Source organism: Stenotrophomonas sp. GW821-FHT02D01 (genome assembly GCF_059421765.1).
In genome coordinates this window covers 56,546-102,277 of record NZ_JBWKVP010000012.1, presented here as the reverse complement: position 1 = coordinate 102,277, position 45,732 = coordinate 56,546, and the positions used below count along the sequence as shown (strand labels likewise).

General features: G+C 65.1%; 45 protein-coding genes and 5 tRNA genes (1 of these 50 running past the window's edge). 34 read left to right on the top strand and 16 right to left on the bottom strand.

Features of this window, described 5'->3' with window-relative positions:
* Positions 1 to 318: 318 nt before the first annotated feature.
* From AC07UW_RS18480 to AC07UW_RS18460, 5 genes are all read left to right on the top strand, one after another.
* Positions 319 to 861, top strand: a complete 543-nt coding sequence (locus AC07UW_RS18480) for a DUF4189 domain-containing protein (RefSeq protein WP_100436494.1) — start codon at positions 319 to 321, stop codon at positions 859 to 861.
* A gap of 506 nt (positions 862 to 1,367) precedes the next feature.
* Positions 1,368 to 1,691: a DUF4189 domain-containing protein gene (locus tag AC07UW_RS18475; RefSeq protein WP_495212616.1), complete on the top strand. Its 324-nt coding sequence runs from the start codon at positions 1,368 to 1,370 to the stop codon at positions 1,689 to 1,691.
* A 360-nt stretch (positions 1,692 to 2,051) separates the two neighbouring features.
* Positions 2,052 to 2,588 (top strand): hypothetical protein, encoded by a 537-nt coding sequence (locus AC07UW_RS18470; RefSeq protein WP_223495479.1) that lies wholly within the window; start codon positions 2,052 to 2,054, stop codon positions 2,586 to 2,588.
* Positions 2,589 to 2,645: 57 nt separating this feature from the next.
* Positions 2,646 to 3,662, top strand: a complete 1,017-nt coding sequence (locus tag AC07UW_RS18465; RefSeq protein ID WP_336029303.1) for an XVIPCD domain-containing protein — start codon at positions 2,646 to 2,648, stop codon at positions 3,660 to 3,662.
* Positions 3,663 to 4,249: 587 nt separating this feature from the next.
* Positions 4,250 to 5,191: a hypothetical protein gene (locus AC07UW_RS18460; RefSeq protein WP_336029299.1), complete on the top strand. Its 942-nt coding sequence runs from the start codon at positions 4,250 to 4,252 to the stop codon at positions 5,189 to 5,191.
* Positions 5,192 to 5,253: 62 nt separating this feature from the next.
* Here the strand turns inward: AC07UW_RS18460 and AC07UW_RS18455 are convergent, their stop codons facing one another.
* Both AC07UW_RS18455 and AC07UW_RS18450 read right to left on the bottom strand, forming a co-directional pair.
* Positions 5,254 to 6,576: an XVIPCD domain-containing protein gene (locus tag AC07UW_RS18455; RefSeq protein WP_336029297.1), complete on the bottom strand. Its 1,323-nt coding sequence runs from the start codon at positions 6,574 to 6,576 to the stop codon at positions 5,254 to 5,256.
* Positions 6,573 to 7,226, bottom strand: coding sequence for a hypothetical protein (locus AC07UW_RS18450; protein WP_495212615.1), 654 nt, complete (start codon positions 7,224 to 7,226; stop codon positions 6,573 to 6,575). Before AC07UW_RS18450 ends, AC07UW_RS18455 begins: the two co-directional genes overlap by 4 nt.
* Positions 7,227 to 7,709: 483 nt before the next feature.
* On the opposite strand from AC07UW_RS18450, the gene AC07UW_RS18445 reads away from it, so the two are divergent.
* A complete protein-coding gene (locus tag AC07UW_RS18445; RefSeq protein ID WP_495212614.1) occupies positions 7,710 to 8,216 on the top strand; it encodes a GNAT family N-acetyltransferase in 507 nt (168 codons plus the stop codon).
* 30 nt (positions 8,217 to 8,246) lie between these two features.
* On the opposite strand, the gene AC07UW_RS18440 is transcribed toward AC07UW_RS18445, so the two are convergent.
* Positions 8,247 to 8,684 (bottom strand): acetyltransferase, encoded by a 438-nt coding sequence (locus AC07UW_RS18440; protein ID WP_495212613.1) that lies wholly within the window; start codon positions 8,682 to 8,684, stop codon positions 8,247 to 8,249.
* Between the two features lie 105 nt (positions 8,685 to 8,789).
* Positions 8,790 to 9,512, bottom strand: a complete 723-nt coding sequence (locus AC07UW_RS18435) for an OB-fold protein (protein WP_495212612.1) — start codon at positions 9,510 to 9,512, stop codon at positions 8,790 to 8,792.
* 224 nt (positions 9,513 to 9,736) lie between these two features.
* Here AC07UW_RS18435 and tadA point away from each other — a divergent pair, with 224 nt between their 5' ends.
* The 4 genes from tadA to AC07UW_RS18415 all read left to right on the top strand — a co-directional run bounded on the left by tadA (position 9,737) and on the right by AC07UW_RS18415 (position 13,138).
* Positions 9,737 to 10,261 carry a tRNA adenosine(34) deaminase TadA gene (tadA, locus tag AC07UW_RS18430; RefSeq protein ID WP_223495469.1) on the top strand — a complete coding sequence of 175 codons (525 nt, stop codon included), beginning with the start codon at positions 9,737 to 9,739 and terminating at the stop codon, positions 10,259 to 10,261.
* A gap of 75 nt (positions 10,262 to 10,336) precedes the next feature.
* Positions 10,337 to 10,909 (top strand): oligoribonuclease, encoded by a 573-nt coding sequence (gene orn / locus AC07UW_RS18425; RefSeq protein ID WP_223495467.1) that lies wholly within the window; start codon positions 10,337 to 10,339, stop codon positions 10,907 to 10,909.
* Between the two features lie 113 nt (positions 10,910 to 11,022).
* Entirely contained in the window at positions 11,023 to 11,895 is an 873-nt protein-coding gene (locus AC07UW_RS18420) for an EcsC family protein (RefSeq protein WP_100436490.1), read from the top strand.
* Positions 11,896 to 12,022: 127 nt separating this feature from the next.
* The gene (locus AC07UW_RS18415; RefSeq protein WP_495212611.1) at positions 12,023 to 13,138 is read left to right on the top strand and encodes an alkene reductase; all 1,116 of its coding nucleotides are present in this window, start codon (positions 12,023 to 12,025) and stop codon (positions 13,136 to 13,138) included.
* A gap of 81 nt (positions 13,139 to 13,219) precedes the next feature.
* On the opposite strand, the gene AC07UW_RS18410 is transcribed toward AC07UW_RS18415, so the two are convergent.
* Both AC07UW_RS18410 and ppsA read right to left on the bottom strand, forming a co-directional pair.
* Positions 13,220 to 14,113 (bottom strand): mechanosensitive ion channel family protein, encoded by an 894-nt coding sequence (locus AC07UW_RS18410; RefSeq protein WP_223495463.1) that lies wholly within the window; start codon positions 14,111 to 14,113, stop codon positions 13,220 to 13,222.
* A gap of 150 nt (positions 14,114 to 14,263) precedes the next feature.
* Positions 14,264 to 16,642 (bottom strand): phosphoenolpyruvate synthase, encoded by a 2,379-nt coding sequence (gene ppsA / locus AC07UW_RS18405; RefSeq protein ID WP_495212610.1) that lies wholly within the window; start codon positions 16,640 to 16,642, stop codon positions 14,264 to 14,266.
* Positions 16,643 to 16,787: 145 nt separating this feature from the next.
* On the opposite strand from ppsA, the gene ppsR reads away from it, so the two are divergent.
* The 3 genes from ppsR (at position 16,788) to AC07UW_RS18390 (ending at position 18,821) form a co-directional block, all read left to right on the top strand.
* A complete protein-coding gene (gene ppsR / locus AC07UW_RS18400; protein ID WP_025879262.1) occupies positions 16,788 to 17,609 on the top strand; it encodes a posphoenolpyruvate synthetase regulatory kinase/phosphorylase PpsR in 822 nt (273 codons plus the stop codon).
* 170 nt (positions 17,610 to 17,779) lie between these two features.
* Positions 17,780 to 18,292, top strand: coding sequence for a DUF1249 domain-containing protein (locus AC07UW_RS18395; RefSeq protein WP_230113319.1), 513 nt, complete (start codon positions 17,780 to 17,782; stop codon positions 18,290 to 18,292).
* 40 nt (positions 18,293 to 18,332) lie between these two features.
* Positions 18,333 to 18,821: an NUDIX hydrolase gene (locus AC07UW_RS18390; RefSeq protein WP_093819148.1), complete on the top strand. Its 489-nt coding sequence runs from the start codon at positions 18,333 to 18,335 to the stop codon at positions 18,819 to 18,821.
* Positions 18,822 to 18,869: 48 nt separating this feature from the next.
* Here the strand turns inward: AC07UW_RS18390 and AC07UW_RS18385 are convergent, their stop codons facing one another.
* On the bottom strand, positions 18,870 to 19,520 hold the full coding sequence (locus AC07UW_RS18385; RefSeq protein ID WP_312785655.1) for a class I SAM-dependent methyltransferase: 651 nt from the start codon (positions 19,518 to 19,520) through the stop codon (positions 18,870 to 18,872).
* 345 nt (positions 19,521 to 19,865) lie between these two features.
* Here AC07UW_RS18385 and AC07UW_RS18380 point away from each other — a divergent pair, with 345 nt between their 5' ends.
* From AC07UW_RS18380 to AC07UW_RS18335, 10 genes are all read left to right on the top strand, one after another.
* The gene (locus AC07UW_RS18380) at positions 19,866 to 20,480 is read left to right on the top strand and encodes a CDP-alcohol phosphatidyltransferase family protein (protein WP_025879258.1); all 615 of its coding nucleotides are present in this window, start codon (positions 19,866 to 19,868) and stop codon (positions 20,478 to 20,480) included.
* Between the two features lie 22 nt (positions 20,481 to 20,502).
* Positions 20,503 to 21,591 (top strand): class III poly(R)-hydroxyalkanoic acid synthase subunit PhaE, encoded by a 1,089-nt coding sequence (gene phaE, locus AC07UW_RS18375; protein ID WP_495212609.1) that lies wholly within the window; start codon positions 20,503 to 20,505, stop codon positions 21,589 to 21,591.
* Between the two features lie 3 nt (positions 21,592 to 21,594).
* Complete coding sequence (locus AC07UW_RS18370; protein WP_180830987.1) at positions 21,595 to 22,662, top strand: class III poly(R)-hydroxyalkanoic acid synthase subunit PhaC; 1,068 nt, start codon at positions 21,595 to 21,597, stop codon at positions 22,660 to 22,662.
* The gene (locus AC07UW_RS18365; RefSeq protein WP_495212608.1) at positions 22,659 to 23,027 is read left to right on the top strand and encodes a YfeK family protein; all 369 of its coding nucleotides are present in this window, start codon (positions 22,659 to 22,661) and stop codon (positions 23,025 to 23,027) included. The genes AC07UW_RS18370 and AC07UW_RS18365 overlap by 4 nt, the downstream gene beginning before the upstream one ends.
* Before the next feature lie 50 nt (positions 23,028 to 23,077).
* A complete protein-coding gene (locus AC07UW_RS18360; protein ID WP_025879254.1) occupies positions 23,078 to 23,281 on the top strand; it encodes a PspC domain-containing protein in 204 nt (67 codons plus the stop codon).
* Entirely contained in the window at positions 23,278 to 23,730 is a 453-nt protein-coding gene (locus AC07UW_RS18355; RefSeq protein ID WP_025879253.1) for a hypothetical protein, read from the top strand. Before AC07UW_RS18360 ends, AC07UW_RS18355 begins: the two co-directional genes overlap by 4 nt.
* Before the next feature lie 718 nt (positions 23,731 to 24,448).
* A complete protein-coding gene (locus tag AC07UW_RS18350; RefSeq protein ID WP_025879252.1) occupies positions 24,449 to 24,664 on the top strand; it encodes a hypothetical protein in 216 nt (71 codons plus the stop codon).
* A 207-nt stretch (positions 24,665 to 24,871) separates the two neighbouring features.
* The gene (locus tag AC07UW_RS18345) at positions 24,872 to 27,265 is read left to right on the top strand and encodes a Tex family protein (RefSeq protein WP_100436485.1); all 2,394 of its coding nucleotides are present in this window, start codon (positions 24,872 to 24,874) and stop codon (positions 27,263 to 27,265) included.
* 202 nt (positions 27,266 to 27,467) lie between these two features.
* A complete protein-coding gene (locus AC07UW_RS18340) occupies positions 27,468 to 29,669 on the top strand; it encodes a PAS domain S-box protein (RefSeq protein ID WP_495212607.1) in 2,202 nt (733 codons plus the stop codon).
* Positions 29,670 to 29,733: 64 nt separating this feature from the next.
* Complete coding sequence (locus AC07UW_RS18335; protein WP_025879248.1) at positions 29,734 to 29,973, top strand: hypothetical protein; 240 nt, start codon at positions 29,734 to 29,736, stop codon at positions 29,971 to 29,973.
* A 30-nt stretch (positions 29,974 to 30,003) separates the two neighbouring features.
* Here the strand turns inward: AC07UW_RS18335 and AC07UW_RS18330 are convergent, their stop codons facing one another.
* Entirely contained in the window at positions 30,004 to 31,092 is a 1,089-nt protein-coding gene (locus tag AC07UW_RS18330) for a DUF5694 domain-containing protein (RefSeq protein WP_495212606.1), read from the bottom strand.
* A 160-nt stretch (positions 31,093 to 31,252) separates the two neighbouring features.
* Here AC07UW_RS18330 and AC07UW_RS18325 point away from each other — a divergent pair, with 160 nt between their 5' ends.
* A complete protein-coding gene (locus tag AC07UW_RS18325; protein WP_336029234.1) occupies positions 31,253 to 31,546 on the top strand; it encodes a hypothetical protein in 294 nt (97 codons plus the stop codon).
* 256 nt (positions 31,547 to 31,802) lie between these two features.
* Positions 31,803 to 33,638, top strand: coding sequence for a methyl-accepting chemotaxis protein (locus AC07UW_RS18320; RefSeq protein WP_495212605.1), 1,836 nt, complete (start codon positions 31,803 to 31,805; stop codon positions 33,636 to 33,638).
* 657 nt (positions 33,639 to 34,295) lie between these two features.
* Here the strand turns inward: AC07UW_RS18320 and AC07UW_RS18315 are convergent.
* Positions 34,296 to 34,538 carry a hypothetical protein gene (locus AC07UW_RS18315; protein ID WP_495212604.1) on the bottom strand — a complete coding sequence of 81 codons (243 nt, stop codon included), beginning with the start codon at positions 34,536 to 34,538 and terminating at the stop codon, positions 34,296 to 34,298.
* A gap of 181 nt (positions 34,539 to 34,719) precedes the next feature.
* Between AC07UW_RS18315 and AC07UW_RS18310 the strand changes: the two genes are divergently transcribed.
* Positions 34,720 to 35,622, top strand: a complete 903-nt coding sequence (locus AC07UW_RS18310; RefSeq protein ID WP_495212603.1) for a retropepsin-like aspartic protease — start codon at positions 34,720 to 34,722, stop codon at positions 35,620 to 35,622.
* A 103-nt stretch (positions 35,623 to 35,725) separates the two neighbouring features.
* Here the strand turns inward: AC07UW_RS18310 and AC07UW_RS18305 are convergent.
* Positions 35,726 to 35,811 (bottom strand) — tRNA-Leu (locus AC07UW_RS18305).
* A 138-nt stretch (positions 35,812 to 35,949) separates the two neighbouring features.
* On the opposite strand from AC07UW_RS18305, the gene AC07UW_RS18300 reads away from it, so the two are divergent.
* Positions 35,950 to 36,330: a response regulator gene (locus tag AC07UW_RS18300; protein WP_093819161.1), complete on the top strand. Its 381-nt coding sequence runs from the start codon at positions 35,950 to 35,952 to the stop codon at positions 36,328 to 36,330.
* 9 nt (positions 36,331 to 36,339) lie between these two features.
* Here AC07UW_RS18300 and AC07UW_RS18295 read toward each other — a convergent pair whose 3' ends face one another.
* On the bottom strand, positions 36,340 to 37,296 hold the full coding sequence (locus tag AC07UW_RS18295) for an SOS response-associated peptidase family protein (RefSeq protein ID WP_495212602.1): 957 nt from the start codon (positions 37,294 to 37,296) through the stop codon (positions 36,340 to 36,342).
* 78 nt (positions 37,297 to 37,374) lie between these two features.
* Between AC07UW_RS18295 and AC07UW_RS18290 the strand changes: the two genes are divergently transcribed.
* A complete protein-coding gene (locus tag AC07UW_RS18290; RefSeq protein ID WP_495212601.1) occupies positions 37,375 to 37,791 on the top strand; it encodes a GNAT family N-acetyltransferase in 417 nt (138 codons plus the stop codon).
* 63 nt (positions 37,792 to 37,854) lie between these two features.
* Here the strand turns inward: AC07UW_RS18290 and AC07UW_RS18285 are convergent.
* The 5 genes from AC07UW_RS18285 to AC07UW_RS18265 form a co-directional block, all read right to left on the bottom strand.
* Positions 37,855 to 37,930: transfer RNA gene (locus tag AC07UW_RS18285), tRNA-Glu, on the bottom strand.
* 49 nt (positions 37,931 to 37,979) lie between these two features.
* A tRNA-Ala gene (locus AC07UW_RS18280) sits at positions 37,980 to 38,055 on the bottom strand.
* A 182-nt stretch (positions 38,056 to 38,237) separates the two neighbouring features.
* Positions 38,238 to 38,313 (bottom strand) — tRNA-Glu (locus AC07UW_RS18275).
* 53 nt (positions 38,314 to 38,366) lie between these two features.
* Positions 38,367 to 38,442: transfer RNA gene (locus AC07UW_RS18270), tRNA-Ala, on the bottom strand.
* Between the two features lie 142 nt (positions 38,443 to 38,584).
* Complete coding sequence (locus AC07UW_RS18265; RefSeq protein ID WP_025879240.1) at positions 38,585 to 38,983, bottom strand: heavy metal-responsive transcriptional regulator; 399 nt, start codon at positions 38,981 to 38,983, stop codon at positions 38,585 to 38,587.
* Between the two features lie 183 nt (positions 38,984 to 39,166).
* On the opposite strand from AC07UW_RS18265, the gene AC07UW_RS18260 reads away from it, so the two are divergent.
* The 6 genes from AC07UW_RS18260 to AC07UW_RS18235 form a co-directional block, all read left to right on the top strand.
* Positions 39,167 to 40,234, top strand: a complete 1,068-nt coding sequence (locus tag AC07UW_RS18260; protein ID WP_495212600.1) for a GlxA family transcriptional regulator — start codon at positions 39,167 to 39,169, stop codon at positions 40,232 to 40,234.
* Positions 40,235 to 40,319: 85 nt separating this feature from the next.
* A complete protein-coding gene (locus AC07UW_RS18255; RefSeq protein ID WP_495212599.1) occupies positions 40,320 to 41,123 on the top strand; it encodes a redoxin family protein in 804 nt (267 codons plus the stop codon).
* A 30-nt stretch (positions 41,124 to 41,153) separates the two neighbouring features.
* Positions 41,154 to 41,996, top strand: a complete 843-nt coding sequence (dsbG, locus tag AC07UW_RS18250; protein ID WP_394197238.1) for a thiol:disulfide interchange protein DsbG — start codon at positions 41,154 to 41,156, stop codon at positions 41,994 to 41,996.
* 520 nt (positions 41,997 to 42,516) lie between these two features.
* On the top strand, positions 42,517 to 43,959 hold the full coding sequence (locus AC07UW_RS18245) for a DcaP family trimeric outer membrane transporter (protein ID WP_495212598.1): 1,443 nt from the start codon (positions 42,517 to 42,519) through the stop codon (positions 43,957 to 43,959).
* A gap of 78 nt (positions 43,960 to 44,037) precedes the next feature.
* A complete protein-coding gene (gene adiC, locus AC07UW_RS18240) occupies positions 44,038 to 45,390 on the top strand; it encodes an arginine/agmatine antiporter (RefSeq protein ID WP_223495435.1) in 1,353 nt (450 codons plus the stop codon).
* Positions 45,391 to 45,410: 20 nt separating this feature from the next.
* Positions 45,411 to 45,732 carry the 5' portion of an Orn/Lys/Arg family decarboxylase gene (locus tag AC07UW_RS18235; protein ID WP_025879234.1) on the top strand. Its footprint extends 1,967 nt past the window's final position, so only the first 322 of its 2,289 coding nucleotides appear in the window; the start codon lies at positions 45,411 to 45,413; the stop codon falls past the right edge of the window.

Here is a 45,732-nt window from a genome sequence, read left to right as displayed (position 1 = left end):
GCGCCCCCAATGGCGGCAATGTTCTTCCAGGGAACATTGGGCAGCTTCATGGCATATTCGCAGATAGGCGGTAGTGCAGTACCGGCATCGCCGGGCCCGAATGGTCAGCCGCCGGGCTCGACGGGCGGAGGTCAGAGTTACAGACCGGAAGCGCCATCGTCGGCTGCGGGATCGCAGTTGGGCGGAGGGCAGGGGGTAATGCCAAGATTGCAAGGCGGGTATGAGCCTCAGCAGCCGTCTTCCGGCGTCAGGGGGAACGCCAATTCAGGAACTGCCTAGTCCGATTACTTGGGTGGAGATGTTGGAGGTACGTTAGCTATGAAGTTGATTGCATATTGGGTGCTGCTTGTCTCGTGTCTTCTCCTGCTGGGCGGTATTGATCGTGCGTGGGCGGAAGGAAACTGCCCGCCTGGGTATTACCCTATTGGCGGGCAAGGTGCACGGGGATGTGCGCCGATTCCCGGAGGTGGCGCTGGAAGCACTGGCTCCTCGGAGATCCGTCTCGCAACTCCGACCGGTAAGTGGACCAAAACCTGGGGCGCAGTTGCGGAGTCGAAGAGCACTCAGGATGCTGGGGTTTCAACGGGGTTGCGATCCAAGAATGAGGCCGAGCGCGAAGCAGTTTCAAAGTGTGGAGCGTCAGGTGCCCGAGACTGCACAGTCAGCATGAGCTATTTCAATCAGTGTATTTCCTGGGTCATTCCAAGCGGGCGATCCGGTGCAGGGCGTGCGGGACTTGGGACAGGGGCTACCCCTGAGTTGGCGCAGGTCGCTTCGCAATCCATGTGCCGCAATGATCGTGCAGGACAATGTGAGGTGTTCTACTCGAACTGTACCAAGCCATTATTTGATGAGTTCTGACAGAGGGCGTACGGCAAGGCAGGTCAGCGCAATGGCGCACACGAGGCAGAGGCCAGGCAGGCTACGCGTCTGACTCGCCGGGTGTGCTGAACCGGACGCCGAGTACATCACTCCTGGCGCGAGCAGGTCTCAGGGAACAAGGACAGTCGTGAATCCCAAGCCCCGCAATGGGAGTGCTTGAGTCCCATTGGCCTTTCGCCAGAGGGGTATGCCAACGTCGTAACCAACTGGTTTTGGTAAGGCATTGTGGCCTTGAGGGTGGCGCGTGAAACTGCACGTTGGCCCGGATCGCGTGCAACGGGCCTCGGGCCTCTAGCGCTGAAGTTGACGCTGGTACGTGCGCACCCTGTATCGGATGATGGCGGTCGAGAGATTGGAGGACGTTGGAGAATGAAGCTTCAACATCACGTAGTTTCCTTATCGTTCCTTTTCCGGGGGCCACGGAGTTCATCGCAAAGCCGCTCGACAAGCGAGGCGCGTCCACGGGAACCGCAAAGGATGGCCGCATGGTGGCCAACATGGCCCAGTCTTGGAGCAAGATCGCTGCAGGCAGTGCGCCCAAGGCCTACGCGATCCATATGGGCTTGAACGAGCGTGATGCACGGGACACCGCGGTCAGCCAGTGGGGGGCAGGTGACTGCAAAGTGGTGGCTGCGTTCATGCTTGGCCAGTGCGCCGCAGTGGTCCGTGCCCGCAGCAGGGGCAGTGACGTTGTGCAGACCTATTCTGCCGTGGCCGGGACGCTGCCCGAAGCGGAGGAAAAGGCAGTGGGAGAATGTATCGATGCCGATGCGAAAGCCTGTCCGCTGGTATTCAACAACTGCATGTGACGCTACGGGCGATTTGGGGGCGCTGCGCCGCCCGCGTCCCTCTTACTTCGTGGATGTAGACCCTGATTTTGTGACTGGTGGCTCCATTTCAAGCTTGCGCTCTTCGACGCAATAGACCTCCTCGCGCTAAGCTCTCCTCGCGTCAGAAAAATGACGCTTCGGCGCTACCGATTGCAGGAGCTTTTCCGTCCATGAGGACCCTGTCTGCCCGTCCGACGGGTGACGCTTGCCACCATCGCTGCCACGGTGCTCCCGGAGCTATCATCCGCATCTGCAGGGTGACCGGCGCGGCCGGGCAACGCCACCGTGCCCGCCACCAACGCGGGCATCGGCAAGACGACATTGAAGGAGTGGGAGGGGATGGACGACAGGTTTGGCGCACACATGGACGATGCCCTGGCATTCGTTCCGTCCGGTGCGAACCTGCTGGAAGCCGTCAGGGGCGAGCTCAACGGCGATGGCATCGAGTACCAGCTGCTGGTCATCGACCAGCCGACGCCGGAAGGGCTGGTGCCCGGCCAGCACGGACCAAACCGGGTGCTGCTGTTGCTGCGCGGTGACGGGCGCGGGCGCTGGCAGCTGGCCGCGCGCAACGACAAGCTGGTGCCGTGTTCCACCCGCGGTGGCCTGGCTGGCGACCCTTTTGCGTATGCAATGGTTGAGGAAGACACCTTCAGCGTGATCACCAACGGCGGCAGCCGTGAGCGCTGGAGCAGCACGTACCGGTTCCGCTACGCATCGGCGGACAAGTCCTGCTGGGTGGATGGGGTGAGACGCAAGGTCGTGGATATCGAGACTGAAGCGACCAACATCCGGGACTTCTCGGTGGCGGAGCTGGGCAGGGTGCGGTTCGAGGACTTCGACCCGTCCAGTGTCGCCGAGGTGTCGCTTCCATGAGCCAAGCTCCAACCGGCGGAAAGGAATCCGCGCTGATGAACATCCAGGAGTTGCACTGTGTCGACCGATAGAGAGTCGCAACTGCTGCGGCAGGCGACCAACGCCGGCATCGACTCCCCCCTTGAACTGGCCAATTTCATGGCCCAGGCAGGGCACGAGTCGCGCGGCTTGAGCCGGCTCAACGAGAGCTTCAACTACACCCGGGGCATCTCGCAGATCCCGGTCGAGGCGGCGTGGCGCAATGGCACCGAGGCGCTGGAGTCCGCGCGCCAGGAAGCCCTGCGAGGGCGTCCGGATGACCTAGCCGAGCTGATGTATGGCGGCCGGATGGGCAATGACGCGCCCGGAGATGCGCTCAAGTACCACGGGCGCGGTTATCTGCCGCTGACCGGTAAAGAAAGCTACGAGCGCGCCGGCACTGCGCTGGATCTGGATCTGGTCAACCAGCCCGAGCTTGCATCGCAGCCGGAACATGCAGGTCGCATCGCGGTGTGGCAGTGGCAGAACCGTGTGCCGGAACACGCGCGCGAGGACGTGCGCGAGGCGACCTACGCCATCAACGGAGCCGTCAACGGGGTGGAGGACCGGCTCAAGCGTTTCGAGGCGTGGCAGCAGAAGCTGACCCCTGACGTGATGGACCGGCTTGCCCGCGGCGAAGTGGGGGAGCGCGCACAGCTGCCCGAGCCCGCGCGCGATATGTCCGATCCGTCCCATGCCGGCAACCGGCTGTTCACCGACGCTCGCGGCCATCTACAGCAGATGGGGCCGCAGAGCGGTCTGCGCAGCCAGCAGGAGCTGGACAATGCGGCCGGCGCCCTGGCGCTGAGCGCGCAGAAGGCCGGCATGAGCCGCATCGATCACGTGGTCGCGGGCACCGACGGCAGGGCACTGTTCGCGGTGCAGGGCGCCATGGGGGACCCGGCGATGCAGCGCTCGATGGTCGAGCGTGAGGCCGCCACGCAGCTGCCGCTGGAGCAGAGCAGCCAGCAGTTGGCGGCCGAAGCCTCTTCCCGCCAGGAACAGGCTGCTTCGGTCACCCGCGAGCAGGAGCAGAATCGCCCGCGATCGCTGTAATCTGGGCACCGCTTGCAGGTCGGAGACCGGCGGGCCCATCGCACGACACCGAGCACCCTCGGGTGCCTACATGGATCTCTTTGTAAGGACACAACATGCGAAACACTTTCCCGCGTTCCAAAGTCGCCCGGCGTGGTCGCGCTTCGGCATTGTGGTTGCTGCCGCTGGGACTGGCTGCCGCCATGACCCACGCACAGCAGGCACCGGACGCCCCGACGATTCCCGCCGTCGAGGAGGCTGTGCCAGCACCGGTAGTGGCCGCGGCTGACGCGCAGACGGCCGCTGACACCGCAACTGATGCCGTAGCTGCACCGGCTCCCGTCGCCGCGCCTGAGCCGGTGCCTGCCGTCGTGGCTGCACCTGTGCCTACGGCGGAGTCGTCCATGCCGCCCGCACCCGCACCCGCAGCGCAGCCGACGGCGACGACGGACGTCGCCCAAGACGCTGTTGCCGCCGAACCCGCGCTTGCGCCAGCGCCTGCAGCAGCACCGGCAACACCAGCGGCCGATGTTGCCTCCTCCAATGTTGCGCCAGCTACGCCTGTCGCAACAGCCGCTGTCGCAGCCCCATCGCCGGCTCCCGCGCAGGTGGCTGCGCCCGTTGCCGCTGCTGCACAGGTGCCCGACACCGCACTGGCCCCGGCACCCGTCCCGCCGCCGGCCCCAGCCCCCGTCGCACCACCGATCGTCCCGCTCGCACCAGACCAGGCCGCCGAGCGCCAGCTCGGTGCGCGCTGCCCGGTCGATCTGGCCGGGCGCCTGGCGCCGCAGGGTGATCTGATGATCGGCGCCTGCCAGGGCACGCTGCCACCACACCTGGCGGCGCTGCTGGTGGCCTTGCCTGAGCCGGACATCCACCTGCCGCGCAGCTGGCGCGAGCGCGAAGTGCGCCAGAAGGCGTGGTTCAAGGCCGTGGCCGGCATGGGCCAGCGCCCGGACTTCATCGCCCGCCTGGGAGACATCTGGGTCCGCTCGTTTGAAGGCGCGGATGCGTCGACGACCACCTACCTGGTCTCGGCGCCGTTCGACTGTGCCGATGGCGCATTGCCAAACGAGAACACCGCAGAGCCCGTCCGACTCGCAGCCGGCAGTTGCGGGCAGGCCTACGTACGCCAGCGCGTGTACCAGGTTGGCAGCGATGGCGTGCCGCAGGACATCACCGCAACGGCAATGCCGGCGGCACCGTCGATCACCGAGGCCGATCGTGCCCGTCACCGCGCCCGCGAAGGCAAGGTCAGCCTGGATCACAGCAAATTGCAGTATGGGCCGGCGATGCGCTGGTTCGTGCAGTACCCGGAATCACCTCAGAAGGCCGGTCCGCACAGCTTCAGTGACTGGAACCGCGAACATCTGGCCTTCGTGGTGTGGAACGGCACTCGCTTCGAGCTGCGCGATACCGTGACGCGCGCGCAGTGGCCGTGTGATCCGGTGGCGCCGGGCGACAAGGCCTGTGGCGGCTTCCCGGACTCGGGCCCGGATGCGTACGTGCTGGCAGGGCCGGCGGCGAACTCGGCGGTCTCCAGCCCCTGATCGACCTCGGAAATGACGGGAGCCGGCAGTGCCGGCTCCCGTTTTTCATTCCAGCAAGCGTCTCAGGCGTGCAGGCTGCGTTGGGTCGCCTGGGTCTGTTCCAGCTGCTGCTCGCGTGCCTGGGCTTGGCCGGCAGCCTGCTGCTCGATGCGCTGGCTGCTCTGCTCAAGCGGCGTATTCATCGCAACGGCCGTGTCCACCGATACACGCAGATGGGCAGGGTCCCCCCCTGGGCCCTGCACCGCGAAGCTGCGCGAGGCATCGGCGTTCATCACCACTTCGTCGATGCGCTTGCCGCCCGCGGCGTGCATTTCGGCGGCCAGGCTGCCAGCCAGCTGCGTACTCATCACATCCGGCACGCGGCCGACGCGCACGTCCTGCGCATGCACGCCACGGATCGCGTCGTTGAATAACGGATTGCCCAGATGATTGGCATCGTCCATGCGCAGCATGCTGGTGTGATGGCCGTTCTTCTCCGCTTCGCGGCGTGCCGGCTCACCGGGCTGCAGCGGGCCACGGATGTGGTCGTACAGATCGATGGCGCCGCCGGGAATGCCGCGCGCTGCGCGGGTAACGCCACTGCGCAGGGATTCCACGTCGTCGCGGTACTCATCGATCATCTTGGCGTTGTCTTTCGCCAGCTGCTGCGTATCCGGATGTTTCAGGACCGAGCCGTCGCCGAGGAAGTTGCCCAGCTTGTGCGCGCCGAACGAGCTGCCTGCTGCAAGGATTGGACGATCCGGGATCAGGTCGCGCAGCGGGTGGTTGCTGAAGCCAGCCGCTGACAACCTCTTGATCTCATCCGGGTTGGCGTAGATGCGTACCTGGCCGAAGTGGGGCGAAGCAGCACTGACCGGATCGGACGCCATGACGTGGTTGATCATGGTGTTGCCGCCTTCGGGGATGCGGTAGCTGAGGCTGACCGCACCATAGGCGTTGAAGGTCTCACCCTTGACGTTGAAGTGGTGCGAGGTGATCTGGGCAAGGGCGCCGCCGAGGGAGTGGCCGGTGACGGTGACCTGGGGAGTATGTCCACCATTCAAGCGGGACTGAAGTGCGGCAGATTCAAGCGTTCTCTGGGTCAATGCGATCGCGTCAGGTGCCTGTACATTGGTGCGCGCTACCACCATGCCGCCATCGGTCAGGATCGCATCGCGGGCAATATCCTCCGTGCCACGATGGGCAATGACGATCTCTTTGCTGTCTACGCGCTGATAGACGGTGCCCTGATAGCCGTTGAGCCGGTTGTCGACATGCTCGAGTATTTTGTACTCATGGCCGTTGAGCGTGACCTTTTCTTCCTGGCCGGGTGCACGTCGGCCGACGGCGCGGTCCTTGTAGGCGTCATCGGATAACGCAGCGTAGTCCTGGGAGGTGATGGTCACGGTGCCACCTCACTCGCAGAAAGGCTGATCGTGAACAGCTTGTCCTGCAGGTCGGCGGCATAGCCGCTGCGATCAGGCTCACCACTGGCCGGGAAATTGGGAACGCGATCTGCCCGCGGATAGACCAGTTCCGGATAGTAGAGCGTATGCGCGCTGCCGTCGGTCAGCGGCTTGGCATCGACGAAGGTCAGGAAGCGAGTTTCGTCTTCGGCGCCGGTTGCTTTCAGCATGGCACCGGCTCCGCTGAATTCCCATCTGCAGACGCCGCGGCCGTAGTAGTCCTCATCCAGCATACGGTCCACATACAACGTGCCGCGATACTCGCCATCGGCCACCTTGCGCAGCTCCACCGGCTCCTGGCTGGTGATGCGCGCGGCGGTGCCGGTGGCGGGCTCGATGTGGCCGCACTGGTCTTCGTTGATGACGTCGTACTGCGCAACGCCCTCGACCACCGCGAAATCTCCGGGGGCATCCTTCAGGCGCAGCACCAGTTCATAGGCCTTGCGCGGGCTGGGGTTGAGCTTTGCGAGGCCACGCCCGCCCTGGGCGACATCGGCTTCGGCAGCGGCACGTTCCTGGTTCATGGCGGACTCCGGGTTGCAGGCGGTCAATAGAAGCAGAGCAAGGCACGGAAGCATCTTGGGGCGCAATGTCGGCCTCCCTGGGGCATAGAGGGATATATGGAGCAGGCCACTCTCCGCGCGAGATTCTGCGCAGTGATCATGGTTGAGAGTAACGCGTCACGCAGATCGACCCGGTAGAGCGTCGGGTTTTCCTCGCCGCTTGCGCCATATCCGGCAATCTCTTCGATGCGCGGGGGACATGCATCAGGCGCGATTCGACGTTCATGCGCTCCCTTTGGCGTGATACGGCGTGGTACATCCATGTCCATGCATCCTTCCCTGGTGACAGGTCCGGCGATTATGGAGTGCCCGGGAAAGCTGGCGCCAGCCGTCTCTGGACAAGGGGGGCGATTTATTGACGCATTCGGCGAAGGGTGATGCCAGTGAATCGACTGCGGCACAGGCGATTCGATAGCGCCAGGGCGTTTCAATGTCGCGATCGGCTCTCACTATCAATTTGTGACTTGAATCATGAATTCACACCTTCCTTGCCCTGACAAAGTGCCTGCCATGAACCTTGCAATCCGCCCAGAATCCATCGACGACCATGTTGCCATTCACAAGCTCACCGAAATGGCGTTCCGCGATGCTGTCCACAGCAGCCATACCGAACACCACATCGTTGACGCATTGCGTGAGCGCGGCGAGCTGAGCATGTCGCTGGTGGCAGAGGATGCGGGCCTTCTGGTGGGTCATGTCGCGCTGTCCCCGGTCAGCGTGCAGGACGGCAGCCAGGGCTGGTTCGGGCTAGGGCCGATTTCGGTGCTGCCGCAGCAGCAGGGGCGCGGCGTGGGCACAGCATTGATGCGGGCCGCGATCGAGGCTCTGCGCAAGAGGGGCGCGCGGGGCTGCGTGCTGTTGGGCGAGCCGGCCTACTACGGGCGCTTCGGCTTCCGTGCCGTGCCGGATCTGGTACTGCCCGGCTTACCGGCGGAGTATTTCCAGGCTCTGTGCCTGCAGCCACCGATGGCACAGGGGGAGGTGCGTTACTCGCCGGCGTTCGACGTGGTTGCCTGACCGGGGAACGGCCGGCGTTCCAACCGCCGGTCAGCCTGGATGGCGCAGGTGGATGAGGGGATACGGACGACCCTGCGAATCCACCGGCGAGCGTCCGGTTTCGATGAAACCCATGCGCCGATAGAAGCCCACGGCCTGCGCATTCTGCGCGTTGACGTCGGTGGTCAGTTGCGGCTGCAGTGCCAACGCATGCTGCAGCAGCTGGCGGCCGATACCAGTTCCGCGCAGGTCGGGATCGATGAACAACGCTTCCATGTGCGAGCCGTCGATCAGCATGAAACCCTGCGGCTGGTCCTGGTCGCCGACGGCCACGACCAGCGGGGTCTGTGGCAGGAAGCCGGCAACTTCAGCATCGATCGCCTGGCGGTCATCGGTACTGAGGAAATCATGGGTAGCATCGACGGCGCGACGCCAGAGATCGACGAGAGCGTCACCATCGGTGGCGCGGGAAGGGCGCAGGGTGGTCATGGGATCGGCCAAGGTGCTTTGCAGTACCCGGATTGTACCGGTGCGATGTCCGCAAACAGAAAGCCCCGCCGAAGCGGGGCTTTGGATGTCACCGTTCGCTGCGCCTTACTGCACGGTGCAGCCGGACAGTGCCGGGAAGCCGATGACTTCGCCATTGCCGGTGCAGGCCAGCGTGACCTTCTGGCCCTTCTTCAGGGTGGCAGCCACGTCCTTGGGCAGGTCGCTGGCCTGTACGAAGCCGAACGGCTTGGCGCTCAGCTGCACGACCGGCTTGTCCATGAAGTCCGAGCTGATCGAGTCGACCGTGCCGGAAACCAACAGCGCCTTGCCCTTGTACTTGCCATCGGCAGCGATCTCGTTGTCCTGGTAGTCGCTGAACATCGTGGTGGCGGTCACTTCCACAGCCGAGGCGGAGGCCGCAGCGGCATCGTTGGTGACGGCGGTGGCTGCAGGCTCTGCAGCCTTGGCGGCAGCATCTGCCTCCGCAGCGGCGGACGAGACGCTGGCTTCAGCAACGGCCGCATCGTACTGGCCCTTGCTCTGCGCGCTGATGCCGCTCACGGTGCCGGCAAAGATCGCCAGGCCGACGAAGTACACGATCGGCGAAACGATGATCGAGCCCAGCAGCTGGAACAGGCCCTTCATGGCGCCGCCCTTGGCCATCGCGACGATGGCGAGGATGAAGGCCACCAGGTTCAGAGGCCAGCCCAGGAACAGGCCCAGGCCGGGGAACGGGACGAGGAAGCACAGCCAAGCGATCGCCAGCGTGATCCATGCGGCTTTTCCGGCAGGGCTGGCCTGCACGGTGGTATCTGCAATTGCGTTCAAAATTACCCCCTGTAGAGATCGAAAGGTGAATTCGCTGCCGACAATGGCAGCGCGCCATCGTCAATGATTTGAAAGCGCGGGCGCAGCGTGAAGGAGTCTTCACACAAGATCAAGCGGCGCTGCATCGTCATCCGAGCGCGGCGCTTCGCATTCTGGTATCGGAAGCGCCAAGGGGGCCTGCGTTACACTAGCCAGGCGCTCAATACTTGAACCCGAGAAACGCCATGACTGATGCCTTGGGCGTGCCGGTGCACGACGTCGACGAGAGCTGGATGCGTCACGCACTGGCATTGGCCGAACGCGCACAGCGCGAGTTCGACGAGATCCCGGTCGGTGCGGTGCTGGTGGGTGCCGACGGTCAGCTGCTGGGCGAGGGCTGGAACCTCAACATTGCCTCGCACGACCCCAGCGCGCATGCCGAGATCGTTGCCATGCGCGAGGGCGGACGGACGCTGGCCAATCACCGCCTGATCGGCAGCACGCTGTATGTCACCCTGGAGCCGTGCGCGATGTGCGCGATGGCGATCGTGCACGCACGCGTGGCGCGCCTGGTCTACGGTGCCAGCGACCCCAAGACCGGCGCCTGCGGCAGCGTGTTCGATCTGGTCGCTGATGCCCGCCACAATCACCGGGTGGAGGTCCATGCCGGTGTGCTGGCCAAGGAAGCGGGCAACCGGCTGACCAACTACTTCAGGGCCAAGCGTGGCAAGCCGCCGCTGCTGCTGGAGGACCACGCTGGCGAGGGCTGAGTGGCGAAAGGGTATGATGGCCGCCACTTTCCTTTACCGGCCGGCCTCGTGCCTGCCCAGCAACGAGGCGACACGATGGCAGAGAACGGCGCGGCCAACGAGCGGCTGATCTGGATCGACCTGGAAATGACCGGGTTGGATACCGACAACGATTCGATCATCGAGATCGCCACCGTGGTCACCGATGCCCAGCTCAACGTGCTGGCGGAGGGCCCGGAGTTCGCCATCCATCATCCGCTGGAAACGCTGGAAGCGATGGACGAGTGGAACCGCAACCAGCATCGTCGTTCGGGCCTGTGGCAGCGCGTCATCGACAGCACCACCACGCTTGGCCAGGCCGAAGCGCAGACCGTGGCCTTCCTGGCGCAGTGGATTCCGGCCGGCGTGTCACCGATGTCGGGTAACTCCATCTGCCAGGACCGCCGCTTCCTGCACCGGCAGATGCCGAGGCTGGAAAAGTACTTCCACTACCGCAACCTGGACGTGTCCACGGTGAAGGAACTGGCCAAGCGCTGGGCGCCGACCGTGGCCGCGGGCGTAGGCAAGAACAGCAACCACACCGCGCTGAGCGATGTGCACGATTCGATCAACGAGCTGCGCCACTACCGCCAGTTCATGGGAGCGCTGTCGGGCCTGCCGAGCCCTTGATGGGTAGTGCCGGCCGCTGGCCGGCAATCCCGCGGCGTTGGTGAGGATCAGGTGTTGCCGGCCAGCGGCCGGCACTACGCTCCGTTCAACTCCACGGCGCTAAGATCGGCCGCATGAACGAGCCCATCCTGCTGCCCCGCGATATCGCCCACGACGCTGGCGACTGGTCTGACCTGCAGCGGGCGGTAGCGCTGCTGGAAGCCCCCACGATCACCGCGCGCATGGCCAACCTGGTCGGGACGCCGCTGGAGTTCGCGGTGAAGGCGCTTCCCACCTCGGTGTCCAACCGCATCCACGGTGCGGTGCAGGCGGCGTTGTCCAAATCCGTGCAGGCCGCGCTGTGGAGCATGGACAACACACCGGGTAAGGGTGCTTCGACGCGCTGGCACAAGCTCGCGGCGGCGACGTCCGGCGCGGTGGGTGGGGCGTTCGGTTTCGCTGCGCTGTTCATCGAGCTGCCGGTGTCGACCACGATCATGATGCGCGCGGTAGCCGACGTTGCCCGCAGTGAAGGCTTCGATCTATCGCAGTTCAGCACCCGCCAGGCCTGCCTGGAGGTGTTCGCACTGGGCGGCAATTCGCCGCGCGACGACGCCAGCGAGACCGGTTACTACCTCGCCCGTGGTTTCACCACCGATGTCATGCGCCACCTCTCGGCCGAACTGGCCGGGCGCGTGGTAACCGGGCGTGACCTGACCCTGGGCGTGGCGCCGAAGGAGGCCGGCAAGCTGTTGGCCAAGCTGGTGGAAAAGGTCGCCGCCCGTTTCGGCGTGGTGGTCACCGAGAAGTTTGCCGCGCAGGCGGTACCGATCGTCGGTGCGGCAGCCGGCGCGACGCTCAACACCATGTTCACCGACTACTACCAGGACATGGCCCGTGGCCATTTCATCGTGCGCCGGCTGGAGCTGAAGTACGGCGAAGAGGTAGTGCGCACTTGCTACGACCGCATCGCACACGGCGGGGCGTTGATCGAGCCGACGTTGTAACGATGGGGTCGGAGGGAAGGGCTCTGATCCTTGCCTGCCAGGCACAACTGTTTTGCGCGGACGCGCCTGTTGCGCGCGCAGCGCCATCCCCATCCTTGCCGGCAATCCCCCGCAAGAGAGTGCCGCCATGTTGTTCACCCCCCACCGCCTGGGCGCGCTGACGCTGCCCAACCGTATCGTGATGCCGCCAATGACCCGCTCGCGTGCGGCTGCCGGCAATATCGCCACCGCGCAGATGGCCGAGTACTACGCCCAGCGCGCTGGTGCCGGGCTGATCGTCAGCGAGGGCACCCAGATCAGCCCGCAGGGCCAGGGCTATGCCTGGACCCCGGGCATCCACAGCGACGAACAGGTGCAGGGCTGGCGCAGGGTCACCGATGCCGTGCACGCGGCGGGTGGGCGCATCTACGCCCAGCTCTGGCATGTCGGCCGTGTCTCCCATGTGGCCCTGCAGCCGGACGGCGCGGCGCCGGTCTCTTCTTCGGCCCTGCTGGCCGAAGGGGTGAAGGTCTTCGTCGACCCGACCGGCGCCGGTCCGGAATCCGGCGTGGGCGAAATGATCCAGCACTCGATGCCGCGCGCGCTGGGCGAGGACGAGATTCCGAGCATCGTGGCCGACTATGCGCAGGCCACCCGCAATGCACTGGCTGCCGGATTCGATGGCGTCGAGCTGCACGGCGCGAACGGCTACCTGATCAACCAGTTCATCGACTCGCAGGCCAACCAGCGTACCGATGGCTATGGCGGCGCGCTGCAGAATCGCCTGCGCTTCCTGCGTGAGGTGGTGCAGGCGGTGGTCGATGTCGCTGGCGGCGAGCGAGTCGGCGTGCGTCTGGCGCCGCTGACCACGCTGCAGGGGGCGGTGGATGACACGCCGCAGGCGACCTATCTGGCTGCCGCGCACCTGCTGGGCGAGCTGGGTGTGGGTTACCTGCACATCGCCGAGGCCGACTGGGAGGATGCCCCGTTGATGCCGGTGGCGTTCAAGCAGGCGCTGCGGATGATCTATCCGGGCACGTTGATCTACGCCGGCAAGTACACCGCCGAGCGTGCCGCGCAGGCGCTGGCGGAAGGCTGGGCTGATCTGATCGGCTTCGGTCGGCCGTTCATTGCCAATCCCGATCTGCCCGAGCGCCTGCGTACCGGCGCGCTGTTGAATTCGCCCGATCGCGCGACGTACTTCGGCGGTGGCGCGGCGGGATTCACCGACTATCCGGTGCTGGAAGAAAGCGTCGCGGCTTGATCCGGGAGGTTGCCGGCCAGCGGCCGGCACTACCGGGGTACGGGGATGGGGTGGGTGCCGACCGTTGGTCGGCACTCCCGGTCAGGGCTTGTCGCGCACCAGTGCGTCAGCCTCGATCACGCCACCATCCTTGCCATGCAGGTACAGGTGCATGTCCTGCTGCGGATACGGGATGTTGATGCCGGCCTTGTCGTAGCCCAGCTTGATCTGCTCCAGCAGGGTGACCTTGGTGCCGAAGTGGTCGGCCGACTTCACGTAGCAGCGGATGCCCAGATTGATCGCGTGCGCACCCAGCTCGTACACCACCACGTCCGGTGCCGGCGTCTGCAGCACGCGCGGGTCGGCCTTCATCAGGGCCAGTGCGGTATCACGCGCCAGCTGGATGTTGTCTTCGTAACCGATGCCCACCACCAGTTCGACGCGACGGGTGGGCTCTGCCGTGAGGTTGATGATCGGTGCGGCGGTGATCAGCGTGTTCGGAATGGTGGTGTGCTGGTTGTCGGCACCGGTGATCACGGTCTGGAAAATGCGTACTTCGCGCACCGTGCCGGTCTGCCCGGCGATGGTCACCACATCACCCACGCGGAACGGACGCAGGGTCACCAGCATCACGCCGGAGGCGATGTTGGACAGCGAATCCTTCAGCGCCAGGCCAACGGCCAAGCCGGCGGTACCGAGCACGGCCAGCAGCGGAGTGATCTGCACGCCGAGCGTGCCGATGGCCAGGATTACCACGATAACCAACGAGGCCGCGTAGACCACGTTGCGAAGGAAGCTGCCCAGCATCGGGTCCACGCCCATGCGCGAGGTGGCGCGCGGCATGGCATTGGACAGCCGTCGTGCCACCCACATGCCGACCAGCAACACGACGATGGCAGCGAGCAACGGCACGCCGTAGGTCTCCAGCAGGCGTTCCCAGTCGAGTGAGCGGAACCAGGAGGTCGTGGCGGGGGAGGGTGGGGCAGCGGCGATCATGCGGACTCCTTTGCAACGGGAACAGGTGCGACGGAAACATGGCGTACGCGGACGCCAGAAACAGCAAGCCCCGCAGAGGCGGGGCTTGCGTGCAGCTTCAGTATGGGCAGACGTCGATGAAAGCGACGTCAGCCATCACACGTCAACAGGTCAACCTTTGGCCTTCAACTTGGCCAAGCGCAACCAGGTATCGACCACGGTATCCGGATTCAACGACACCGACTCGATGCCTTCCTGCATCAGCCATTCGGCCAGATCCGGATGATCGGACGGGCCCTGGCCGCAGATGCCGACGTACTTGCCCTTGGCCCGTGCCGACTTGATCGCCATCGACAGCAGCTTCTTCACCGCCGGGTTCCGCTCATCGAACAGGTGCGCCACGATCGACGAATCGCGGTCCAGGCCGAGGGTCAGCTGGGTCAGGTCGTTGGAACCGATCGAGAAGCCGTCGAAGATCTCCAGGAACTCATCGGCGAGCAGTGCGTTGGACGGCACTTCGCACATCATGATGATCTTCAGGCCGTTCTCGCCCTGCTTGAGGCCATTCTGTTCGAGCACCTGGACGACCTTGCGGCCTTCTTCCAGGGTGCGCACGAACGGGATCATGACCCACAGGTTGTCCAGGCCCATCTCGTTGCGCACGCGCAGCACGGCCTTGCACTCCAGCGCGAACGCGGCCGAGAAGCTCGGATCGACGTAACGGCTGGCGCCGCGGAAGCCGATCATCGGATTCTCTTCGTGCGGCTCGTAGTTGCTGCCGCCGATCAGGTTGGCGTACTCGTTGGACTTGAAGTCCGACAGTCGCACGATCACCGGGTTTGGCGCGACCGAGGCGGCCAGGGTGGCGATGCCTTCGGCCAGACGGTCCACGTAGAAGCCGACCGGGTCGGAATAACCGGCGATCTTCTCGTCGATCTTCTTCTTCGTCGCCGCATCCTGGCGGTCGTATTCCAGCAGCGCGTTGGGGTGGATGCCGATGTGGCTGGCGATGATCATTTCCAGACGCGCCAGGCCGATGCCCGCGTTCGGCAGCTGGCCGAAGTCGAAGGCACGTTCCGGGTTGGCCACGTTCATCATGATCTTCAACGGTGCCGGCGGCATGTTGCCCAGATCGGTGGTGGTGCGCTCGAAGCCGAGCTTGCCTTCGTAGATGAAGCCGGTATCGCCTTCAGCGCAGCTGACGGTGACCAGCTGGCCATCCTCGATGACCTTGGTGGCGTTGCCCGAACCGACCACGGCCGGCACGCCCAGCTCGCGCGCGATGATCGCCGCGTGGCAGGTACGGCCGCCGCGGTTGGTGACGATCGCCGAGGCACGCTTCATCACCGGCTCCCAATCGGGATCGGTCATGTCGGCAATCAGCACGTCGCCCGGCTGCACGCGGTTCATGTCTTCCAAGGTCTTCACCACGCGCGCCACGCCGGCACCGATCTTGGCGCCGACGGCACGGCCTTCGGCGAGAACGTTGCCGCCCTTTTCGGTCAGCGCGAAACGCTCGATCTGGGTGGCGTGGCTGCGCGACTTCACGGTCTCCGGGCGCGCCTGCACGATGAACAGCTTGCCGCTGACACCGTCCTTGGCCCACTCGATGTCCATCGGGCGGCCGTAGTGCTTTTCAATGGTCAGCGCCTGGCGCGACAGTTCGGCCACGTCTTCATCGTTGATCGAGAAGGTGCTGCGCAGTTCGGCCGGGGTGTCCTCGATCCTGACGCGCTCGCCGGGGACATCCGAGTACACCATGCGGATCGCCTTGCTGCCGAGCGAGCGGCGCAGGATCGCCGGCTTGCCGGCCTGCAGGGTGGGCTTGTAGACGTAGAACTCGTCGGGGTTGACCGCGCCCTGCACGACCATTTCGCCCAGGCCGAACGAGGAGGTGACGAACACCACGTCGCGGAAGCCGGATTCGGTGTCCAGGGTGAACAGCACGCCGGACGAGCCCACGCCCGAACGCACCATCAGCTGCACGCCTGCGGACAGGAACACGTCCTCGTGCTTGAAGCCGTGGTGCACGCGGTAGGCGATGGCACGGTCGTTGTACAGCGAGGCGAACACTTCCTTGACCTTGTGCACGACGTCGTCGGCACCGGTGACGTTGAGGAAGGTTTCCTGCTGGCCGGCGAAGGACGCGTCGGGCAGGTCTTCGGCGGTGGCCGACGAACGCACGGCCACGGCCACGTCGCCGCCGCCGTTCTCGGCGCTCAGCTTGGCGTAGGCGGTGCGGATGTCCTGGTCCAGCTGCGGCTGCAGCGGCGCGTCGATCACCCAGCTGCGGATCTCCTTGCCGGCTGCGGTCAACGCGTTGACGTCCTCGACGTCCAGCGTGGCCAGCTTGTCGAAGATGCGCTTGGACAGGTCGTTGTGCGCGATGAAGTCCTTGAAGGCTTCAGACGTGGTCGCGTAGCCTCCCGGAACGGAGACGCCCAGACCGGCAAGGTTGCCGATCATCTCGCCCAGCGAGGAATTCTTGCCGCCTACGCGGGCCAGGTCGGCCAGACGCAGTTCGTGCAACCACAGGATGTTCTCGTTCAAGCGCGATGCTCCGTTTGGCCATCGCCCGAGGCGGGCTTTGATGGCCGCGTCCGTAGGAAGAAGCCGATATGATGCCGGGCAGACCGCTGTCGGCACAAGCTTGTGTTGACGGCCCTTTTAGGCTTCGTAGGGGGTAAAAGCGCGCATGTCGACCATCCGTCCGGTGTTCTACGTTTCCGATGGAACCGGTATCACCGCTGAAACCATTGGGCATAGCCTGCTGACCCAGTTCTCCGGGTTCAGCTTCATTACCGACCGGATGTCATTTGTCGATGACCCGGAAAAAGCCCGTGAAGCCTGTGCCCGGATCCAGGCAGCGGGGGAGCGCTACCAGGTCCGGCCGATCGTGGTGAACTCCTGCGTGGACCAGAGCCTCAGCCTGATCCTGGCCGAAAGCGGGGCGCTGATGCTGGATGTGTTCGCCCCGTTCATCGAGCCGTTGGAGCGCGAACTGTCCAGCTCGCGGCTGAACCGGGTGGGCCAGGCCCATGGCATGGTCGACTTCGACACCTACCACCGGCGCATCAACGCGATGAACTTCGCACTGACCCATGACGATGGCATCGCGGTGAATTACGACGACGCCGACGTGATCCTGGTAGCGGTGTCGCGGGCGGGCAAGACGCCTACCTGCATCTACCTGGCCCTGCATTACGGGGTGCGCGCGGCCAACTACCCGTTGACCGACGAGGATCTGGAGAGCGACCGCCTGCCGCCACGGCTGCGCAACTATCGACGCAAGCTGTTCGGCCTGACGATCGACCCCGACCGCCTGCAGCAGATCCGCCAGGAGCGCCGGCCCAATTCGCGCTACGCCAACCTGGACACCTGCAAGCGCGAGGTGGCCGCAGCGGAGGTCATGTTCCAGATGGAACGCATCCCGACCCTCAGCACCACCCATACCTCGATCGAGGAGATCTCCAGCAAGGTGCTCGGCACGCTGGGGCTGCAGCGCGAACTGTATTGACGGGGGCGCCACGACCACCGTTGTGGCCTACCTGCGCGGTTGACGGGTGCGCTACGACCCACGGTCGTGGCCTACCTGCGCGGTGGGTATCGACCGTTGGTCGATACAGGGCCCCTTTGGCCGGGGCCGAGCAGTCCCCACGTTGAAGGGCCAACGTGTAGGATCAACCCATGGCCCGAGCATTGCCCCGTACCGAGCGCATCCCCCGCCTGAGCCGGCTGAGCTGGCTCATGGGGCTGTACGCAGAGAACTACCGTCACCTGGTGCGCCTGTTCGCGCCGGCCGAGCTGGTGGCGGGAAGCTACGTCTCTTCGGTGGGTGATGGCCTGGACGTGCGCCTGGACGTGATCGAGTGCCACCGCTACACCGTGGAGCTGCGCCTGACCTATGACCTGGCCGACCCGGTGACCGGTGAACCGGACCCATCGGCCTTCGTCCGCCTGTACCGGGACGCGCGCCAAGCCGAGACTACCCATTGCTACGTCGGCCGCCGCTGGCAGGACACCATGGGCCTGTACCCACCGCCGGCGGAGCTGATCAGCCACCGCATGCGGATGAACACCTTCCTTGGCAAATGGCTGGAATACCTGGCCGAACGCGGCCATGGCGTGGCCACCCTGCGTCGTGACCCTGACGGCAACGCCGTGGGTGAGGGCGACCGTCGCCTGTCGCTGGTGCGTTGATCGGCCATAATCCACGGCTGACCCGCCGCCGGATCCATACATGCCGTATACCCCGATCGTCGCCACCCTGGGCTATGTGCTCTCGCCCGATCGTCGCCAGGTGCTGATGATCCATCGCAATACCCGGCCGGGCGACCACCACCTGGGCAAGTACAACGGCCTTGGCGGCAAGGTCGAGCCGACGGAGGACGTGGCCGCCGGCATGCGCCGGGAAATCGCCGAGGAAGCCGGCATCGACTGCACTGCCATGCGCCTGCGCGGCACCATCAGTTGGCCGGGTTTCGGCAAGCACGGCGAAGACTGGTTCGGTTTCGTGTTCGTCATCGACAGCTTCGAGGGTGCCCCGCACGGCGGCAATCACGAGGGCACCCTGGAGTGGGTGGACGTGGACAAGCTGGACCAGCTGCCGATGTGGGAGGGCGACCGCAACTTCCTGCCGCTGGTGTTCGATGCCGATCCGCGCCCGTTCCACGGGGTGATGCCTTATCGGGATGGACGCATGCAGAGCTGGTCCTTCAGCCGGCTTTGACACAACCGGCACTACCGTGCTTCCCGGTAGCGCCGTGCCCGGCCGGCACTACCGCCGGCGCGCCAGCAGCAGGTGGAAGTGCTTTTCCCGCTGCTGGCCGTCATTGCCGGCCGTGCATTCGCGATGCGAGCGCCATGCCGTGACGGTGAAGCCGGACACCCGCAGCGCCAGCTCCACTGCGTCCAGCTCATGCAGCTCAAAGTCCTCGGCAAAGGGCAGGCTGCGCATGAATCCGGCATCGCCGAAGGCCAGGCATAGCCGGCCGCCGCGATGCAGCACCCGTGCCAGTTCATCCAGCACGGGGGCCAGGTTCGGCCAGAAGTACAGGGTGTTGACCGCCAGCGCAGCATCGATGCAGGCATCAGCCAAGGGCAGGGCATGGGCATCACCTTCGCGCAGCGCGGCACGGCCAGCCAGGCCGCTGGCGGCAAGGTGCTGGTTGCCGGCATCGACCATGGCACTGGACAGCTCGACACCCACGTAGCGACTGCCACTGGCCTGCAGCAGCAGCGGCGCAAAGGCGGCGTTGCCTGGACCGATTTCCAGCACCTGCTCTCCGGCAGCGACAGCCAGCAATGCGATCGCCGCTTGGTTGAGGGCGCCGTTGCTGCGGTTCATCGATTCGCCCACGGCCAGCGCGGCCTCGCCATGGGGCTGCCGCAACTGCGCGGCCAGGGTGCGTGCATCCAGCATCAACATCGTCCGTCGGTAAGGAGTCGGACGTGGCGGCGGCGGGTCCGCCGCAGACCATAGCGCCAGCCGATCGGCTTGGGAAGTAGGGAAACCCCGGCCCGAGGTGATGAGGAAATGTCCAGCGTCGCAGTCGGTGAGAACCACTTGTCCACAGGGGGTGTGGATTACGCGTGGGCAACTTTGTGGATAAGCGCTGACAGGCGCCACCCCCCTAGGCTGTCAAGATGGGTGGCGAAAAATTCACCGCTGGTGAGGATCGGTGAGTGAAGGGTGAAGGTCAGGGGCAGCCCACGCTGTTGCCGGTGGCGGCGCTCGCGGTACCCTGTGGGCCTTGATGCCCCGTGAGACTTCATGAAACGTCACTTCTCGATGCTGCGCGAGTTCCATCTGGCGGACTGGTTCACCCTCGCCAACGCTTTCTGCGGCACCGGCGCGGTGTTTGCCGCAATGCGTTTCCTGCAGGATGGCGAGCGCGGCTACCTGCTGTTCGGCATGGCGCTGATCCCGCTGGCTTTCATTTTCGACGCACTGGACGGCCGCATCGCGCGCTGGCGCAAATCCAGTTCGACCCTGGGCCGCGAGCTCGACTCCCTGTCGGACGTGATTTCCTTTGGTGTCGCACCCGCAGCGCTGGCCTATGCCTGTGGCATGCAGGGCGGCTGGGACTGGCTGGTGCTGAGCTACTTCGTCTGCTGCGGCGTCAGCCGCCTGGCCCGTTACAACGTGACCGCCGAGGCGATGAGCGGTGACGAAGGCAAGGTGAAGTACTTCGAGGGAACGCCGATTCCCACCAGCCTGGCGCTGGTGATTGTGCTGGCGATCGCCGCCGGCACTGATGCCATCGGCCACGACCTGTGGCTGGGCCAGTGGCAGATCGGCCCCTGGCAGCTGCATCCGTTGGTGCTGCTGTTCGCGTTGTCCGGGTCGCTGATGATCAGCAAGACCCTGCGCATTCCCAAGCCATGACCCAGCCCTGCGGAGGAGCGCGATGAGCAGCTCGGCCAATGACGCCGGCAGCAGCGATTTCGAGAACCTCGCCCGGCAGTACTTCGGCGCCTGGGGTGATGCCTTGCGCCATGCAGCCGTGCCGGGAACCCCGGCTGGCGACGACCCGGGCAGCTGGAAGCGCCTGTTCGACTGGTGGGGCCAACTGCTGCCCGGGACCGGTGCTGCCGCGCCCGAAGAGGCGGTGCGGCGGTTCCGCGAGCAGGCTGGCAGCTGGTACGGCACCATGCAGGAAGTCGCTGCACGCTTTGCCGGCCGCGATGCCAGCAGTGCCGAGGTCGCCCAGGCCTGGCGTGAAGCGGTGAAGGGGCAGGGCGACGGCATGCTGCAATGGATGCTGCAGGGGGCCCGCGGCAGCACCCATGTGGACGCTGCTCCGCCCGAGTTTACGGCGTGGTTCCAGCAGTTGCAGACGCTGGCTGGCCCTTGGCTGCAGAGCCCGGCGTTCGGGCCCGGCCGCGAGCACCAGGCACGGTGGCAGGCCCTGCTGCGCGCGCAGGAGGAGTACCAGCAGCATTCGCAGGCCTATGTCGAGCAGATCAAGCAGGCACTGGAAGAGGCGTTCGACCTGTTCGAGCAGCGCCTGGCCGAACACGAGCAGCCCGGCAGCCAGCTGACCAGCGCCCGGGCGATGTTCGATCTGTGGATTGAAGTGGCCGAGGAGGCCTACGCCAAGGTGGCCATGTCCGAGCCGTTCCAACAGGTGTATGCCTCGCTGGGCAACGCACAGATGCGCCTGCGCGCAGGCCTGCAGCGCGAGGTTGAACAGATGAGTGAACGCATCGGCCTGCCCACCCGCAGCGAGATGGATGCCGCCCACCGTCGCATCGCCGAGCTCGAGCGCAGCCTGCGCCGGGTGCAGGCACAGGTGGCGGTGCTTGCCGGTACCGATACGGTCGATCCGGTGGCCCAGCCGGCGCCTGCCAGGGTCAAGCCCGCCGCGCGCAAGCCTGCGGCGAAGAAGGCGGCGAGCAGGGCCGCGCCGGTGAAGAAGCCTGCAGCGAAGAAGGCTGCAGCGAAGAAAGCGTCAGCGAAGAAGTCCACCACCCGCGCGACCACGCGGAAGTCGTAAGCCATGAAAGGACCGCTGGGCTTCAATGCCGATGACCTGATGCAGGAGACCCTGGCCATGCAGCGCAAGCTGATGGAAGGGTTGAAGCTGTTGCCGCAGGTGGAGGATGTCGACTATGGCGCCACCGCCCGCGAGGAAGTCTGGCGCGATGGCAAAGTTGTGCTGTATCGCTTCGTCGGCGAGAACGCGCCGGTGCGCCGCACACCGCTGCTGATCGTGTACGCACTGGTCAACCGCCCGTACATGGTGGACCTGCAGGCCGATCGGTCGCTGGTGCAGAAGCTGCTGGCCTTGGGCCAGGACGTATATGTGCTGGACTGGGGTTATCCGGACCGTTCCGAACGCTACCAGACGCTTGAGGACTATCTGCTGCGCTACATCGATGGCGCGGTGGATGCGCTGCGCGCGCGCAGTGGTGGAACGGTCGACATGCTCGGCATCTGCCAGGGCGGCGTGTTCGCCCTGTGCTACGCCGCGCTGCGGCGGCAGAAGCTGGGCAACCTGATCACCATGGTCACCCCGGTCGACTTCCAGACCGCAGACAACATGTTGTCGCACTGGGCCCAGCAGGTGGATGTGGATCTGCTGGTGGATACGCTGGGCAACATCCCGGCCGATCTGATGAATGCCAGCTACCTGATGCTCAAGCCATTCCGCCTGAACGTGCAGAAGTACGTGGGCCTGCTCGACATCCTCGATGACAAGGCGGCGCTGGAGGATTTCCTGCGCATGGAAAAGTGGATCTTCGACTCGCCGGACCTGGCGGGTGAAGCCTTCCGTGAGTTCATCAAGCAGTTCTACCAGGGCAACGGCCTGGTCAATGGCACCGTGCGCATCGGCGAAGAGGCGGTGGATCTGTCGCAGGTGACCCTGCCGGTGCTGAACATCTACGCCGAACAGGATCACCTGGTGCCACCGGATGCATCACGCGCGATGCGTGGCCGGCTGGGCACGGAGGACTACACCGAATCCAGTTTCCGCGGTGGGCATATCGGCATCTACGTCTCCGGCCGCGCGCAGCGCGAAGTGCCGGCGACCATCGACAACTGGCTGAAGGAACGCACGCCATGAAACATTCCCCTCTGTTTGCGCTTGCTCTGGCCCTTGCGCCCGGCGTCGCCAGCGCTGCGCCGAGCGCCGATGCGCGCCGCGAGATCGCGCAGTTGATCGGAAGCCTGGATGGCTCCCAGTGCCAGTTCCAGCGCAATGGCAGCTGGTACGGTCCCGCCGATGCGCGTTCCCACCTGCAGCGCAAGTACGACTACCTGCTGAAGAAGAACATGGTCGACACCGCCGAGCAGTTCATCGAGCGTGCCGCGAGCCAGAGCAGCATGAGTGGCAAGGCGTACCGGATCCGCTGCCCCGGCCAGCCCGAACAGACCTCCGCGGCGTGGTTCGGCGCCCGCCTGCAGGCCTTGCGCCAACGCACGCCGTAGACATTGCAGGCGCTACAGTGGCAACAGCCAGTCAGCCGGGAGACCTCGCCATGAACGCTGTGCCGCGCACCCTGTCGCGCTCGCTGAACGACCGCATGATTGCCGGGGTCATGGGCGGCATCGCCCATCGTTTCGGCTGGAACCCGACCCTGGTACGGGTGCTGTACGTGGTGGTCTCGCTGGCGTCGGCCGCCTTCCCCGGCATCCTGGTCTACCTGCTGCTGTGGCTGCTGATCCCCAACGAGGCGGATTGAACACCGCGTCCCGTCCCTGGCCGATCTGGCTGCGCGCGTTGCAGGTGCTGGGCGCGCTGTGGACCGTGCCCAATACCCTGATCGGCCTGCTTGGCGGTCTGGCCGGGTTGCTGGGTGGTGCGAAGATGCGCTGGAGCGGTCGCGATTGCGCGGTGGTGTTCGACCATTGGCCGTGGGGCCCGGGCGGAGCGATCACCCTGGGCAACGTGATCCTGCACACCGGCCACGATCTGGGCATGTGCTGCCGTACCTACGCGCATCAGGCGGGGTGGGGCGTGGAGCCGTTGATCCGGCTGGATGACCATGAACGTGCGCACGTGTACCAGTATCTGGTGCTGGGGCCGCTGTACCTGCCGGTGTATCTGCTGTGTGGTGGTGTCAGTGCGCGTAATCCGTTCGAGCGTGCGGCCGATCATTACGCGCGGTTCGGGCACGGCTGGTGGCCGTAGTTTCCAGCCAACGGCGCAGCCCCTCGTGGGTGGTCGCGTAGAGCGATTCATGTGATTGGGCCGGGCAGGTGGGTTGCGCAGGGGCCGCTGCAAGTACGTCCCTGTAAGCTCGGTCGCCGCATCCATGCGGCTCACGCCCCTGCGCAACCCACCTGCCCGACCCCTGACAGTTTCTCGGCGCGTCCACCCACGGACAAAGAAAAAGAACAGCAGAAGCGGGTCGCGCGCTGTGCTTGCTCGTATAGAGCCGAGCATGGGCTCGGCTCTACAGGAAACGGCCAGCCAGGCCGCTTTTGCTTTTGATCTTCTTTTTCTTTTCCGTGGGTGGCAGACCGCAGAAATCTGTCAGAGGGCGGCCGGGTTGGGTTCGCGGGGGTGTCCGCGGCATGGATGCCGCGGCCAAGCCTCCAGGGACGGATTCACGGCGTCCCCCGCGAACCCAACCCGGCCGACCAGCGCGACGGCTTTTGCATTCCGCGACCAACCAACCCACCCGCGAGGGGCTGCGCCGTTGGCTGAAAACCCCTCTATTCGTTAGTCGGAAGTTAAAGATCCGTAAGCGTTCTGCTGCTATCCCGCAGTCATCTGCATGCAACCGATCGTCATTAGTCTTCGTGACGTTCCAGTCAGCTTGGTCGCGGTAAGCTCTATCCCGATGAGCCAACAAGTACCGCTCATCGTGTGCAGTACGCAGTAGCAATTTGGAGGAAGACATCACATGGCAATCGTTCTTTATGTCGGTGGTAGCAAGGATGGCGAGAAGGGCGTGGTGCCCTACGGCTTCAGCAAATCCCGCGCCGATACCGCGCTGGGGCCGGAGTTCTACACGGAGCGGTTCATGGAACTGCAGGGTGTCGGCAAGGTCCGCCTGATGGCGCTGGAGAGCCTGCGTGACGACATCGTCATGCAGCGTGCCGCCCGCCACTACCGCTGACCTTCGCAGCACGCGGCAGGACGCGCTCCACCATCGCGCGTCCGCGCCGGCATCCCAGCCCCGGGGCCAGTCCGAGCCCCTTTTGCCAGGATGCCGGCGTCCCATCCGGACCCGCCGCCTGAACCGCCGCTCTGTCAACGCCTTGTCCCTGCCGCCCGCGCATTGCAAGAATGGGCCTTTCCCGCAATGCGGCCCCGGCCGGAAACAATGCACGACGCCAAGCACGCCCAGCGCCAGCTCGCCCAGCAGATCGCCCAGACCATCGCCGATGAAATCGGTGCCCAGACCGCCCAGGTCAGCGCCGCTGTCGGCCTGCTCGATGAAGGCGCCAGCGTTCCGTTCATCGCCCGCTACCGCAAGGAAGTCACCGGCGGCCTGGACGACACCCAGCTGCGCAACCTGGAAACCCGCCTGACCTACCTGCGTGAACTGGAAGACCGCCGTGCGGCGGTGCTGGCCAGCATCGGCGAGCAGGGCAAGCTCAGCGATGAGCTGCGCAACGAGATCCTCGCCGCCGACACCAAGAGCCGGTTGGAAGATCTGTACCTGCCGTACAAGCCCAAGCGTCGCACCCGCGCGCAGATCGCCCGCGAAGCAGGCCTGGAGCCGTTGGCCGACGGCCTGTTGGGCGACCCGACACAGGACCCGCAGATCTTTGCCGCCACGTTCGTGGATGCCGACAAGGGCGTGGCCGATACCAAGGCCGCGCTGGAAGGTGCCCGCGCGATCCTGATGGAGCGCTGGGGCGAGGACGCCACGCTGGTTGGCGAGCTGCGCAGCTGGTTGAGCGAGCAGGGCGTGATCCGTGCCCGCGTTGCCGAGGGCAAGGAAACCGAGGGCGCCAAGTACCGCGATTATTTCGAACACGCCGAGTCGTTGGCGAAGATTCCCTCGCACCGGTTGCTGGCGTTGTTCCGTGCGCGCCGCGAGGAGATCCTGTTCCTGGAGCTGGACCCAGGCAAGGATGCCGAGGCCGGGCATCAGTACGCCGAAGGGCGCGTGGCGCACAACGCCGGTATCCGCGATGCGGGGCGCCCCGCCGATCGCTGGCTGCTGGACGCCTGCCGCCTGACCTGGCGGGCGAAGCTGCACATGCACCTGCTGCTGGACCTGTTCAACCAGGCCCGCGAGAAAGCCGAGGCCGAAGCCATCGCGGTGTTCGGTGACAACCTCAAGGATCTGCTGCTGGCCGCACCGGCCGGCCCGAAAAGCGTGCTGGGCCTGGACCCGGGCATCCGCACCGGCTGCAAGATTGCCGTGGTCGACGCCACCGGCAAGCTGGTCGCCACCGACACCATCTACCCGCACGAGCCCCGCCGGCAGTGGGAGCAGTCGCTGCAGACGATCAAGCAGCTGTGTGCCAAGCACAACGTGCAGCTGATCGCGATCGGCAACGGCACCGCCAGCCGCGAGACCGACAAGCTGGCCGGTGAAGCCATCAAGGCGCTGGGTGACAACGCGCCGCAGAAGATCGTGGTCAGTGAAGCCGGGGCTTCGGTGTATTCGGCGTCGGAAACGGCGGCCAGGGAATTCCCGGACCTGGACGTGTCGATCCGTGGTGCGGTATCGATCGCGCGTCGCCTGCAGGACCCGCTTGCCGAACTGGTGAAGATCGAGCCGAAGGCGATCGGCGTGGGGCAGTACCAGCACGACGTGGATCAGTACCGCCTGGCGCGTGCGCTGGATGCGCGCGTGGAGGACTGCGTGAATGCCGTTGGCGTGTACGTCAACACGGCGTCGGCTGCACTGCTGTCGCGCGTCTCGGGCCTGTCGTCGACGGTAGCTGAGAACATCGTGCGCCACCGCGATGACAACGGTCCGTTCAAGCGTCGCAAGGATCTGCTGAAGGTGTCGCGCCTGGGTGAGAAGACGTTCGAGCAATGCGCAGGTTTCCTGCGTATCGCCGATGGCGATGAGCCGTTGGATGCATCGTCGGTGCATCCGGAAGCCTATCCAGTGGTCGAGCGCATCGTCGCCAGCACCGCGCGCCCGATCAAGGCGCTGATCGGCGACGGCAGTTTCCTGCGCGGCTTGAAGGCCGAGCAGTTCACCGACGAGACATTCGGTGTGCCGACGGTGCGCGACATCCTCAAGGAACTGGAAAAGCCGGGCCGTGATCCGCGCCCGGAATTCAAGGCGGCCCGTTTCGCCGAAGGCGTCGAGGACATCAAGGACCTGCGCGAGGGCATGGTGCTGGAAGGCGTGGTCAGCAACGTGGCCGCGTTCGGTGCGTTCGTCGATATCGGCGTGCACCAGGACGGCCTGATCCACATCTCGGCGCTGTCTGATACCTACGTGAAGGATCCGCGTGACGTGGTCAAGGCCGGCGACATCGTCAAGGTGAAGGTGCTGGAGGTGGACGTGCCGCGCAAGCGCATCGCCCTGACCCGTCGTCTGGACGACACGCCCGGCCAGGCTACCAGCCGCCCGGGCAGCCGTGACGAACGCAGCCAGGGGCAGGCGCCGCGCCGCGACGCCGGCAACCCCGGGCAGGGACGTGGTCAGGGGCGCAACCCGGGCAATGGCGGACGCCCGGCACAGGCCGCGCCGCCAGCCAACAATGCCCTGGCCGAGGCGTTCGCCCGGGCCAAGCGCAGCTGAGTCCGCCGTCCCCCTCCCGGCGCTGCCGGGTGGGGGACTTGTCGATGTTCCCCGGCAATGCGCACACTTGCGCCGGAGGGGGCGCTTGGGCCCCTGCTGTCGCTGGGGAGGCCATGCCGTCAGCACCATCCGCCTTGTTCCGTGAACGTTGTGGCACCCCGCCACGGCCTGCGGGCAGCTGCGTCGGCAGGGGAGGCGGCTGATGGCCGATCAGGGCAACAGCGGCAACGCACTGCTGGAGCGCCGGCTGCAGGAACTGGCCGAAGAGCGCCGCCGCCTGGCGATGATCATCGAGGGCACCGCGGCCGGCACCTGGGAATGGAACGTCCAGAGCGGGCAGATGCGGGTCAACGAACGGTGGGCCGAGATCGTCGGCTACCGGTTGGACGAACTTGAACCGATCTGCCAGAAGACCTTCACCGCGCTGGTCCATCCTGATGATCTGGCGCTGTCCGATGCGGCCCTGCAGGACCACTTCGATGGCCGCACCGACCACTATGTCTGCCTGTTGCGGATGCGCCACAGGAATGGCGAGTGGATCTGGATCCACGATCGCGGACGGGTATTCGAATGGGACGGGCAGGGCAGGCCACTTTGGATGGCCGGCGCCCATGCCGACGTCACCGAACTGCAGCAGGCGCGCCAGGACGCGGCCGAAATGCGGCAGCGCCTGCAGGCGATGGTGGATGCTTCAGACGAAGTGGCGGTGATCGCGACCGACACCGATGGCATCATCACCATTTTCAATACCGGCGCGCAGCGCCTGCTCGGCTACACCGCCGCTGAAGTAGTGGGTGCGCGCCGCCTGGATGCCTTCCACGATCCGGTTGAACTGCAGGCGTGGCTGCGACCGCTGGCGACCGCCGATGGACAGGTTCCAGGTGTGTTCGAGGCACTCAGTGCACGTGCCGACGGCCAGACGTATTCGCGGCAGTGGACACTGCTGCGTAAGGACGGTCAGCGTCGCCAGGTACGCCTGTCAATCAGCCGCATGGATGGCGCCAATGGCGAGCGCATCGGCTATGTCGGCATGGCCATCGACATCACCGAGATCCTGCAGGCGCGCGCCGAGGCTCGTCTTGCGGCGGAAAAGTTCGCCGGTGCGTTCACCTCGGCGGCATTGGGCATGGCGCTGGTGTCGCTGGAAGGGCGCTGGCTGGATGTCAACGATGCGCTGTGCCGCATTCTCGGCTACACGCGCGAGGAACTGCTGCAGGTCGATTTCCAGCGGTTGACCCATCCGGCCGATCTGCAGACCGACCTGGCCTTGGTGCAGGACCTGCTGGCGGGGCGACGCACGCACTATCACCTTGAAAAGCGTTACCTGGGCCGTGAGGGCAACACCATCTGGGCACGGCTGTCGGTATCGCTGGTACGCAATGAGCGCGGTGAACCGTTGCATTTCGTGTCGCAGATCCAGGATGTCAGCGCCCAGCGCAGCAGCGAGCAGCGCCTGTTCGAAAGCGAGCAGCGCAGCCGCATCACCCTGGATGCGGTTGCCGACCTGGTACTCAGCGTGGCCCTGGATGGCCACATCGAATATGCCAACGCGGCCGCCGTGCGAATGCTTGCCGGCGATGGAGCGCTGTCGCTGGCCGGGCATCTCGTGCAGGACGTGCTGTCGTTGACCACCGAATACGCACCGCAATCGCAGCTCGACGTCAGCGTGCTGCTGGATCCGGAAAGCAACGCCGTGGATCTGCATGCCGATCTGCTGCTGCAGATGGGCACCGCCGTGGTGCCGGTTGACCTGACCCGGGCCTGGCTTCGCGACGACGAGGGCCAGGTGCGTGGTGCGGTGTGGGTCCTGCGCGATGACACCCAGCAGCGCGCACGCGAGCGCGAGGCACGACACCTGGCGGAGATGGACCCGCTGACCGAACTGGGTAATCGCCGCGGCTTCGAAGTGCATCTGCAGCAGGCGATCACCCGGGTCGAGCGGACCGGGCAGGCGGCGTCACTGATGTACATCGATCTGGACCGGTTCAAGCCGGTCAACGATACCTTTGGTCATCTGGCCGGCGACGCCGTGCTGTGGGCCGTGGCCAGCGTATTGCGCCATGGTGTACGCGACTCGGATGTGGTGGCCCGCCTGGGCGGTGACGAATTCGCGGTAATCCTGTCCGGGTGCAGCCCGCGGCGCGCGGCGCGCATCGGCGGCGAGTTGCTGCATACCCTGGCCAACCTGTCCATTCCGTGGGACCAGCACCAGCTGCGGATCGGCGCCAGCATCGGCATCGCACCGCTTGCCGCCGGCATGAGCGTGGACCAGGCCGTCGCCGCCGCCGATGCCCAGTGCTACCGGGCCAAGGCGATGGGTCGCAACAATGTGCAGGTGCAGGGCGAAACCGGCGAACTGCCCGGTAGCTCGCCGGCGGACGGCGGCGACCTCAGCGACGGCTGATCTCAGCCTGTGAGAGGGGCGCGGCGAATACTGCGCCAACGCCCCACCTTGGCAGGAAAACAACATGACGTCCTGGAACCTGAGTGCAGTCCGTGCTTATGCACCGGCCGTTGTCGGCTGGTCCCTGGCTCTCTCCGGCTGGCTCCGGCTGGAGCAGCTGCGCAATGACCAGCAGGCCCGGATGCTGGTCCCCGTGGTGCAGTGGGGCGTGGCGCTGATGCTGCTGGTCACCCTGGGCTGCATTGTCGCTGCCAGCGTGATGATCTGGCGCGCCGGGCGTCGCGATGCGCAGCAACGTGGGTAGCGGATCTGCTGCGTTGATCAGGTGCGGGCCTCAGCGCAGCACCTCTTCGGCATCCACCAGCTGCACGTCGTGCATCATGTTGAGGTAGGCCTCGTAGTAGCCTTTGTGCGAAGCGCCAACGATGGCCAGCAGGCGCGTTCCCGGGCGCTGGCCCAGCACTTCGCGGATGTTGGCGACCATGCGCAGGTTGCGGGTTTCCCAGTAGCCCACATAGTTGCGGCCAAAGCCCTGGGGTGAGGGTTCGACCAGCGCAGCACCGAAATCGGCCTGGTAGGCCTGCAGGCCGACGCCGGGGCGGTTGTAGGCGCGATACAGGTCCAGCACGCCACCGACCTTGCCGACGTTGGCATACAGCGGCTCGTCGGCGTCCAGCCGTGCGTTTGCGTGCGGGTTGTCCCAGGCCTTCATCATCGCTTCGCGTGCCGCCTTCTTGTCCTCCGGCGGGGTGGGCGAATCGGCGGTGTGGTCGTCCACTGCCCACAGGCGTTCCAGGCCCAGGCGGGCAGCTAGGACTGCCGCCACCAGGTTGGTTTCATTGCGGCGGGTCAGGCTCTTGTCGAGAATCTCGACCAGCGCAGCATCCAGCCCGTCGCCGGCGACGCGCTCCTGCACAGGCAGGCGCAGCCATTGCACCTGCGCCGATCCGCGCTCGCCAGCGGCCAGGAACACCGCGGCCAAGTGTCGACGCTGCGCGGCTGCCGGGCTTGCCGGCCATGCCGACAGCAGGCGTCCCATTTCGGCGTTCGCGCTCGGCACGTCGAGGCCGGTGGCGACGCGGGCCGCGTCGGTGTCGAAGCAGTAGGTTTCAACGCTTTCGGCATAGCGGCCGGGATTGCGACGCATGAAGTCGCACTGCAGGCCGGACAGGTTTTCGGTGGCAATCGCCTCCGGGCGCCAACGTGCCAGGCGCTGCAGCAAGGGCTCCAGCAGGGCCGGCTCGAAGGTCTTTGGCAGTTCCGACAGATGTGCTGTCCCAAGCACCAGTACTTCGTTGTGGCGACCGGCGGGTGGCCCCTTCAGCTGGTCGGGATGGAAGCTGGGCCGGAACCCCGCGTCACTGGCCAATGCGCCGGCACTGCACAGGCTGAGGATGATGATGGCGCTCAAGCGTCGAAGCATGCTGCCTCCCAGGAAAGATCCAGTCAGTGGGCGCATGCTGCCGGCAGTGCGCAGGCAAGGGATGTCCCGATGGTCATTGCAACCTTATGCGTGCTTGCCGCATCCCCTTTCCGTCGGCGCTGGTCCAGAATGGTGGCTGGAAGACTTCCGGAAGCGCGTCATGGATGAAATCGCCACCATCGTAGCCGCAGGTGCCGTGCTGGGTGCACTGGCCGGCTGGATCGGGCCGGGCAGATGGCGGTGGCAGCTGTTGCGGCTGGCACCGTTGCTGCTGGTGCCGTTCGCGTTGTACATCCTTTCCACCCGCAACTGGTTCCTGGGTGGCGGCGGGCCACTCGTGGAACCCTCCCTGCTGGTCGTCTGCGGCAGTCTGGGCTACCTGCCGGGCGTGCTGGCAACGGTGCTGCTGCGCTGGATTCTGCGGCGCGCTGCCGACCAGGGGCTGGCCCCCTAAAGTAGTTGGCCGCCCCGCCGATACCTTCTCTGGAGCCCGCTGCTGGCTCCCGCTGCCGGACCCGAGGCTGCCTCCGATGGGCGGCCCGTGCCGTGTGCTTTGCCGCTGTTTGATGACGATCGCAGCTGCCGTACTGTTTTCTGCCAGTCGCTCGAGTGACGCCGGTCGGCGTCTGCACGTCCCAGGCAATCGAAGTTGCCGCCGGGCATCCCGCCCGGCGGGTCGCAACCGCTACCCGGACACCGAGGATCAGACGATGCTTATTTCAGGCTCCATGGAAGGTGCTCAGGCGCCGGTCGAAGTGCTCACCCGTTGGTCTCCCTTGCGCGCGCTGCGGGGGTTGTTGGGCAGGCAGCGCCGCGCCACGGAGGTGGCCGAGCAGCATCGGCAGCACGTCGAGCTTGAGGCCCAGGTGGCCGCACTGCACCGGGTGCAGGCGGTCATCGAGTTCGCCCTCGACGGCACCATCCTGCAGGCCAATGACAACTTCCTGCAGGCAGTGGGATATCGCCTGGATGAGATCCAGGGCAGGCATCACTCTCTGTTCGTCGATTCCGAGGACGCGCGCAGTAGTGGATACCGCGACTTCTGGGCGCGACTGGGTCGCGGTGAATTCGATGCAGGGCAGTACCGGCGCTTCGGCAAGGGTGGGCGCGAGATCTGGATCCAGGCGTCCTACAACCCGGTGCTTGACCAGCACGGGCGGCCATACAAGGTGGTCAAGTTCGCGACCGATATCACGGTGCAGAAGCAGCAGGCGGCCGAGTCGGCGGGGCAACTGGCGGCCATCGACAAATCGCAGGCGGTGATCGAGTTCAGCATGGATGGCCGCATCCTGGCGGCCAATGCGAACTTCCTCGCCGCCACCGGCTATACGCTGGAAGAGGTGCGTGGCCAGCATCATTCGCTGTTCGTCGAGCCCGACTACCGGGCCAGTGTCGAGTATCGGCGGTTCTGGGAAAAGCTCGGCTCCGGCGAGTACGACGCAGGCCAGTACCGGCGGCTGGGCAAAGGCGGTCGTGAAGTGTGGATCCAGGCGTCGTACAACCCGATCCTTGATGCCGGTGGCCGGCCGTTCAAGGTCGTCAAGTACGCCACCGACATCACCGCACAGGTGCATGAGAGCCAGGCCATGCAGCGCGCCGTCGCGCAGACGCGCGAAGTGGTGGCGTCGGCAAAGGAGGGCGACCTGACCCGGAGCATCGGCATGGCCGACAAGACGGGCCCGATCGCCGAGCTATGCGGTGGCGTCAACGCGCTGGTCGAGGCGATGGCGGCCATCATCGGTCAGATCAAGTTCGCCGCAGACACCATTGCGGTCGGTGCGAGCGAGATCGCCGAAGGCAACAACGACCTTTCCCAGCGTACCGAACAGCAGGCTGCCTCTCTGGAAGAAACCGCCGTGTCGATGAAGGGGCTGGCCGAGACCGTGCAGCGCACCGCGACCAACGCGCGCCAGGCCAGCCAACTGGCCGGCGGCGCCGCCGATGTGGCCGCACGGGGTGGCCAGGTGGTGCATGACGTGGTCTCGACGATGGAGGTGATCAATGCTTCCTCGCGTCGCATCGTCGACATCATCGGTGTGATCGATGGCATTGCCTTCCAGACCAACATCCTGGCATTGAACGCGGCGGTGGAAGCGGCGCGTGCCGGTGAGCATGGTCGTGGTTTCGCCGTGGTTGCCACCGAGATCCGCGAGCTCTCGCATCGCTCGGCCGGTGCGGCAAAGGAGATCAAGCAGCTGATCGATGCGTCTGTTGCCAACGTCGGTGCCGGAACGGCGCAGGTCGAGAGCGCCGGCCGGACCATGGACGAGATCGTGGTCGACGTGCGGCGTGTCAGCGACCTGATGACCGAGATCAGTGCGGCTGCGCAACAGCAGAGCGATGACATCCAGCAGATGAACCACGCGGTGGATCTGATCGATCAGGGCACGCAGCAGAATGCAGCGCTGGTGGAAGAGGCCTCAGCGGCCGCGCGCAGCATGGAAGAGCAGTCTTCGCAGCTGCTGCAGACGGTGGCAGGGTTCCGTGTGCACGCGGGGGCAGGGCATGGCCATGGCGTGCATTCTCCAGCGCTGCGGGTGGTGTAGGGCGCCGGCGCGCGCTGGCTTATGGGGCGGCGCGGGCCGCCCCGGCCAACGCAACGGTGGCTTGCTCTGGAACGGCAGTAAACTCCGGGCTCGCCCGTCAATGCTCAGTCACCGTGTCCCTATCGGCAGCGCGTGGTCGACGTTCTCGACGATTTAGCCAGGTACCTTGATGGCTGGGAAGGGCCTACCCAGGCATCGGACTGATTGATGAGTCCGCTCTGGCGGCCAAGGTGTGATCGCACTCGACCAAGCGGGCGTTGCTGACGGCTTGGCGCCCTCCGCATTGGGCACAAGCGAGCAGCGTACCGCCCGGTATGGATTGGAGGTCGGGGCCTGTCGAGTGAGTGACGTGCTGGCAACTGTTACACCGGACGCTGATGGCGATGACGCTTTGGATGTTCCCCTGCTGATCGCGCATCGGGTCGATGTTGAGAACGTAGAAAAGACCTGTGTCTGGCATGGCCGTGTACCGAAGAGTCAATGCATGCTGCAGGGTGGAGCGGGTTGATCTTGTGACGAGAGTGCGGATTCAGCAAGAGTTTTGGAGCTGAAGCGCTATGGATTCTGCCTAAACGGACAGGCTGAGGACGCTGGTCGACCCTTGTGCAATCGCCGCTTGATCAACCAGGACCGGTCAAAGCGCTGGACGCCCGAGCATCAAACGTTCTTCTGCAGAAAGTCTGCGAATCTGGCCAGGCTGATAGCCTGCCGATTGGGGCACTTGGGGCAACTGAGAATTGCGCCACCGGGGAGATCGATCAGGCCTTCGTTGGGCCGCCCGGTGAACCGGCACGAGCATTCCAGACATCGACACATCACCTGGGTTACCTGCAGCAGACGGCCGCTGTCGTCTTCCTGCCCGAAAACATCGCTGAGGAGGAACAATCCAGTGTCGGCCATGCTCGAATCCTTAACGCCCGTTTTCCATGGAGCCGAAGTCTACAGCTTCCTTGATGCCGGAGTTTTGCGTTATACGCCGGCTCGCGATCGCGGCCAAGCCAGGCTTCGCATTAAACCATTTGGCCCGGTGGCGCATCCAAGGCGGAGCATGGACTCATGCCTTGCCCAACGGAAACTGCCAATGTCCAGGATCTGCCGTATCCGGTTTCTTGCCCTTCTCGCGGTGACTGCCCTTTGTGGTGCTCCTGCCGTCTCCGCGGAGACCATCGCGATCCCGTTCGAGCTGGGCAAGGACCATCGAATATATGCCGAAGGCACGATCAATCATTCGCGCCCCCTCCGTTTCCTGGTGGACACGGGGGCGGACGGTATGGCCGTGTCGGTCGCTACAAGCGAACTGGCTGGTATGAAAATCGACGATCAATCCGAAAACACCGGCGCGGACGGCACGACGTTGGTTGACTACAGTACGAACAACACGGTCGCTCTCGGCGGTGCCAGCAGAACGTTGGGCGCCGCAGTAATCGACTACCAGAATCGGCCCTTCGATGCAGTTCTCGGCTGGAAATTCTTCGAGGGGAGCGTTGTCGAGATCGACTACGACAAGAAGACCCTGTTCGTGCATGGCACTTTGCCCAGCACGGCGGGATACACCAGGATGAACACGCGATGGATCGACAACATTCCCGCTGTCGAAGTGACGTTGCATGCGGAGAACGCATCACTCCAGGCGTGGCTCTCTTTGGATACCGGCAGCAACGGGACCATCGACCTGGGGTATTCCTACAGTTCCCGACACAACCTCCAGGATGTTCTTACGAAGAAGATCGGAACGTCACAGTTCAGTGGGAGCGCAGGCAAGAAGATCCGCGCGGTCGACGTTCGCGTTCCCTCGGCGGATATTCAGGGGATTCGTCTGGACCAGCCCAAGGTGTCTTTCACCATCGACGAAGACGGCTCCAGTGGCGATGGCACGATCGGAAGTGAAGTTCTTCGGAATTTCAACATCCTGCTGGACACCAAGACCGGCGACGTCTATCTGCGTCCCAACGGGAGGGCGGTGCTGCAGCAACTGCGGCGGTGACAGGACGATCGAGAGGGGAAGTGGGGAGGAGAATTGGCCGGAGTCGGCTGATTCACGACTCCATTACGCCATTCCTTCTGGAAGCCTCGCGTTGCAAGGCTTGTGGTGCCGGTGAAAGGACTCGAACCTTCATGGGGTCACCCCCGGCTGATTTTGAGTCAGCTGCGTATACCATTCCGCCACACCGGCAGCAGCGGGCTAGTGTACCCGAGCCGGGCGGGCGTTCATAGAGGTGCGGGCGAACGGGGCCGAAATGGCTTCAAATTGTCGGTATCGGCCGACTGCTGGCTATACTGGCAAGGCTTAACAGGCACGGAGCGATAGCCTATGTCAGCGTTGCAGGACCTGCGGGTGCTGGTAGTGGAGAACGACGAGATGAGTGCGGCGCTGCTGCAGATGCAGTTGGTGCATTCCGGTGCTCTGGTCGTTGGTCTTGCCGCGTCCGTTGCCGAGGCACTGCGCCTGCTGGAAGAGGCCAACCCTGACGTGGCCCTGCTGGATTACCGGTTGGCCCACAACGAGACCAGTGAACCAGTCGCTGCGGCGCTGGCCGCGCGCGGGGTGCCGTTCGTGCTCGCCACCGGCATGACCGCCGAACAACTGCCGGTCGCGATGCGATCGGGGGTGCTGTTGATCAAGCCCTATCTGTCGGCGGAGCTGTCCAAGGCATTGGTCCGCGCAGTGGGGCGCTCCAGCGCAAACGCCTGATCCGACCGCTCAGGCCGCTTCATCGTAGACATAACGGATCTCCTCGCGGTCGTCGAGGATGGCGTACTGCGCCGCCAGGTTGTCCGGGTCCGGGTTGAGCCATGCGTCCAGATGCTCGGCGCGGATCGGCAGTACGCCCCGGTCATGGCCGGCAGCGGCAACATCGATTGACGGTCCGTCGGTGATGGTGGCGAACGACAACAGGCGTCCTTCCGGGCCCTCCCATTCCGCCCACAGGCAGGCCAGCAACAAGTCGCGCGGCGGATCAGGGCGGAACTCCAGCACCACGTCCTGTTCCTTCTCGTCGTTGTGCAGGGGGCGGCCGGCAATGGCGTCGCGAGGAACGTGCTCGTAGAAGGCCTGTACCACCACCACGCCGTGGCGCAGTCCGAAGGCCCCGCGCCAATAGCCTTCCAGGCTGTCCCGCCGCGCATTGTAGGTGCCGGGGTAGAGGACATCGTTGCGCGCGGGCTTGTCCGGAAGCCGGCATTGATAGCGCATCGGCTTGATCACGCGCCGGCCATTCTCGCTGACCATCACCGGCGCGTAGGTGCCAGGAAAAATACGGTTGTCGCGTGGCAGCAGCTGTTCCCGGTGCAGGTCGTCCAGTCGCGCCTGCGCCCGTTCGATGCGGTTGCCGGCAACGCGCAGGTCATTGCGTGCTTTCTGCGTGGGACGGGTGGCCAGGGTTGCATTGGCGATGTCGCGACGCTCAAGCTGCCGCTCCAGCTCGGCCTGCAGCTGCTGCCGCTCCTGTGCATGCCATTGCTGGATCTTCGCCACGATGTCGCGGCCCAGTTCGGTGCGCGCACCGGCAAATCCGTCGTCCATCGCTTTCGGCGTTTTCGGTCGTTTCTTGCCGGGATCATGCGCATAGAGTTCGGCGAACTCCTCCAGGGAGAGGACGGCGCCGAACTCGCGGACCAGCTTGGCGTAGTCGGCGCGGATCAGGGCGGAATAGCACATGGGACTCTGCCGGAAGATGGGTCGCAGCGGCTGCGACAAGGATGCGGCAGGATAGCCCGACCTTCCAGGAGACGTTGCATGAATGATCCAGAGACGATCCAGTTCCGCGAGGCGGTGCCGACGGTTGAGGACTACTGCCAGCTGCGTGCGCTGGCCGGGCTCAGTGCAAAGACCCATGAGGCAGCGACGCGGGCATTGCCCAATACCGTTTTCGGTGTCTGTGCCTACCAGGGCAGCGAGCTGGTAGCGATGGGCCGGATCATCGGCGATGGTGGTTGCCACCTGCAGGTCTGCGATATCGCCGTGCTGCCCCGTCTGCAGGGGCGGGGTCTGGGCAAGGCGGTGATGCAGCATCTGAGCGACTGGATGCAGGGCAACCTGCCGCCGTCGGCGTATGTGAGTCTGTTGGCCGATGGCGAGGCACATCGGCTGTATGCGCAGTTTGGCTTTGCGGCGACGGCGCCAGCCTCGATCGGCATGTATCGCCGGTTCTGAAACGCGGTCACCAGGGAATCGCAGGCAAAGAAAAACCCCGGCCGAAGCCGGGGTTTCAAAGATTGGCGTCCCCACGGGGATTCGAACCCCGGTCGCCACCGTGAAAGGGTGATGTCCTAGGCCTCTAGACGATGGGGACGCACGAAAAACTTCAAGTTGTAGAACTCTCGACGGCCTAATGTCGAAAGTGGTGGAGCCAAGCGGGATCGAACCGCTGACCTCCTGCATGCCATGCAGGCGCTCTCCCAGCTGAGCTATGGCCCCGTGTTACCGAGCCGCCTATCATACCTGCCTGTTCACATTTGTGGAAGCTTTTTTTGAAGCTTTTTCATCGAATCGTTCATTGCCACAATGGCAGGAGCGTTCCGACGCCACAACCTGAATGCCGGTGGGCGGTGAACAAAAAAGACCCGGTTATCGGCCGGGTCCTCGTTGTTCATGATGAGTGGCGTCCCCACGGGGATTCGAACCCCGGTCGCCACCGTGAAAGGGTGATGTCCTAGGCCTCTAGACGATGGGGACGCAGATCTCATCAATGTTCTTTGCGACCTTTCGACGGCCTAATGCCGAAAGTATGGTGGAGCCAAGCGGGATCGAACCGCTGACCTCCTGCATGCCATGCAGGCGCTCTCCCAGCTGAGCTATGGCCCCACGTCGCTGAGGAGCGAAATAATAGCTGTGCCCCCGGGGGTTGGCAAGCGCTTTGTTGCACTTTTCTACACATGGCGCGCGATGGCGCGGAGGCGATTTCCGCCTGCCAGGCAGCACATGTGTCGACGCAGACGCCAGGCGCTCAGCGGTCTTCCCCGGTCAGCGCGGCCAGGATCGGGCACTGGTCGAGCGCGCCATGTCCGGGGCAGGCATCGACCAGTTGCGAGAGGGCGCCATGCATGCGCTGCAGTTCGGCCATCCGCAGTTCGATGTCCTGCAGTCGAATCCGCGCGGTGTCACGCACGCTGCCCATGTCCTGCGGAGGATGATCGCTGAGGGAAAGCAGTTCACCGATCTCGTCCAGGCTGAAGCCCAGTGTCTTTGCCCGGCGGATGAAGCGCAGGCGTCGCAGATCCTGCTCGCCGAAGATGCGATAGCCACCTGCCGTACGTGCCGCGGTGGGCAGAAGCTGCTGACGTTCGTAGTAGCGGACGGTGTCGATGGGGACGCCGGCCTGGCGTGCCAACTGACCAATGTTCACGGCGGACTCCTCTGGACCTGCCGTGCATAGTCATCCCTGGACTCTGGTCAAGAGTCAAGGCTTTGCCTGCGTCGCCCATTCAGCACACTTTGCAACTTTCTTCATAGCCCCCGGGGCAAAGCAGTTCCTACCCTCAACCTGAACCGGCCGCTCGACGGCCTGAACCGGAAGAGGAGGTGGGGAGTGGAGGGAATCAGCAACGAAGGATTCGTCGAGGTTGCGGTGGTTGAATACCCCGGAGGCGACCCGTCGGCTGCATCGGTGCTTGCCGAAATGGCGCACGTCGCCAATCGTCTGGCGCAGCAGCAACGACGGCCCTGCAAGCGGGTGCTGGTCACCCGCTGGATTGTGCCTGCCAGCAATACCGGCGTGCATCGCATTGCCGGTGCCGAAATGCTGGACGCGGCAATTCCCGCAGTGATCGCCTTGCCGGGCCAGGTCAGTTCCGGTGCGTCGCTGCGCGCCGAGGATGTCCTGCTGGACTGGTTGCGGGCCCACTACGACGGCGGCAGCCTGCTGGCCGCCGCAGGTGACGGGGTCAGTGTGCTGGCACGGGCGGGTCTGTTGACGGGGCGCACGGTGTCAGGCCCTGACCTCAACCGCCATCCGGCGCTGCAGGTGCAGGTCGGCAGCTGGGCACCCAGTGAGCGTGCACTCGTCGATGATGGCGATCTGCTCACCGTGGGCGGGGCCCAGGCCTGGCGCTTCCTCGGTCTGCGCCTGCTGTACCGGCTGCACGGCCAGGGCGTGGCCAGCGCGGTGGCACAGCAGTTGGGGATAGTGGTGCCAGTGGGGATCCAGCAGGATCTCGAGCGATTCAGTGCCAACTTCGCCCATGGTGACCGTGATGTGTTGAAGGCGCAGCGCTGGCTGCATACCACGGCCGCACGTGGGGCCACGCTGGGGGCGATCTGTGAGATCTCTGGATTGGAACCGCGGACCTTGCAGCGTCGTTTCCTGAAGGCGACCGGGCTGCGGCCCATCGAGTACTGCCAGCGGCTGCGCGTGGCCAAGGCGCAGACGTTGCTGCAGCAAGGTGCCAGCATCGACGAGGTTGCCTGGGGGGTGGGTTACGCCGATCAGAGCGCATTCCGCCGGCTGTTCCTGCGCATCGTCGGTTTGACGCCCGCCAACTATCGTCGCCACGTCAGCAGCAAACGCCGCGATCGACCGCTGACGTCTGCCGTGGCCGGCAGCCTGCGTGGGTTGAGCGCCTCACCGGGCACGCAACTGGGGCGCAACGCCGCTTGATGAACGATGTTGGATGCGTCGTGCTTGCATCGCGGGCACGACGATTTGACCATGCAGGTCTCTGCAGGCGAGAGCGGGTGAATTGATGTCGAGTATTGGGCCGGTGCCGATGCCGGTGGTGTTGATCCTGATCTTCCTGTTTCTGGCAATGGCCATTGCGCGGATCTGGTCGCGTGGTGAGCCAGGGCAGGTTCGGCCGCCCGTGGCTGGAATGGTGCTGGACATGTTGCTGGTGGGTCTGCTGTGTGGCCGACTGTCCTTTGTCGCAGCGCATTTCAGCCTCTACCGTGAAGCTCCCTGGAGCGTGCTGCAGATTGCCGATGGCGGGTACCACCTGCCCGTCGTCGTTGGCACTGGATTTGCCTGGGCGCTGTGGCGGCTGCGCGGGCAGCGCCCGTTGAGGGCGCCGGTGCTGGCAGGTGCCCTGGCTGGATTGCTGTTGTGGGGCGGCGCAAGCCAGGGGCTCGCGTACTGGCAGGCACAGCAGATGCCGCTGCCCACATTGCAGGTGGTCGACCTGCAGGGCAGGGCGATTGAGCTGAAGCAGTTTCATGGCAAGCCGCTGGTGCTGAACCTGTGGGCCAGCTGGTGCGGCCCGTGTCGCCGGGAGATGCCGGTACTGGCGACGGCCCAGCAGAAACATGCCGATATCCAGTTCGTCTTCCTCAACCAGGGCGAGACTCTTGTGGAGGTCCAGACCTTTCTTGCCGCTGAACACATCGCGCTGGGCAACGTCCTGCTGGATGAGTCATCGGCTGCGTCGACCACGCTGGACGTCCGGGCTTTTCCTTCCACGCTCTTCTTCGATGCGCAGGGGCGGTTGCGGGAACTGCATCTCGGCGAACTGACCCAGGCCGGCCTTGAACACAAACTGCGCCGGCTACGGTAGCCTGCGCTGGCATCCCACTACGGAGTTTCCATGTTGTCGATTTCCCCGCGTATCGCGCATACGCTGATGCTTCCGGCCATGCTGGCGCTGGCTGCCTGCAGCCAGGCACAGACCCCACCGGGCAAGGGTGCCGCTGCACCGGCAACGGCTTCGGCAACGGCAGCCGCCAGGAAGGGTGAGTTGCCGGCTGTCCTGAAGGGCATCGAGAAGCATGGCTTCGAGGTGGTCTCCGAGTTCGACGCGCCGGGCGGCCTGCGCGGCTTTGCCGGCATGGTTGGCGGCCAGCAGCCGGCGGCGGCTTACGTGACCGCCGATGGCAAGCATGTGCTGGTGGGCAGCCTGTTCGACGCCGAGGGCAACGAAGTTGCAGCCGAGACGCTGGAGAAGCTGGTTGCCGCGCCGATGTCGGCCAAGATGTGGAGCAAGCTGGAGACCAGTGCCTGGGTACGCGATGGCAAGGCCGAAGCGCCGCGCGTGGTGTACACCTTCAGTGATGCCAACTGTCCTTATTGCCACAAATTCTGGGAGGCGGCACGGCCCTGGGTCGACGCAGGAAAGGTGCAGTTGCGCCACATCATGGTCGGCGTGATCCGTGAGGACAGTCCGGCCAAGGCGGCGGCGATCATGGCCGCACGCGATCCCAGTGCGGCACTGCTGGAGAACGAGCATCAGTTCGATCGTGGTGGCATCAAGCCGCTGCCCAGCATCAGCCGGGAGATCGCGGCCAAGCTGGATGCCAATCAGGTGCTGATGGTGGAGATGGGCTTCCAGGGCACGCCGGGCATCCTGTTCCAGGATGCACAGGGCCAGGTGCAGCGACGTGCCGGCCTTCCGCAGGGCAATGATCTGCAGGCGGTACTCGGCCCGCGCTGAGGCCCCCGGGCTGCTGAACCGAGTGACAGGCCCACATGGCGACATGTGGGCCTGTTGCTTTCTGCGACAGTCCCGGCGAAGAGGGCTGCGCACGTCACGAACAGATGTCACGTCTGAATCGTGACTGACATCAAGCATTTTGCTTTGATTCCAATCAAGGCCAAAAACGACAGTCGAACTAGCCTTGGCGCATGGAATACAGCGTCACTGCGCTATGGATGCCGCACACGTCATGCCCTCGAGAGGGCGTGCGCGCAATGCCATTCACGACATTCTCACCCAGCGCTTGTTACCCAGACCCCTGCGGTCGCCACCCCTTCGGCAGCGCTGCCGAAGGGGAAGCGACTCCGGCGCTGTCCGGGCAGGTGGGGCAATGTCATCGCCCTGTTGCCTGCATCGCGCAGGCTGGCGACGGTCGTCGACGCAGTACCCGCATTTCCAGCAACGGCTCGTTGAGGTCGGGGCGGCGCACGCGCGCTGCTCGGCCGCGCGGCGGAAGTTCCAGTCCGGGGAGGATGCAATGCGCTTGGCGGTACTGAGTATGGGGTGCCTGACGGCGATGGCAGCGATGCCGTTGCACGCACAGGAGGATGCGCAGGCATTGCGTCGGGAGATCGACGCGATGCGGCAGACGCTGCAGGGCATGCAGCAGCGTCTGGACCAGCTTGAACGACGCGAAGAGCACGCGGCTGCGGCTCCCGTTGTACTGCCGTCGCCGACGTCCGCTGCACCGCAGGCGACCACGACGGTGTCAACCGCCAGCGGCATCCTGCACCCGACCCAGGTTCCTGGCGTGTCGCCGACCGTGCTGCCCCAGCGTGAATCGGTGGCCGATCCGTCAACGGCGGCCTCGCGCCCGGACAGCGCCGCCGGCCCGACCGATCCGGACCTGAAAGGCTTCTTCGCCATTCCCGGCACCGACACCGTGATCCGCATCGGTGGCTATGCCAAGCTCGATGCGATTGCGGATTCGCGCGGCGCCGGGGACGAGGATCAGTTCATTCCCTCGTCGATGCCGGTGGGCGGCAGCCATCGCGACGTCTCGAACTTCAATATCCACGCCAAGCAGACGCGTTTCAGCTTCGAGGCGCGGCGTCCAACCACGCACGGCAACCTGCGCTTCTATCTGGAGAATGACTTCTTCGGCAGCAGCGATGGCTATCAGTTCCGCCTGCGCCATGCCTACGGCCAGCTTGGCAACACGTATGCGGGTTACGGGTATTCCAGCTTCATGGACCCGGACAGCCTGCCTGACACGCTGGATTTTGCCGGACCCGGCGGCGCCGGTTACCTGCTGGTGGCCGGCATCCATCACAGCTTTGCACTGGGCAAGGGCAACACCCTGACCCTGGCCGCCGAAGACCCGGACACCGAGCTGGCCGGCGCCAGCGATGCGATGGCGGCGGTCAATCGATTGCCGGATGTGAGTGCCATCGCGCGCATGGAGCGTGACTGGGGCCACCTGCAACTGGGCGTCGTGGCGCGCAATCTGGCCTACGACGGCGATGCCCGCCGTGACCGCGTCTTTGCCGGTGGCGCGCAGCTCAGTGGCTCGGCCTCGGTGGGGGAACGCGATCTGTTGCTGTTCGGCGCGCTGGGCGGCCGCGGCCTGAGCCGCTATACCGCCGATCTCACTGGTTCCGGTCTTGACGCCGTGGTAGGTGCCGGTGGGCGCATCGATGCGCTGGACCTGCACGGTGGCTTCGTCGGCTATACCCACTACTGGTCTGATCTGTGGCGATCGAACCTGATCTACGGTCAGCTGACCCTGGAGCGCAATGCGGCGCTGCCGAGTGATGCATTCCGGCAAAGCCGCTATGGCGTGTTCAACCTGATCTGGAGCCCGGCACCGTCGTGGACGATGGGCATGGAACTGCTGTACGGCCGCCTGCAGCAGCAGAGCGGAGCGCGCGGCGACACGGTCCGGGTACAGGGCAGCCTGCAATACAACTTCATCAAGTAAGCGCCAGCGGCAGCATGCCAGCGTAGCCATTCCCCACGCCCGGGTTCACCGGGCCCATGCCAGGTACAGGAGATTGTCATGGCAGAAGCAAAGAAAATCGGGGTGGTCGGAGCCACCTTCCTCGTCGCCGGCAACATGATGGGCTCAGGGGTGTTCCTGCTGCCCTCCAGCCTGGCCAAGATCGGTACCGCCTCGATATGGGGGTGGCTGATCACCACGGCCGGTGCGCTGCTGCTGGCCTTCGTGTTCGCCAAGCTCGGCAAGCTGGCGCCCAAAGCGGGTGGCCCGTATGCGTATGCACGCGATTGGTTCGGTCCCTACATGGGCTTCCAGACCAACACCATCTACTGGTTCGCCAACTGGATCGGCAACGTTGCCATTCCCATCGCGGCGGTGGGCTACTTCAGCTACTTCTTCCCGATCCTGTCCGAGCCGCTGGTGCGTTGCATCGCGGTGCTGATCCTGGTGTGGGCGCTGAGCTTTGCCAACATGATCGGACCGGCGTTCGTCAGCCGCGTGCAGACGGTCACCACCAGCTTCGCGCTGGTGCCGATCCTGGGTATCGCCATCTTCGGGTGGTTCTTCTTCGATGCCGACATCTTCAAGGGGGCCTACAACGTCTCCGGCGAGTCGAACTTCGGTGCGATCTCCAGTGCTGCGGCACTGACCCTGTGGGCCTTCATCGGCGTCGAGTCGGCCTCGGTCACGGCCGGTGTGGTCGAAAACCCGGAGAAGAACGTGGCCCGCGCCACCCTGGCCGGTGTGTTCCTGGCCGCCATCGCCTACATCGCCAGCTCGTCGGTGATCATGGGCATGGTGCCCAACGGCGAGCTGCAGGTGTCTGATGCGCCGTTCGCACTGGCGGCGGCCAAGGCCGTCGGTGGTTGGGGTGGTGCGCTGGTCAGCCTGTGCGCCTTCATCGGCGCCGCGGGTTCGCTGGGCGGCTGGATCCTGCTGACCGCGCAGAGCGCCAAGGCGGCCTCCGATGATGGCCTGTTCCCGAGCATCTTCAGCAAGACCAACAAGGACGACGTGCCGGTCAAGGGCGTGCTGATCGTGGCCGTGCTGATGACCCTGGCGGTGCTGGTGACCTCCACCTCGAAGACCGCTTCGGCCCAGTTCGACGTGATCACCTCGGCGGCGGTGGTGTTGACCCTGCTGCCGTACATCTACTCGTGCGTGGCCTGCTATTTCGTGGTGGAGCGTTCGCACACGCTGGTGCACACCGGTGCGTTCTGGACCCTGACCAGCCTGACGGTCGTGTACTGCCTGTGGGCGATCTACGGCTCGTCGGGAACGATCGTGCAGTACGCCTTCCTGTTCGTGCTGTTCATCACTGTGTTCTATCCCTTCTTCAGCGAGGAGCGTCGCCAGCAGCGGCAGCGTTCCCGCGAGGCGGCGGCGATCTCTGCCGGCGCCCAGCGTTCCTGAGTTAGACAAGGAGAATCAACGTGTATTTCAAGTCCCTGGATTATCCGGTCATCGTCATTGACGGCGACTACGATTCGCCGCGTATCGGCGGCATCCTCATCCGTGCACTGGTGGAAGAGCTGCGCAGCAATGACCAGCGCGTGCTGTGCGGTCTGAACCTGGATGACGCGCGCGCCGGCGCCCGTACCTATGTGGCCGCTTCGGCGGTGCTGATCTCGATCGACGGCAGCGAGGAGGTCGATGGCGAGTTCCAGCGCCTGACCGCCTTCCTGCGCGAGCAGAGTGCGCGCCGGGCCAACCTGCCGGTGTTCCTGTACGGCGAGCGACGCACCATCGAGAAGG

Bases quoted from the DNA above. Each gene is read 5' to 3' on its own strand.
- AC07UW_RS18420 (WP_100436490.1), top strand. From the start codon at position 11,023: ATGAACGAGCCCATCCTGCTGCCCCGCGATATCGCCCACGACGCTGGC.
- AC07UW_RS18245 (WP_495212598.1), top strand. From the start codon at position 42,517: ATGCGCTTGGCGGTACTGAGTATGGGGTGCCTGACGGCGATGGCAGCG.
- AC07UW_RS18345 (WP_100436485.1), top strand. From the start codon at position 24,872: ATGCACGACGCCAAGCACGCCCAGCGCCAGCTCGCCCAGCAGATCGCC.
- AC07UW_RS18330 (WP_495212606.1), bottom strand. From the start codon at position 31,092: ATGCTTCGACGCTTGAGCGCCATCATCATCCTCAGCCTGTGCAGTGCC.
- AC07UW_RS18370 (WP_180830987.1), top strand. From the start codon at position 21,595: ATGAAAGGACCGCTGGGCTTCAATGCCGATGACCTGATGCAGGAGACC.
- AC07UW_RS18475 (WP_495212616.1), top strand. From the start codon at position 1,368: ATGGTGGCCAACATGGCCCAGTCTTGGAGCAAGATCGCTGCAGGCAGT.
- AC07UW_RS18290 (WP_495212601.1), top strand. From the start codon at position 37,375: ATGAATGATCCAGAGACGATCCAGTTCCGCGAGGCGGTGCCGACGGTT.
- AC07UW_RS18255 (WP_495212599.1), top strand. From the start codon at position 40,320: ATGTCGAGTATTGGGCCGGTGCCGATGCCGGTGGTGTTGATCCTGATC.
- AC07UW_RS18335 (WP_025879248.1), top strand. From the start codon at position 29,734: ATGACGTCCTGGAACCTGAGTGCAGTCCGTGCTTATGCACCGGCCGTT.
- AC07UW_RS18310 (WP_495212603.1), top strand. From the start codon at position 34,720: ATGTCCAGGATCTGCCGTATCCGGTTTCTTGCCCTTCTCGCGGTGACT.
- AC07UW_RS18410 (WP_223495463.1), bottom strand. From the start codon at position 14,113: ATGATCGCCGCTGCCCCACCCTCCCCCGCCACGACCTCCTGGTTCCGC.
- AC07UW_RS18445 (WP_495212614.1), top strand. From the start codon at position 7,710: ATGAACCTTGCAATCCGCCCAGAATCCATCGACGACCATGTTGCCATT.
- AC07UW_RS18365 (WP_495212608.1), top strand. From the start codon at position 22,659: ATGAAACATTCCCCTCTGTTTGCGCTTGCTCTGGCCCTTGCGCCCGGC.
- AC07UW_RS18395 (WP_230113319.1), top strand. From the start codon at position 17,780: ATGGCCCGAGCATTGCCCCGTACCGAGCGCATCCCCCGCCTGAGCCGG.
- AC07UW_RS18385 (WP_312785655.1), bottom strand. From the start codon at position 19,520: ATGTTGATGCTGGATGCACGCACCCTGGCCGCGCAGTTGCGGCAGCCC.
- AC07UW_RS18295 (WP_495212602.1), bottom strand. From the start codon at position 37,296: ATGTGCTATTCCGCCCTGATCCGCGCCGACTACGCCAAGCTGGTCCGC.
- AC07UW_RS18350 (WP_025879252.1), top strand. From the start codon at position 24,449: ATGGCAATCGTTCTTTATGTCGGTGGTAGCAAGGATGGCGAGAAGGGC.
- AC07UW_RS18390 (WP_093819148.1), top strand. From the start codon at position 18,333: ATGCCGTATACCCCGATCGTCGCCACCCTGGGCTATGTGCTCTCGCCC.
- AC07UW_RS18360 (WP_025879254.1), top strand. From the start codon at position 23,078: ATGAACGCTGTGCCGCGCACCCTGTCGCGCTCGCTGAACGACCGCATG.
- AC07UW_RS18415 (WP_495212611.1), top strand. From the start codon at position 12,023: ATGTTGTTCACCCCCCACCGCCTGGGCGCGCTGACGCTGCCCAACCGT.
- AC07UW_RS18320 (WP_495212605.1), top strand. From the start codon at position 31,803: ATGCTTATTTCAGGCTCCATGGAAGGTGCTCAGGCGCCGGTCGAAGTG.
- dsbG (WP_394197238.1), top strand. From the start codon at position 41,154: ATGTTGTCGATTTCCCCGCGTATCGCGCATACGCTGATGCTTCCGGCC.
- AC07UW_RS18480 (WP_100436494.1), top strand. From the start codon at position 319: ATGAAGTTGATTGCATATTGGGTGCTGCTTGTCTCGTGTCTTCTCCTG.
- adiC (WP_223495435.1), top strand. From the start codon at position 44,038: ATGGCAGAAGCAAAGAAAATCGGGGTGGTCGGAGCCACCTTCCTCGTC.
- tadA (WP_223495469.1), top strand. From the start codon at position 9,737: ATGACTGATGCCTTGGGCGTGCCGGTGCACGACGTCGACGAGAGCTGG.
- AC07UW_RS18340 (WP_495212607.1), top strand. From the start codon at position 27,468: ATGGCCGATCAGGGCAACAGCGGCAACGCACTGCTGGAGCGCCGGCTG.
- AC07UW_RS18325 (WP_336029234.1), top strand. From the start codon at position 31,253: ATGGATGAAATCGCCACCATCGTAGCCGCAGGTGCCGTGCTGGGTGCA.
- orn (WP_223495467.1), top strand. From the start codon at position 10,337: ATGGCAGAGAACGGCGCGGCCAACGAGCGGCTGATCTGGATCGACCTG.
- phaE (WP_495212609.1), top strand. From the start codon at position 20,503: ATGAGCAGCTCGGCCAATGACGCCGGCAGCAGCGATTTCGAGAACCTC.
- AC07UW_RS18470 (WP_223495479.1), top strand. From the start codon at position 2,052: ATGGACGACAGGTTTGGCGCACACATGGACGATGCCCTGGCATTCGTT.
- AC07UW_RS18315 (WP_495212604.1), bottom strand. From the start codon at position 34,538: ATGGCCGACACTGGATTGTTCCTCCTCAGCGATGTTTTCGGGCAGGAA.
- AC07UW_RS18440 (WP_495212613.1), bottom strand. From the start codon at position 8,684: ATGACCACCCTGCGCCCTTCCCGCGCCACCGATGGTGACGCTCTCGTC.
- AC07UW_RS18300 (WP_093819161.1), top strand. From the start codon at position 35,950: ATGTCAGCGTTGCAGGACCTGCGGGTGCTGGTAGTGGAGAACGACGAG.
- AC07UW_RS18380 (WP_025879258.1), top strand. From the start codon at position 19,866: ATGAAACGTCACTTCTCGATGCTGCGCGAGTTCCATCTGGCGGACTGG.
- ppsR (WP_025879262.1), top strand. From the start codon at position 16,788: ATGTCGACCATCCGTCCGGTGTTCTACGTTTCCGATGGAACCGGTATC.